Genomic DNA, 57,671 nt, shown 5'->3' with positions numbered 1-57,671 from the left:
ACGACGTTTGCACTGCGTTGGAAAAACAGGATTACGCCGTACTTTATATGCAGGTTATCGTATTGAAGAGATGGAAAAGAGCTATTTTGAAGGATTTTTAAAACAACTAGATAAATTTGCACAAAAACGTCATCAATATTACAGTGCTTAAATATTCAATAAAAAGCCTTTTCCTTTAAAACGGAGAGGGCTTTTTATTATGAATTTGTTTTTGTTTAAAATAACTATTTTAAAAAATTTAATAATATTTGACTAGATTTAGAGTTGTAGTATTAAGAATGACTTTACCTGCGATATTTGGGTTATTTAATCTCTAACCGTGATAATATTAAAAAGTGGATATACTTTAAACAATAACCATTTTAAAATATCACATGAAATCTAACTCATTTTTAGATTTTAATTTTAAATCGATCAGATGTATTTAGGATGATCTATGTCTACGCAACCAAGCTCGCAACAATTAATGACCGTGATTCAAACCCAAACTGCCATTGCTAAATTGGGTTTAGACCTTAATGCGGTAATGACACTTGTTGCTGAGCAAGTTCAAGATATGACACAAGCCAAAGGTGCGATTGTTGAGCTTGCTGAAGATGGTGATATGGTTTATCGAGCAGTGTCGAATGGTGCAGATCAGTTTTTGGGCTTACGTTTAGGCATGCATAATAGTCTGTCAGGGTTGTGCATTGAACAAAATAAAACGCTGTATTGTCAGGACAGTGAACATGATGTTCGCGTAGACCGTGAAGCATGTCGCCGTGTCGGGTTACGTTCCATGGCAGTTGTACCTTTGATTCATGCAGGCGAACCTATCGGCGTATTGAAAATCTATTCAGAACGGGTTGATGCTTTTCAAGAAAGTGATATGAATTTATTGGGGCTTATGTCTGAACTAATTGCAGCAGCCATGTATCACGCTACTCGTTTTGGTGAGCAAGAACTTTATAAACTTGCGACACAAGATCATTTAACAGGGCTTGCCAATCGTGCATTATTCCTAGATTGCTTGCGACAAGGAGTTGAGAAAGCGAAACAAGCAGGTAAAGTTTTGGGCATTTTAATGATTGATATGGATGGGTTAAAACCAATTAATGATCAATATGGACATCGGCTTGGCGATGAGGCTCTCAAAGAAATTGCCCGTAGAATTGTTAATAATACTCGTCAAAATGACTTGGTTGCCCGTCTAGGCGGAGATGAGTTTGCTGTGATTTTAAGTTCAGTTGCCGATCAAGAATTAGCAACATCTGTGATGAATCGGGTTGCACAAGTATGTGGCTTACCCTTTGTGTTTGAAAATATTAAATTAACCATTGGTGCGAGTGTTGGCTTGGCATTTTACCCTGTGGATGCAGCTGAACTTAACCAACTGATTGAATGTGCAGATCAAAAAATGTATGCGCACAAACGACAGAAAAAATCTTTGAGTTTAAGTATTTAAGTTTAGGGATGTATTATTCCTTTCTTTCTCTTAAGAAAGTCATGGCACAAGATTTTCAACCAAGAAAAATTTAAAATTACAGTGCTTTTTCATATATAGTGTAAAAATCATGTGAAAAGATTGTGTAAATGTTCGGTCGCTCTAAGGATATATGGATTATTTGTGCAGGCTTTATTGCTGCAATGCATATTGGAAAATTACCGCCAGTTGTACCTGTTTTACAACAAGAATTACAGATTAGCTTTTTTCAAGCAGGTTTGCTGTTGTCCTTGGTACAAGGTGCAGGGATGTGTTTTGCCTTACTTTTTGGTAGTTATGTAGAAAAATTGGGGTTACGCCGTTGTATTGTTACAGGATTAATGCTGCTGACGAGTGCAAGTATTTTGGGCAGTATAAGCCAAAGTGTAAGTGCATTACTTTTCTTAAGAGTTATTGAGGGTTTTGGGTTTCTATTAGTGACGACAAGTGCGCCTGCATTGATCCGTCAAATTACATTACCTGAGCAAATTAATAAAAAAATGGGGCTCTGGAGTGCCTATATGGGCGGTGGTATGGGAATCGCTTTATTGTGTACGCCCTATTTATTATTGTTTATGGGATGGCAGGGGGTATGGTTGTTCTTTGCAATGCTGTCCGGACTGATTGCATTCATTATTTATATTCAAATTCCTGAACCACCTCGACATAGACAAACTGTAGATATTCAAAAACTCATTGCTATGACCTTAAAACATTCTCCTGCATGGTTGTTAGCGTTGATATTTGGTACTTATGCAGGACAGTGGTTGGGTTTGGTCGGATTTTTACCGACTATTTATCAACAAAATCAAATTTCATTACAAATGGCAGGTGTGCTGACGGCTGTTGTTGCCATGAGTAATGCTGTAGGCACTGCGTGGTGTGGCGTGTTACTACAACGAGGTATACAGGCAAAATTGTTGATGCAATTTGCTTATGTGGTCTTGATGGTCTGTGCGATTGCTTTTTATTGCTTTAAGCAATTTTTACCTTTTATCGTACAATATGTTTTAGTGTTGAGCTTTTCGTTATTCGGAGGCTATATTGCTGCGATTATTTTCTCTCAGGCAATTCATTTTGTAGCTAAGCCAATTGCTATCAGTACGACAATTGGTTTGGTTTTACAGTTTTCATCTATTTCTCAGTTCATTTTACCCCCTGTCATTGCATTCATTGTTTCAATTTCTGCAGACTCTTGGTTTTGGGTTGGAATCTTAATGGCGACACTATCTGGTTTCGGTATGATTTTATGTCAAAGACTATTTCATCCCAAAACGCTAAATCTTCAACGTGATGCAATTGTTGAGTAAAATTACTGAATTAGTATATAAATACAATGAGTCAAATAAGGCTGGGGCGCTAAGACTAGATTCTTAGTATAGATGTTAAGCTAGATCTATTAAGACTGTCCAATCAATAAAGAGAGTAATCCTGCTGCAATGAGTGGACCAACAGGCACGCCACGTAACAACGCAACGCCTGCAACTGTACCAATCAATAAGCCTGCGACTACATTAGGCTGATTACTCATCAATTTAACACCACGTCCACCAAGCCATGCCACTAAAATTCCAATGGCAATCGCAAGTAATGACTTCCAACTTAAAAAGGATTTGAGAATTTCCTCTCCTGGAATTTTACCACTTGCAATAGGTGTGAGTACGCCAATGGTTAAAATAATAATACCGACTTCAAGTCCATGTGTTTGTAGTAATGGGAAAAATTGACTCAGTGGTGTGATTCTGAAGACAATCAGCACACCTGCGGCAATGGTGACAGCCGTATTGTGACTGAAAATTCCACAGCCAAGCAGCACCAATAAAACAATTAAATTTAAATCGAGATGGGACATATCAACTTCGATAACAAGGACAGCATATTATTGTAACGCTTTTTACTCGCTAGATTGAATTTGAGTTGAGTAAAATGATTAAGACTCAGCATAAAGATTGAAGTTAAGTTGCTAGGGATAGAGGTGTTCAATACTGCGTATAAGATTCTACACGAGGTCATGCCCTAGATCGGGTACACTACGCAGATTCAGAATGTATAGATTCAAAGGATTATGCCGTGTTACTCGAAAAAATGTTGCAATCACAGGGTTTTGGCTCTCGTAAACACTGTCAGCAATTGATTAAAAACGGTGCTGTGACTATCCATGGTGAGGTGATCAGTAATCCTAAGTTTAAACTGGATTTAAATGAATTGACTTATTCGGTCTATGGTCAGACGTGGCAATATCGTGAAAAGGTTTATATTGCGCTAAATAAACCACAAGGTTATGAATGTTCACATCAGTCGACGCATCATTTTAGTGTATTTGATTTATTTGATGATGTATTACTTAACCGAGGTTTACAGTGTGTGGGGCGACTTGACCAAGACACTACAGGTTTATTAATTTTGACTGATGATGGCCAATTTTTACAAGCTTTAACCCATCCTAAAAAGCATGTGCCTAAAGTCTATCAAATGCAAACAGTTGATCCCATAAACACAGAACAGATGGCTCAACTTGAAAGTGGGGTTGAGTTACGCAATGAAAAAGGTATTTTTGCTGCAACAGATGTTAAAGCATTGGCAGAAAGTAAATTACAAATGACTGTGCATCAAGGGGTTTATCACCAAGTGAAGCGTATGCTTGCTGCTGTAGGCAATAAAGTTGAAAGCTTACATCGTGCACAAATTGGTCAACTTAGACTTTCACAATTGGCAGAAGGTGAATGGATATATTTAACGGAAGCACAAATACTCGCAGCTAAAAACACACCTGAGACATTGGTAGACATTTAGTGGTTTATTTTAGGAAGCAGTGATAGGTCTGAAACTCACTGTCTCTAACAAATCCCATCTGTTCATATAATTGGTGGGATTGATGGTTATTTTTTTGTGTTTCAAGGCTAATGCGCATAGCATTTTGCTGTTGTGCAAATAAAATTGCAGTATCAATCAATTGTTTTGCAGAACCTTGTCGGCGATATATAGGTGTTACGTAAACATCATCTAAAATATAATACGTTGAACAAGCAACTGAAGAAAATCCAAGATATAACAGCACAAAACCTGTAAAGGTTTCATCTTTTACATGAATAAAAATGACACTTTGTTGATTATCAAAACGTTGTTTTAGAAATTGATGAGATTGTTTAATATTGGATGACGAACCATAAAATTGACGGTATTCATCGAAAAGAACAGCGAGTTGATTTAAATCTTCTTGAACAGCACGACGAACAATCATTTAAATGCTCCTTGCAGTTAATTTTAAACTTTGCATTGAGCATAACCAAAAGTGAACGCTAGAAACTTAAAAAATTGTTTAAAAATGCAACACTGTTAAGTTTTGTCGCTTTCATTCAAAATCGCATTCAACTCTGCAAAAATATCATCATCAATTGTAGTGTCATCCATTGTTTCTGATGAAAGGGCGGTGGATTGTTCAAGCTTTATTTTTTTTAATTTAAGTAATTGTTCCATATTGATACTTTGATTTTCAATTGCAAATGGAATCGATTTTGTCAGTACGACTTGTTTGAAAAACAATCTGACTGCTTGAGCAGGTGTAATTCCCAACTGCTTAAAAACAGCAAAAGCCTGTTTTTTTTCTTGTGAATCAAGTCGTACTTGGTAGACTTCAGTTTTTCTCATAATTACAGCCAAACAGATTTAAATTCTCAGCCTATTTTAATCAAATTTGCTGTAATTTCAATCGAAAATAGATAAAAAGTATACTTACTGTCATTACAATGGAATCACAATGTCAATTCTTTATTGGAGTGGAAGTGCATAGGTTGTTGTGTGATTGGATCTAAAAAGTATATTTCTTTAGCAAGCAGTTGTAGCGGCGCACTAAAATCGGCTGCATCTTTATGAATGACTTCAGGGTAAAACGGGTCATTCTGAATCGGAATATTCAAGGAGTTGAGATGGACTCTGAGTTGATGTTGTTTACCTGTGATCGGTTTAAGTTGATATTTTGCCCAAGATTGATTGTGTTCAAGTAGATTAATTTCAGTGCTTGAATTTACCTGACCGCTAACAATTTTCATCGTATAAAAAGGTTCACCTTTTTCCATACGTAATTCAACAGTTTGAGGGAACATTAATTCAGCATAATAAGGTGCAATTGCATGATAAATTTTTTGCACTTTTTTTTCTGCAAATAATTGTTGATAGATACCACGGCTACTTGGCTTTTTAGAAAATAAAACCACACCTGCTGTTTCTCGATCGAGTCGATGAATGGGGGTTAAGTCAGGGTTATTGATGGTTTTTTTAAGTCGAACCAATAGTGTTTCCTGAACATATTGCCCCGTTGGACTTATAGTTAAAAAGTGAGGTTTATCAACCACCAATAAGTCCTCATTTTCAAATAGAATTTTTTCTTGAAAGGGCACAAAAATTTCATGTGCTAAAAAGCGATAATAATAAATATGGGTATTGGCTTGAAAGGCACTCTCTAATGTTAAAACATTGCCTTTTAAGTCAAAAATTAGTTGATCATTGAAGCGTTGTTGCCACTCTGTGACTGTAATATGTGGAAATTGTTCACACAGATAGTTAAAAATAGTATTGAAATATTGTGTAGTTTCAGCCAAAAAAACTTTAGATGCAGTGACACCATTCAGCATTGGGGGAGTAAAATCGATGGTTTCTTGCACAGTTTAATGTTCCAAAGATTGAGCAGTTGGATGAAATTTTGGCGTAAAGCCATGACGAAAGGCATTCACTAGAGAAATAGGGGTAAGTACTTTAACCATCGTAGTTGAATCAAATTCAATTGTTGTTTGATAGCCTGTAAATGACCATGTTTGATAAAGTTGATTAGCGACAATCATCACTGCTTGGTCATGCCATTCAAAACAAGTGCCAATCGGAAGTTCTGCCAAAGTTGTTTGAAATGTCACTTTTTCGTGTGCAGAATTTATGCGTTCAAGGTGAAGCTGTTGATCGATGTCTGAAAGCTTAAATTTTTGACCTGAGGCATTGGCATTGACCCAAGCTATTTTAAATTGATTACTACGTTCACGTTGACATTCTGCACATGGGCGATGTCCTGCTGAAAAAGCAGTCGCTTCATCTAAAAAGAAGAGTTCTGAATAGCGTCCTTCACTGAAAATTTTTCGTGTATTACCTTTAAAAGACAATACACAGCTAATCCAAGCCTTGAGCTTCCAAGGGCGAACAATTTGCTGAGATTTATTGTGTAATACGCCTCGATTTCCCATTCGTGTTGCTGTTTTTACAGGATTTTTGTTAAGCCTTGACCACGGATCTACTCTGTTTTGTAAAGTCATGATCAATCCTAAAAGTTGTAAAGAAAACACGAGTTATAATGCGCATTTTACCACGAATAGCATAGTGAGTTATTCATACAGCTATACGCAATAAGAAACATTATCTTAGGCATTATCTTGGGTATTTGGCATGTGTAATGCTATCATATTGCCGAGTTCAAATCATGTTGTTAGTACAATGCAATATTCATGTAAATTAAGTCTAAGCAATGAGCAAGATACACAAAAAATGGCGGCTATATTGGCGCAGTCCATTGCAAAGGGCGTGATTTATCTTATCGGTGATTTAGGTGCAGGAAAAACCACACTGACCCGTTATTGGTTGCAAGGACTTGGGCACAAAGGTACAGTAAAAAGTCCTACCTATACCTTGGTTGAGCCTTACAATATTGAGGGTACAGACGTTTTCCATTTCGATTTATATCGTTTAAATGATCCTTATGAAATGGAATTGATGGGCATCCGTGATTATTTGGATGTGCCAAATGCTTTATTTTTATTTGAATGGCCGTCTAAAGGTGGCGATGAAATTCCGCAAGCAGACCATATTATTGAAATCCTAAAAACAGAGGATGAAATGGGGCGTGAAGTTCAAATAAGCAGTATTTCTGAAGATTTAATCAGTGCCTTAAAGGTACTTTAAACGTCTATTAAAAATCTCAGTGAATAAAGTATTCTGCTTTTTAAAAGAGATGATCGTTTACTTATTATGCCGTCCATTCGAAATTGAGGTTAATGCATGCAGCGTGAAGAAATCAGTGTCAGACGAATTCATACGCTCAATGCAGCACTTGCGAACCAAATTGCTGCAGGTGAGGTGATTGAGCGTCCGTCATCCGTGGTGAAAGAATTACTTGAAAATTCGATTGATGCGGGCGCAACAGAACTGATTATTCGGATTGCACAGGGTGGCAGTACGCTGATTGAAATCATTGACAATGGTCGTGGTATTCATGCCGAAGATTTAGCGTTGTCCGTGACTCGGCACGCAACGAGTAAAATTCAAACGGCAAATGATTTACACGCCATTATGAGTTTAGGTTTTCGTGGTGAGGCATTGGCATCGATTGCTGCGGTTTCACGTTTGACTTTAACGAGTAGCCAAGATGATTCAGGTGTAGGTTATCAGTTAGAAGTAAATGGTACAGCTTTTGATGGGCAGGATATTCAAGCAGTAGCGACACAGCAGGGTACGCATATCCGCATTCAAGATTTATTTTTTAATGTGCCTGCTCGTCGTAAATTCTTAAAAAAACCCACCACAGAATTTGGTCATATTGAAGAAATTGTGCGTCGTATGGCATTGACACACTTTGATATTCGCTTTGTTTTAGAACATAACGATAGTATTCGCCTTAATTTACCCATTGCAGACAGTGGTGAATTACGTTTTCAACGTGTTCAACAATTGCTTGGGCGAGCATTTACTGAAAATGCATATTGGATTGATGCTGATAGTATTAGTATGCGTTTGTCAGGGTGGCTAGGGCATCCTTCTGATGCACGCTCGCAAGCAGATTTACAATATGTATATGTCAATGGACGCATTGTAAAAGATAAAACCATTTCACATGCTTTACGTATGGCGTATGACGGTATTTTGCATGGACATCAACATGCAGCATATCTGTTATTTTTAGAAGTTGAACCTGAAAATATTGATGTCAATGTGCATCCAACAAAACATGAAATTCGCTTTTTAAATCAACGTGAAGTGCATGAGTTTGTACGTCATTTTGCCAAAAATACGTTGTCTCAATTTCAAACAGCAACGGCTGATTTGTCAAGTGCAATGAAACAGTCTGAAGATGCTTCTGTGCATTGGCAGCCACAGCCACGAATTCAAGAACAATTTGCCTTGCATCGCAATGTGGAATCACAAAATACAGTTAATATACAAGATATAAATAGCCTAAGTAGTACTAACGGTCATGCTTGGCAAGCAGATTCTTCTAAGTCAGCAGAACGTCAAGCGGCATATCAAGATGGACTCACTGAATTTCGTACGAATGTACCCATGTCTACAGGTGTGCAACCAGTATCGTATGCATCTCAATCAGATTCACGAGCAAATTATCAAGGTTCTCAACAACTTAATAATGCACTTAAAAGTTATTTAGCTCCTTTGAGAGAACAATCGAGTTATTCGCCTGAAAATTCTAGTGAAGATTCACCAACGCAATTAAAGCAAAATCGTGTGGATGAGTTTCCGCTTGGGATTGCAATTGCGCAATTACATGGCATTTATATTTTAGCGCAGAATACAGAAGGGCTGATCATTGTCGATATGCATGCTGCACATGAGCGAATTTTGCTACAGCAAATGAAAATGGCATGGGATAAACCTGATTTTTGGATATCACAACAATTACTCATTCCTAAAGTCATCAGTATTACGCGCATGCAAGCGACTCGTATCGATGAATTAAAGCCACAATTAGAACGACTTGGACTCGATATCGACCAATATGGCGATGAACAAGTCATTGTTCGAGGTGTACCTGCCATTTTACATAAAGCAGATTTTGGCTCGCTCGTGCCTGAGTTGCTGAATGATCTTGACCCCAATGATGAAGCACAGGCATTGCAACAAAAACGTGATCATTTACTTGCAGGCATGGCATGCCATGGTGCAGTGAGGGCACACCGAATGCTGAGTCTATCTGAAATGAATACTTTACTGCGTCAGATGGAACAAACTGAATTTGCGAGTCAATGTAATCATGGTCGTCCGACATGGAGAGCTTTTCCATTGTCACAGCTTGATAAATTATTTGCTCGAGGAGAGTAGTTTTACATGTCAAATCAATTGCCCGTCATCAATTTAATGGGACCGACAGCCAGCGGTAAAACGGCTTTGGCTTGCGAACTGTATGAGCGTGGTAATTATGAGTTGATCTCTGTCGATTCAGCGCTTGTTTATCAAGATATGGATATTGGCACCGCAAAGCCAAGCAAAGAAGAACAGGCGCTTTATCCGCATCATCTAATCGATATTATTACGCCACTTGAAGTGTATTCGGCTGCAGAGTTTGTGGAAGATGCATGTAAATTGATTGATGAAATTCATGGCCGTGGTAAAACACCGATTTTAGTTGGTGGCACAATGCTGTATTTTAAAGCACTGCTTGAGGGGCTTTCGAGTAATTTGCCGAGTGCGGATTATCAAATTCGTGATGAGATTGTAGCAAAAGCAGATCGAGAGAGTTGGCAAGCGATTTATGAAGAGTTAAAAAGCGTTGATCCTTTGGCAGGTGAAAAATTTAAAGTCAGCGATAAGCAACGTATCATTCGTGCTTTAGAAGTTTTTAAAATTACAGGGCAGCCAATTACAAAATTACAATCAGAGCAACCTCGAAATGTACCCTACAGATACAGTTTTCATAATTACGCGCTATTGCCAGATCGCTTAGAATTACATAGTCGTATTGAGCTTCGACTGAAAAACATGTGGGAAATCGGATTTTTAAATGAAGTTGAAGAACTTATGATAAAATACGATCTAAATGAAAATCTTCCTTCAGCTCGATCAGTTGGTTACAGGCAAGCAATCGATTTTTTACTAAAGAGTGACAGGAGTCACAAAAGTAGGTTGGAGATGGAAGATAAATCATTGTTTGCGACACGACAATTGGCTAAACGTCAATACACATGGTTACGTTCTTTGCAAGAAGCACACCAATTTATAACTTTTTCAACAACAAGGCAGGCTCAAGAAGACTTGCGAAACTTACATAGATAAAGCAAAATTTACACACTGTCTTTTTTATAAATTTTAATTGAAAAAACAAAGGCAGTTTTTGCGCTGATTTTAAATTTTTTGGAGTATAAAATGTCTAAAGGTCAAACTTTACAAGATCCGTTCTTAAATTCTCTCCGTAAAGAACGCATCCCAGTTTCCATCTTCCTTGTAAACGGTATTAAATTGCAAGGTCATATTGAATCTTTTGACCAATATGTTGTTTTATTAAAGAATACTGTAAGCCAAATGGTTTACAAACATGCAATTTCTACGGTTGTTCCTGCACGTAACCCTCGTCCTGCTGGCGCACCTGCTGGTGCTCCGGGCGCTGGTGCTCCAGGTGGCTTTGGCGGTCAACAAGGTGGCTTCGGTGGTCAAGGTGGCTTTGGTGGCGGTCAACAAGGCGGCTTCGGCGGTCAAGGTGGCTTCGGCGGTCAACAAGGTGGCTTCGGTGGTCAAGGTGGTTTTGGTCAACAAGGCGGTTTTGGTCAACAAGGTGGTTTTGGTCAACAGGGTGGTTTTGGTCAACAAGGTGGTTTCGGTGGTCAAACTTCTGACTTCGGTACTGAACCAAAATTTGAAGATTCTCAAGATGACGAAAACAATCGTTAATTTGTGATAGATATTTACACCTTATGTTAAGGGTGTATGAATTCTCGAAAAACACCCGATAAATTTATCGGGTGTTTTTTTATGCATTCATTTTGAAAAAATATAGTTTTACGGTTTATATAGACCATGATCAGTTAGGTGAAGTTTTAAAATACGACGTAATTCCAATACGGCTTCAGGTGTTTCCTGAATAGAGTGTCCGCCTTTAATAATTTTTTCAGACACAGCACCATCTAAATGCGAACTCCGATAAGGCACGATACCATCAGTCATGATGTCAGGATCATTGCTGTTAGTAATGTTGCCCATAATTGAATGATAAATCATGCCTTTTTTCGGCATGACATTCTCAGTTAACTGTGTGAATTTTGAATTATGACTTAAATCACTTGGACCATTTTGAATAAGACCACCATCAATATCTTTGAGAATTTTTTTAGGATTAAGATTTTTTTCATCTACCGAGTCTGCTAAAGCACCTAAGAATGCCCCTGGTAGTTTAATGACTTTACGTGCAGCACGTGTAAACCAACGGTCTGCATAGTCTGTACCCCGATGCGGTGCTGAAATAAAGATTGCACGATTAAAATTGGGAACAGATTGAATATTCAAACGAGCATTAAAAACGGGATCATCTTTAAAACGATTGAATTGCCTGTTTTTTAACATTTTTTGAGCATTACTTGAAAGGTTTTGGTCACTGACCAATAAGCGAGCGATGATTCCACCCATGCTATGACCAATTAACACAGAATCTTTTGCCGAAGCTGATTTTTGATCAATACTTTCAAAGCCTTGATTAATAATCGTATTAATTTGGAAGCGACTTTCTAAGATTGGCATATTAGTAGAATAGAAAATTTGCCAGACTTGATAATGCTCACGTAAAGCATTATCACCCATAATATCATTGGTTAAACGAATCCATGCTTCTGGACTGCTTGCGAGACCATGAACCAATACAATGACTTTTTTATTCGGGTTATAGGGTTCAAGCATATATAAATGTGGCATGGTTAAGCGCTTATCACGATCAATCAGGCTTAAATAGGCTGCCGCCCCCAAATTGTTTTCTGCTAACCAAAGCCCATAAGGTGCAGAAAAATTGGCTGCTAGAGGATAACTTTTTCCACTGACATCAATTTTTTCAGTGCTGTAAGGGTCAAAAACTTTTAACTTGAAATTCGGGTTGTGTAAGATGCTGTCAACTGACTCATTTCCTTCAGGCTGTGCAGTGATGGAAACTGCCAAGTAGCGAGGCTTGTGAATATTGGGGTTCATGCCGTTACTGTATTTATGGTGTACAGGATCGACAATATATTTATCTTCTTCAGCTTTTGTTGGCTCTTTTAAGATGGTGACAAATTCAGCACCAAAACCATCACGTCTATTGATAGAGCGTAGACCTGAAAAGTTCATATTGTATGTAGATAATAATGCTTCTGGAATATTTTTTTCTAATTCGGGATAGTGAGAAAAATCAAATGTATATGTACTATCTCCTGCTTTAATCACGGATGGTGATTTTGTATTTTGAACTTCAAGAGCAATAAATTTTGCTAAAGCCTGATTGTAGAAATCTCGAATTTGAACCTGACGGTTATTAAAAATACGGTCTTGAGGTTGTCGTTCAGTTTTAAATAAATAAGCATAGCTGTAGCGAATGCTTTTATCGAGCATAGAAAGCTGTTGTGCTTGGCAATCATCATAATTTTTTTGGATGATTTTTTGTTTTTCTTCGGACTTATGTTTGGCGACTAAACTAATTTTACAATTTGAAGACGATGCCAAGGCTAAAGCTTTCGTGAGATAAATTTCACTTGCTGTGGAGAATAGTTGTTCATCTTGAATTTCTTTAATTTCATCGAGTTCATCAATGCAACGATCAGGTGCTTCAGTACAACTTTTCGCTTCACGACCTGTCATCGATAATACATTAAGGCTTGCTTCACTCATTTTTGAGCGTGTCAAAATACTGTCGCGCTCATTAGCAATCGTGACATTAATTTTTTGATTTTTGACGCTAACGACTTGACAGCCACTGAGTAAAAGTGGGCTAAAAACAAGAAGTGTGAGCAGTATATTTTTTTTAGAATGCCGCATATATATGATCTGACAGATAGTACTTTCAGATCATACGATATTTATAAGAGATTTCAATTTTATTCTAAAGAATTTTGCTAAAAAAAATAGACTGATTAATCAGTCTATTTTATAGAAAAATTTTACTTATTTTGATAGAGCTGGGTTTTTCATAATTTGCCAAACATTGTAACGATTTTGTTTGTCAATTTCTAAAATTAAACGATCAGCAACTTCTGCTTCTTCAGGGTATTTAACTTTATAGTTTTTAAGAGCTTGGATCGCATTTTTTTTCTGTTCCATACCTAAGTAAGTATTTACAGTAGAAAGATAAGCTTCTTGAACACCTGCTTTGGTTGCTTTATCTAAATAAGGCATTGCTTCACGCTGACCACCACCTTCAGACAATGAAAAACCAAACCAAAGATTTGCTTCTGGATCGTCTTTGTTGATTTTTAAAATACGCTGTGCATAGTTTAATGATTTTGTAGTGTAGCTTGAACCTAAGTCAAGATTACGACCCATGACACTTGCCTTAAATGCGCGAATAAGAATGTCAAAAGAAGCATTATCATGTGAAGCAAGGGTATCGAGTTGTGTTGAAACTTCTTTTAATTTGCTTTCAAAACCACGACGTTCTTGACGGTCGGTAAATTGTGGTGGGTAATGACGTGCTTTACCTTCAACCATCTGTAAAAAATCATCAATTGCAGTGATATCAATTTCATTTTCACCTGCAAGAACAGCATATTTCATGCCACGCTTTGAGCTGTTTACTGTTGGTACAATGAGCTTGTTGCTGTCTAGAATTAATTTTTTATTTGGGTTATTTGGATCAGTGACTTCAAGTTTTTGGACAGGTTCTGCCGCTGCTTTTTTCAGCTCAAGTTCAAACACAGGAGGCTGTGCATAGTTAAATGGATTCAGTGCATAAAAAGGTGGAGTAATATCGGGTTCTGTATAAATAATCGGTTCGTTATTGACTTTATTTTGTGATTTAACAGGAGTAGTGCCGCAAGCGGAGAGTAATGAGGCGGTGACGAGTACCAGTGCCAAAGGCTTAAGAGTCATATCTTTCTTCCAATGATTTGTTGTATAAGTTAAAAATTACATGTTGGTCAGTCTAAGAAAAGAATGGGCAACATGCAACTTCAAAATGATTACGTTATTAAAATTTATACATTAAGCTTTAGATTCATTGTTTTGTGCTTCGCATTCACGGCGCACATCTTCAATAATTTTAAGTTCCTCTTCACTATACGGCTGTTCAGCATCTTGCTGCGGTTTAAAGGAGGGATCAATAAGAGATAAACGCTGACATAAATTATTCATGCGTTTTTCATTTTGAGCCAAGCGTTCAAGTAATACACGCATACCTTCAAGCATTGGATCGGTCACATCTTGCGTTGCAGCATAGGCTTGGAATGCAGGATTTTGATCTGTATTGTCTAAGCGAATATCTGTCTTTTCAGGACATGGCGCATTTTGTATTTTTGGTTGATCCTTATTGATGAAGCGAGCAGGGTTACCAACCGCGGTCGTATCTGCAGGAACAGCTTTGGTCACTACGGCATTGGAGCCGACTTTAGCATTTTTACCGACTGTAAAAGGGCCTAGAATTTTCGCACCAGCACCGACTACTACGCCATCTTCAAGCGTTGGATGACGTTTGCCAGTATTCCATGTTGTACCGCCCAATGTCACACCATGATATAGCGTAACATCATCACCAATTTCGGCAGTTTCACCAATCACCACACCCATGCCGTGATCAATAAAAAAACGTTTACCAATTTTAGCACCGGGATGGATTTCAATGCCTGTAGTGAAGCGGCTAAAAGAAGACAATAAACGTGCAGAAGTTTTACATTCCTTGACCCATAGCTCATGTGCAACGCGATGCATAATAAGAGCATGAATGCCAGGATATGTAGTTAGAACTTCAAATGTATTGCGTGCTGCAGGATCTCTCGCAAATACAGCTTGGATATCTTCTTTAAGCCATTTCAGCATTATTTTTGATCCTCTTGAGGTTTACTTTTCCATGTACCATTATTAAGGGCTTGTACACGGGTAAAAATACCTCGTAGTAAGTGGTATTCCATTTTATCTAATTGTATACGTCCGAAAAGACGACGCAAGCGTAAAGGCAATAATCTTGGGTTCTTTGGGTCCATAAATTCGATTTCTGCGAGCATTTTTTCGATATGTGGATAAAATTGCTCCATTTGCTCATGAGTAACCAAAGGTTCATCCCAATGCATGTCTTCTGAATCGGTCACATGCATGACTGCTTTGGTATCTTCTTGTTTATCTGCAAGCTCAATTGCTGCTATACGCATTTCATAGCAAATGACTTGAATGGCTTGTGCAACATTGAGAACGCCATAATCAGTATTGACAGGAATGGTGACATGATAATTTGCCATTGCCAATTCTTCGTTAGTCAAGCCACGATCTTCACGACCAAAAACAATCGCAATTTCTTGTTGCTCATGAATCACCGATTGCATTGATTTTTGTGCAGCAGGGCGAGCATCTAACAGTGGCCAAGGGATGGTGCGGCTACGAGCACTTGTACCAAAAACCAAATGGCAATCTTTAATCGCATCTTCGAGCGTATCGACAATTTCAATCTGTTCAATGAGATCAGTCGCACCCGCAGCTAAAGCATCAATATCAGGATGAGGGTAAGTCTTTGGTGCAACAAGGACGAGTTTTGATAGCCCCATGGTTTTCATTGCACGTAAAGCACTGCCTATATTGGCAGGAAGTGTCGTGTTGACCATGACGATGCGTACATGGCTTAAATGCTGAGAAATTTCAGCATTGTCGATAATGTCCATTGTAATTCCACAAAAATAAATCAGGCAGTTAATGTCTGAAGAATGAATCGGGTTTAAATTGATGGGAGAGATCAATTTAAGAATAATTAAATTTTAAAATAAAGATTTAAGTGCCATATTTTAGATAGTGTTGTTAAGAGATTTAAAGAATATTCATCAAGAATACTGACTCAGATCTTCATTGTACTGATCCATTGCATCATCCATGCTGATATTTGTCGCAGGTGGTGGGCTTACCACACGAGCAGGAGGTTGATATGCTGCGACTTTAGCAGCTTTAGATTTCACTTGATATTCAACATGCAGTGATTCTTTACCAAAATAATCACGCATTTTCGATAAAAGTTCATCGAGTGGTGCAACTTTCCATTGCTGTCCGAAATGAAACTCAGCAGTGGCATAATCATAATCAAGCATGATGTGTACAGGAATGTGTTGACACATATCCACATTACAATAAGGTTGTAAAATCTTTTGTAAATCAGATGTCAGTGTTTTTGTCAGTACTTCAGGACTGAGTTTAATTGCAATATGATTGGCACGTTTTTGACGAATTTCATTGAGGTTAAAGGCTTTGGTTAAGCGTCCCATTGGACGATCAAAACCTTCACGTTCATAAATTTCACCCTCAATCACCACGACTTTTTCATTTTGAATGATGTCTTTAAAACGGTTAAAGCGTTCATGGTTGGCAGAGACTTCAATACGTGCTGTACCATCATCCAAAGTCACCATCATGCGGTTCGGAAAATTGGCAATATCGACAACAAGACCTGCAAAAACAGTGGTAACACCACGGCGAGTAGGCGTAAGTTCATTAATACGCTGTGAAATAAAGGCTTTTAACTCAGGGCGGTACACATCAATTGGATGTCCTGTGAGGTATAAACCAAGCGTGTCTTTTTCACCTTTGAGACGAACTTCATCTGACCATGGCTTAGTGGGTTTGGCAGGTTTCCGCTGAACTTCTTCAACTTCACCAAACAAATCCATAATGCCAGTTTCACGGTTTGAACGTGCTTGCTCTGCTGCTTGAACTGCTTCAGGCAGTTGTAGCATGAGGCTTGCACGATCAATACCTAAACAGTCTAATGCACCAGAACGAATTAGGGCTTCAAGAGTACGTTTGTTGATTTTCTTTAAATCGACACGATGGCAAAAATCAAATAAATCTTTATACACACCATCATGCAAACGTGAATCAATCACAGATTGCATGGCTTGTTCACCGACACCTTTAATGGCACCTAAGCCATAAATAATAGTTTCAGCATCACTTGCATGAAATTGATAGAACGACATATTAATAGATGGTGGTAATACATTTAAACCATTGATTCGACAGTCATCAATTAAGAATACAATACTGTCGGTATTTTGCATTTCTGATGATAATACCGCAGCCATAAATTCAGATGGGTAATGCGCTTTGAGCCATGCCGTTTGATAGGCAACAAGGGCGTAGGCGGCCGCATGTGATTTGTTAAAACCATAGCCTGCAAATTTTTCCATATAGTCGAAAATATGGTTTGCAGTTTTTTCATCAATATCCTTTTTCGCAGCACCTTCAATAAAGATTTGGCGCTGTTTGACCATTTCTTCGGGTTTCTTTTTACCCATTGCACGGCGCAAAATGTCCGCGCCACCAAGAGAATAGCCTGCGCAGAATTGTGCAGCCTGCATCACCTGTTCTTGATACACCATAATGCCGTAAGTCGGTTCAAGTACGCCTTCAAGTAAAGGATGTAGATATTCAAATTCGCCACCATGCATACGGTAGATAAAGTCAGGAATAAGATCCATCGGACCTGGACGATACAAAGATACAAAGGCAATAATTTCTTCAAATTTGCTCGGACGTGCTTCCTTGAGCATTTTCTTCATGCCGACGGATTCAAACTGGAACACCGCCGTAGTATTGGCATCAGCAAATACGGTGTAGGCTTTAGCATCATCTAAAGGGATATAAGTGATATCGAGAGGTTTTTCAGATTGGATGCGTTTATTGATATTTTGTACGGCATCTTCAATTACAGTGAGATTACGCAGTCCTAAAAAGTCGAATTTAACCAAACCTGCGGCTTCAACATCATCTTTATCGAACTGTGCAACACGACCTGTACCATCGGCTTCACATAGAACAGCAGAGTAGTCGGTGATTTTGGTCGGTGCAATCACTACACCACCCGCATGCTTACCTGTATTTCGGGTAATACCTTCAAGTTTGAGCGCCATTTCCCAAATTTCAGCAGCATCATCATTGTCAGGATTTGATGGATTGGTGACGATATCTTTGAGTTGTGGTTCAGCTTCAATTGATTCTTCCAAGGTTAAACCTAAAGGTTTTGTTGGAATCATTTTTGAAATGCGGTCAGCTAAACCATAAGATTTACCCAAAACTCGTGCAACGTCACGAATCGCACCTTTAGCAGCCATTGTACCGAACGTTGCAATTTGTGAAACGGCATCTCGACCATAATGACGTGCCACATAATCAATAACTTTATCTCGACCTGCGATACAAAAGTCAATATCGAAGTCGGGCATTGAAACACGTTCAGGATTCAGGAAGCGTTCGAAAAGGAGTTCGTAACGTAGTGGATCGAGATCGGTAATTTTAAGACTATAGGCAACCAATGAACCTGCACCTGAACCACGCCCTGGACCTACAGGAACTCCATTGTTTTTAGACCATTGAATGAAGTCCATGACAATCAGGAAGTAACCAGGGAAGCCCATTTTGTTGATGATATCTAACTCATATTTTAGACGTTCATCATAAGGCTGACGAATTTCAGCCCAGTCCTCATCACGCTTTTCAAGTGGATACAGGACATCTAAGCGTTCTTCAAGCCCTACTTCGGATAAATGCTCGAAGTAGGTCTCAATGGTGTGACCTTCAGGAATTGGGTAGTCAGGTAAGTCATTGAAACCTAAACGAAGTGAAACGGTACAACGCTTGGCAATTTGTATAGTATTTTCAATGGCACTTGGAATATCTGAAAACAGCTCAATCATTTCAGCCGAGGTTTTAAAGTATTGCTCAGGCGTATAATTTTTAGGACGTTTGCTATCACCAAGGACATAACCATCGGCAATACAAACACGAGCTTCATGAGCTTCATAGTCTTCAGCACGAATAAAATGCACATCATTAAGCGCAACGACACCAATGTTGTATTTTGCTGCCAGTTTGACCGCTTCTTGAATAAAGTCTTCTTCCATCGGGCGTTGTGTTCGCGTTAATGCAAGATAAACACGGTTACCAAATTTTTCAATCCACTGTTCAAGCAGAGGTTCAGCTTTTTCAGGATAAGCTGACACCAACATTTCACCGACATCACTGTGCAAACCAAGTAAAACAATAAGGTCTTGTGATTGTTCAAGCACCCATTCTTTTTGAACACATGGGATACTGAGTTGCTGACCTTCAATATAGCCACGAGACACGATTTCAGTTAGTCCACGCCAACCTTTTTTAGTCATGGCTAATAAAGTGGCTCTATGTGAAGCATCATTTAAACGAATCGTACTGCCCAAAATTGGCTTGATGCCTTTGGCTAAAGTCTTGTTATAAAATTTGACCGCAGCATGCAGGTTAGACAAATCGGTAATTGCCAATGCAGGCATTTCATCACTTGCAGCAGCCTTCACTAAATCAGGGATCCGTACGATCGACTCTGTGATCGAAAACTCTGTATGAATACCAAGATGTACAAACTGCATAAAAAGATCCTGTGCTGAAGCAGGCAATATTTTAGCACGCTCTGTGTCTGATATGCTGTTCAAAACTTGAAAAACGTGATGATGTTATATAGAACTTGTCATGTTTGAGCATTTTAATTTGCCAAAGAAATCATTTATGATGATGCACTAGAATAATTTTTAAGTATCTTTTTATACAACTGAAAAATCATAGACTGGGAAAAATTAAAGTTATGAAAATTAAAGCACTCGCATTGTCATTATTTTTAGCATGTTCTATTGTCCCAAATGTTTATGCTGACGAAGCTGTTGAATACAGCGCTGCATTGGTTAAAAAAGCTGAAAAAGGTGATGCTCAAGCGCAGTATGATTTAGGCGAAGCTTATTACCAAGGTAACAATGTTGAACAAGATTACGAACAAGCTTTTGAATGGTATAAAAAGTCAGCGGCAAAAGGAAATTTAGACGGCATTTTTTCAGTGGGTTATATGTATGACAACGGCGAATTTGTCGAAGAAAATAATCCTGAAGCGATGAAGTGGTATTTGAAAGCAGCCAATAAAGGGCATGCATTTTCACAATATTATATTGGTTCAATGCTTGAAGAAGGTGAAGATGGTGTTGAAGCCAATCCTAAAAAATCAATTGAATGGATAAAAAAAGCAGCAGATGGTGGTTATGCACAGGCACAAAATCATTTGGGCTATAATTATGCCAATGGTATTAATGTTGACGAAGACAAAGCTTTAGCGGTCAAATATTATCGTTTAGCTGCAGCTCAGGACTATGATGAAGCACAGAACAACTTAGGTACGATGTATCATTTAGGGGAAGGTGTAGAACAAAATTATGCTGAAGCGATGCGTTTATATAATCTTGCTTATGATCAGGGTAATGAACTTGCAGCTTCAAACATTGGCTTGCTGTATGAAAATGGCGAAGGTGTGAAAAAGGATTATAAAAAGGCAGCAGAATATTATGAGCAAGCCGTTGAATTAGGTGATTCAAGCTCACTGGAGAATTTGGCCGACTTGTATGAAGAAGGTGGTTTTGGTTTGAAAAAAGACATTCGTAAATCAAAAGAATACCGCGCACGGTATGCAGAGTAATAAAGACGACAGCATGATATTGATGTGAATATCATATTATTACTTTGAATCGTATAAATAAAAAGTGCCTGAATTTTCAGGCACTTTTTATTTTCAAGGTTTATTTGTGATTAGATTTAACAGGTCTTAATCCTAATAATCCCAAAATATACGCTGAATTTCTTTTGCATCGGTAGTTTTAGTCAGCGCAAGTGCAGCAAGCAGTTTAGCTTTTTGTGGATTGAGGTCATGTGCGACAACCCAACCATATTTATCATCGGGTTGTTCTGCGTTACGTAGGACAAAGCCTTGTGGAACACGAGATGAGCGAATGATTTGAACGCCTTGTTTTTGGAGTTCATTCAAGGTCGGTACAATATAATTTGCTACAGAACCATTGCCTGTTCCTGCATTGATAATCGCTTTTACACCTGCTTTAGCAAAAGCATTATAGGCATCAGGGAGCATATTGCCTGAGCCATAAACAATTTGTACTGGAGGGAGGTTGTCGCCTTTGATATTTTCAATATTAAATTCTGAACTGTTGTTATGGCGTTTTACTGTATTACGGAACCAATAGGGCTTGCCTTCAACAAGCATACCAAGCGAACCCCATTGGCTTGTAAAAGCATTGGTGTGAATATTGATCGATTTTGTTACATCTCTAGCTGCAAAAATATCATCATTCATGAGAACAAAAGTACCTTTGCCTTTTGCGCTGTCATCAGCAGCGAGCGCAACTGCACTATAAAGGTTCAATGGACCATCAGCAGAGAGTGCAGTTCCGGGGCGCATTGACCCAACTACCACAATAGGTTTGTCAGAATGAATGACTAAATTAAGAAAAAATGCAGTTTCCTCAAGAGTATCTGTACCATGTGTAATGACGACACCATTTACATCGGGTTTTTTCAATAAATCATTAACTTGACGAGCAAGAGACAATAATTCCTTGTCGGTAATACTTTCAGATGCGACTTGCATCGCCTGCACGCCTGTGACATTGGCAAGGTTTTGTATTTGTGGAACAGCATTGAGTAATGCATCAACAGGGACTTTTGCCGCCGTGTAAGTCGCACTATTTGTAGAGCTAGCACCTGCCCCCGCAATTGTACCGCCCGTTGCAACGACTACGACATTATTTTTGGCAAAAACCATACATGGAAGTAATAGGCTTAAACTAAGTGTAAGTGCTGAAATTGTTCTTTTCATAAAGATTCCTTTAAAATTCTGTCCATGTTCTAAGCATTTTTTGTACCAACTTTTAAATTAATACAGATGAGTTGTATTTGCCTATACTGATTTTAAAATGTGAAGTTTTAAATGATCATTCAAATTTATAGTGTATGTATTTATTGTTCAATATTGGATAAATAAATTGCTTTATAACGCTATTTAAAAAATAAAATAAAAGGTATATATGATTTTTTAGACAAAAAAGGCACTCAACTGAGTGCCTTTTTGATCATTCATATTTAACTTAATATTAACATTAACGCATTTTTGACAAGAAGCGACCTAAACGAGTCATTGCTTCACGAAGTTCATTTTCAGCAGGTAAGAACACCACACGGAAATGATCAGGTGTAGGCCAATTAAAACCAGTTCCTTGAACTAAAAGTACTTTTTCTGCACGTAAAAAATCGAGCATAAATTTTTCGTCATCCTGAATTGGATAAATTTCAGGATCTAGTTTAGGGAAGCAATACATTGCACCTTCAGGTTTTACACAACTTACACCAGGAATTTCATTGAGCATTTCCCAAGCAATATTACGTTGCTCATATAAACGACCGCCGGGACGAATCAAGTCATTAATGGACTGATAACCACCTAAAGCAGTTTGAATAGCATATTGAGCTTGATGATTAGCACATAAACGCATAGATGCGAGCATATCTAAACCTTCAATATAATCTGTAGCACGTGATTTATCACCAGTAATAGCCATCCAACCCGAACGATAGCCTGCAATACGGTAAGCTTTAGATAAACCATTAAACGATACGCACAATTGATCTCCTGCAAGCGCAGCAACAGCAACGTGTTCAATACCGTCATAAATAATTTTGTCGTAAATTTCATCAGCAAATAAAATTAAGTCGTATTTTTTTGCAAGTGCAACAATTTGTTCAAGTACATGGCGTGGGTACACAGAACCTGTTGGATTATTTGGATTAATAATCACAATACCACGCGTATTTGGCGTGATTTTACTTTCCATGTCTGCAATGTCAGGGTACCAATGGTTTTGGTCATCACATTTATAGTGAATTGCTGTACCACCTGATAAATTCACTGCAGCAGTCCACAGCGGATAGTCAGGCATTGGAATAAGCATTTCATCGCCATCATCAAGTAGACCTTGCATTGCCATCACAATCAGTTCAGACACACCATTGCCGATATACACGTCATTGACATGCATGTCTAAAATACCTTTTTGTTGATAGTACTGACAAATGGCTTTACGCGCAGGAAAAATTCCTTTTGAATCAGTATAACCAATCGCATTTGGTAAGTTTAAAGCGACATCTTTAATAATTTCTTGTGGTGCTTCAAAACCAAAAGGTGCAGGATTGCCGATATTGAGTTTAATAATTTTATGTCCGGCTTCTTCCATCTCATTGGCGGCTCTTAACACTGGCCCACGAATGTCGTAGCATACATGCTCGAGCTTTGACGATTTTTTGATTTCGCGTGGAGAAGTGTTACCTAAAACGGACATAATCCCATCCAATTATTTTGAGTTAGAAAAATAGATTACTGAAATATCACAATCTATGTTGAAATTTAGCTGGAATTTTTTTAAATGACAGCGTAAATATGGAAGTACGGAGAGCATGACATTGAATCTCGAAGAATTAAAGGAGTTTAATGATGGGAAAACTCAATAAGACAGACCGTGAATGGCAAAGAGAGTTATCACCAGAAGAGTTTAGGATCACTCGCAAAAAAGGAACGGAAGCTGCTTTTACGGGGAAATATTGGGACACTAAACAACAAGGAACTTACGTCTGTCGTTGTTGTGGAGAAGCACTATTTAGTTCAGATAATAAATACGATAGCGGCTGTGGTTGGCCGAGTTTTTATAAGGCACTTAATGGAACTGCGATAGAAGAGCACGATGACCATACACATGGTATGGAGCGTACAGAAATTGTGTGTCACCACTGTGATGCGCATTTGGGGCATGTCTTTGAAGATGGTCCAGAACCGACCGGATTGCGCTACTGTGTCAATTCGGCTTCACTTGAATTAAAAACACAAGAAAAAAATGATGAGGATACATATCCATGACCAGCATTTATCAATTTGAAGCTGAACTATTGGAAGGGCAAAATAAGTCACTGTCAGATTACGAAGGAAAAGTATTATTGATTGTGAATACGGCAAGCAAGTGTGGTTTTACACCACAGTTTGCCGGTCTTGAAAAATTATATGAACAATATAAAAATCAGGGTTTTGAAGTCTTAGGCTTTCCAAGTAATCAATTCGGAGGACAAGACCCAGGGAGCAATGAGCAAATTGGTGAGTTCTGTCAGCGCAATTATGGTGTGACGTTTCCTATGTTTGCCAAAGTTGATGTCAAAGGTCCTGAAGCCCATATTGTATTTCGCTATTTAACCAATAACAGTAAAGGTGTTTTGGGTAATGGTATTAAATGGAATTTCACTAAATTTTTAATCAATAAAAAAGGGCAAGTGGTGAATCGTTATGCACCGACAACAAAGCCTGAAACGCTAATAGCAGATATTGAACAGGAATTGGCGAAGTAAATTTAAATCATTAGAATACAATTATGAATTTTAGGCGATCAAAGAATCGCCTAATCTTAAAAATTAATCTGCTTGTAGTTAAAGTGAGTAGAGGTGTTGAGTTGATGCAATTCAATTGATGGACTTATTGGACTTATAAGTTATAGGTATTGTAATAAAATTTAATTTTTTTGTAATTTGCGTTATCATCAGACGAAGTAATTAAAACGCCGAACAGGGTCATACTTAGATAACAATGAAAACTAAAATTTTACTTATAATCGTATCAGTAATACTTGTACAAACTACTTTTGCTAGTCCTGAATCGGATAAAAGCAAGCAATTATTAAGTGTGTTAAATCAGAGTACGTTTATGGATGGTTATCCTGACATAAAAGATGATTTTAATGCGGATGAATACGTAAATCGTTATAAGCGGGGATGGGAAAAGGCACCTGTTTTTAATTTAAGTAACAATGAAGTTAAAGCAGGTAAAGAAAATATTGAAGTCAAAATTACCGCTTTTCCTGATGGGCGCATTCAGAATGTAGAACTTTTAGAATCAACAGGTAGTAGTAAAACGGATCAGAAAGTTGTCTCTGCAATTAAAAAAGCTAAATTAAAGGCAATGCCTTATCCTGATGAAAATTTGACTTATAATATTATTCAAAATGTTAAATTACAGTAATTGATGTAAAGACTTAGCTAATTACTAAGATGATATTGATGAAAATTTGTTTGAGCGAATAGTTGTGAATTTGTTTTATTATTTTGGGTGTCTCGGAAACCAATAGTATAGACAATCGTTTAATGAAGTCATTTGAAATTGGCAATGTTAAAAATAAAGTTATGTTAGGCGTCGATTATTATAAAAATAAAACTGATGGTGTGAATAATGATTTTGGTTTTGCCCCACCGATAGACATGTTTAACCCAGTGCATCAATCTACACCGTATCATTTTAAATGGACTGCGTCTGGGGGCTGGAATTCGTTATATCGGTAGTACGAATGATGAACAATATTATGAAGGATATAAGGTGGATCCTTATACGCTATATGATGCGATGCTTAGTTATCCGCTAAATGAGCAGTTTGATGTACAAGTTAATGCGACGAATTTGAGTAATAAGGAATATGTAAGTACATGTCAATTCTATTGTTACTATGGGGCTGAATGTGCAGTGGATATACGTGTAACGTATAAATGGTAATTTGATGAGTATTTAAGTAAAAAATGGGCTGTGTAGCCCATTTTTATTGATCAAATCTAAATACTTAAAGAATAGATTTTAATCGTTTAACTACTTCTGCACATTGTTCAAGATCTGCAACGAGTGCAAGACGGACATGATTTTCACCAGGGTTCCCTTGCTCTGTTTCACGAGATAAATAACGACCTGGTAATACTTTAATGTGAGCTTTTTCCATGAGCATCTTGGCAAAATTTTCATCATTATCGACTTTGAGCCAATAGTAAAAGCCTGCATCAGGTTTTTTCAGTGGTAATAAATGTCCCAATTCTTTTTGGAAAAGATCAAATTTAGCGCGGTATTGAACACGGTTTTCTTCTACGTGGGTTTCATCATTCCATGCTGCAATTGAAGCAAGCTGATGTTGAACAGGCATTGCTGCACCGTGATAGGTGCGGAACTTTAAATATGGTTTCAATAAAGTTGCATCACCCGCAACAAAGCCTGAACGCATGCCTGGTAAGTTTGAGCGCTTAGACAATGAATGGAAAACGACACAATTTTTATAGTCATCACGTCCCATTTCAGCACAAACTTCGAGTAAACCAATAGGTGCTTCATCGAACCAGAGTTCCGAATAGCATTCATCCGATGCAATTACAAAATTGTATTGGTCAGATAAAGCGATTAGTTTTTTAAATTGTTCTTTTGATAATACAGCACCTGTAGGATTTCCTGGTGTACAGACAAAGAGTAATGCTGTTTTTTCCCAAACTTCGGCAGGAACAGCATCAAAGTCACCTAAATAATCATTTTCTTCGGTACAGTTGATAAAATAGGGTTGTGCGCCTGCAAGTAAAGTTGCGCCTTCATAAATTTGATAAAACGGATTTGGCATTACCACATAAGGTGCTTCATCACGGTTAATCAAGGCTTGAACAAAAGAAAAAATGCCTTCACGTGTACCTGTAACAGGAATGATGTGATCTTCTGCACTGATATTATTGAGTTTAAAGCGACGAGTTAACCAATTGGCAATACTCTGACGTAATTCAGGTAAACCTTTGCTGTTTGGATAAGTCGAAAGATGTTGGAAGTTATCAATAATTGCTTGTTTGACAAACTCAGGTGCAGGATGCTTTGGTTCACCAATCGACAGAGGAATCTGTGGCAGTGCAGCAGGTTGCACATCCTGAAAAAGTTTATTTAACTTTTCAAATGGATAGGGATGTAATAAAGACAAACTTGAGTTCATGAAACAATTACCAACTTTTGAATTTGAATGAAAAATAGTGAGTAAAATGAGGTGGAAAATTTACTACATATTATCAGGTTGAATACTCATGGTATGCTATTTTTCAAAATTTTATGAAAGATCTTAAATGAAATTTAGTTGTATTTTAATACATAGATGGCATGAGTAAGAATATTTAAAGTTCCTTCTCCTTTCGGGAGAAGGTTGAGAGAGGATCTTTCAGAATATTAAAGAGCACATCATAAAGCGTGCGCAATTAGAATCGATCTGCAACAGCTAAATTCCACATTCTGAAATAAAAGTTTTCATCATCTTTGTTTTCACAATTGAGCAATTCACCTTCTTTTAACCAAAAATGTAGCTGCGCATAGTTTTTGATTTCACGGTCGCTAATGCGCTGTGCAAGATGATGCGCTTTAATTTCATTTGGATGCTCTAAACCAGCGGCAGCAAGCATTTCTGCAAGTGCTTTCATTGTATTTTGTTGAAAATGAAATACCCGATCTGCTTTGGTCGGAACATCAAGTGCTTTTTGACGTTGAGCATCTTGTGTTGCAACCCCAACAGGACATTGGTTTGTATGGCAACTTTGCGCTTGCACACAACCTACGGCAAACATAAAGCCACGTGCAGAATTGACCCAATCGGCACCCATCGCCATGATGCTTGCAATATCAAAAGCACTGATGATTTTACCACTGGCACCAATTTTAATTTGATCTCTTAAGCCTGCACCAACCAGTGTATTGTGCACAAAAAGTAGGGCTTCACGTAATGGTGTTCCCATGTGATCAATCAGCTCAATTGGTGCTGCACCTGTACCACCTTCAGAACCATCTACTACAATAAAATCGGGTACAATTTTTGTTTCAAGCATAGCTTTGACAATGCTCATAAATTGCCATGGTTGCCCAATACATAGTTTAAAACCGACAGGTTTACCACCCGATAGTATGCGTAGTTTTTGGATAAACTGCATCATTTCAATTGGTGTACTAAATGCGGAATGACTTGCAGGTGATACACAGTCACGATCACGAGGAACACCACGAATCTGTGAAATTTCTTCTGTAATTTTATGTTTGGGTAAAATACCGCCGTGACCGGGTTTTGCTCCTTGTGAAAGTTTAATTTCAATCATTTTAATGACATCGTTGTTGATTGCCTGTTGTTGAAATTTATCAGGATCAAATTTGCCATCGAGTGTACGGCAGCCAAAATAACCACTACCGATTTCCCAAACAATATCACCACCATTTTCAAGATGATAAGGGCTTAAACTGCCTTCACCTGTATCATGGTAGAAATTGCCCATTTTGGCACCTTTATTCAAGGCACGAATCGCATTGGCGCTTAAGCTTCCGAAGCTCATTGCTGAGATATTCATAATCGCTGCACTATAGGGTTGTGAACATTGTTCATTACCAATTTGAATGCGGAAGGTTTTAAAGTCAGCAGGTGTGCGGGGCGCAAGGGAATGGTTTAAAAAGCGATAATCTTCTTGATAGACATCAATAATTGAACCAAATGGTTTATCGGCATTTTCATTTTTTGCACGTTGGTATACAAGGCTACGTTGTGAGCGTGAAAAGGGTAAAGCATCTTCATCTGATTCAATGAAATATTGACGAATCTCAGGTCGAAAACTTTCAAAAAAAAAGCGGAAATGTCCTATAATTGGGTAGTTGCGTAAAATGGCATGTTTGTCTTGGATCACGTCATAGAAGCCCACAACTGTGAGGAAAAGACTAATCACCCAGACAACATTAAGTAAAGTGTCTGAAAAAAAATAATAAATTAAATGAGATTGCTGAAATAAAATGACCCAAGATAAATAAATGGCGATAAAAATGCACAGAAACCAGACCGAATTACGGGAAAAAAAAGTATTTAAAAGTTTACTTCTTATTGCTTGCGAAGGGCTTGCCATTGTTATTAAGAATCCTGCTAATTATATAGATGATTACGTTGCATTTTAAAAAGAGAATTCTCAAGTATATATTTGTTAGAGCTGAGAATCATTCTAACTTTTTGGCATTTAACAAGAGTTAAAATAAAAGCCTGTACAATCATTAATTGCACAGGCTTTTATGGATTTAGAACGAAAATTTAAGAGACTAATTTAGTCTAAATATAATCTATTCCTCAGTTGGGACAAGCATCATGATTGATTCATTGAGTAGACCTGCGATGTTTTCTAAAACCTCATCATCTGCCAATTCAATATTCAATTCTACGGCTTGACCATCTGCAATTTTTTTCAATGTTGGTGCAAATTGTGCTGAAATACAGATAGATTCACCATTTGCCCAAAACAGTAATACATTGTTTTGCTCAGTATAAATTAAGCGTGAAGCAGGCTCGATTTGCAGTAAATAGCCTTGCTCCAGCACTTCTTCCAAGTCACCTGTACCAATCGATTCTGCTTCAGGAATATTTTCAGGGTATTTAGACTCTGCCATTAGACTCATAATGGCATCTTCTAAAAGGGTAGAGTCATTCAGTTTTGCTAATAATTCAGCTTTGAGGTGGTCTAATTCTACTTGAGTCACTTGACCAATTGGATTTTGATGATTACGTAAGACATCGATCAATGGATTGCGAAGTGATTGATTTGACATGAATTTATCACTAACACGATCCATCATGTCTGCAACATTGGGCATGCGGAAACCAAATGAGTAAGTGAGACATTCATCTTCAGCCACGCCAAAGTGTGATAAACCTGGGGGCACATAGAGTAAGTCACCTGGTGCAAGGACTTCATCAAAATGTACGTCTATTTCAGGGAGTAATTTGAGTGGTTGACCCTCGACAAATGCAGAGTCAGTATCACACATTTGACCCAACTGCCAACGACGACGTCCATAACCTTGAACAAGAAATACATCATAAAAGTCAAAGTGTTTTCCGACAGAACCGCCTTGAGGTGCATATGACACCATAATGTCATCACGACGCCATTGTGGAATAAAGGGAAATTTTTTCCAAAGTTCAGCTAAATCAAATGAATAATGATCTACAGCTTGAACAAGAAGCGTCCAAAACTTTGGCATTTTTTGGAAATCACCTTTAACAAGTGGTGAATTTTTCACTGTCCACTGATTTGGGTCTTTGTCTTTTTGTTTAATTAAACGAGCAGTTGTATTTTCATCAAGGGCAAGTTCCATCACATCATCAGGAACTAAAATCTCTGCGATTTCTGGTAGGGCATTACGTACCAATAACGGTTTTTTTTGCCAATATTCTGAGAGAAATTGTTCTGCGGTAATTCCGCCTAAAACATCTAAAGGTTGGGACATGAAAATAGCCTAAGCAAAATTAAATCAATATTGAGTGTATTGTCTTATGATCAAAGGGGGTGGTGCAAGTTTTTACAAGTTTATTTAGATCATTGAAATAAAGATGAGATTGGTTTGAGCTTATTTAACTTTCAAGGTAATAAAATTCCGAGTGTTCTCAAAATCCTACACAACTGAATCATTGGCATACCCATCAATGTGGTTTGATCTTGCCCAATCATTTGTTCAAACAGACTAATTCCCAAACTTTCACACTTAAAACTTCCTGCACAGTGCAAAGGGCTATCCAACAGCACATAACGCTGAATTTCTTCAAGACTTAAATCGCGGAACTTGACATGATAATGTTCAACCAAGGTTTGCTCAAAACCTGAAGCTAAATGTTGCACACTCAATGCTGTACTGAAATAAACATTCTTACCCGAATTTGCCTCCAACTGCTGAATGGCTTTTTCAACAGTCAAAGGTTTACCAACAAATTCTTGTGGTGAATGCTCACGCCAAGCCACTTGATCTGAGCCAATGACAATGGCATGAGGATGATCTTGTGCAATCACTTGTGCTTTTTCAAAAGCCAATCTTTTCGCTAAATCATCTGCATGAGTTTCACCTTGAGGTGACTCATCAATATCGGGAGAAATGCACAGATAATCTAAACGTAGGCGGTTCATCAAGTCTTTACGTGTTTGACTTGATGATGCCAAAATGATCTGAGTTCGGTTATTCATCGAAGATGCTGAATATGACATTAGACTGCATATTCCATAACAACATCTAAGGGTACATAAGATAAAACTGCTTGATGACAGGCTTCAGCTTTGACACGAGGTGCTTGACCATCTTGATAGGCTTGAACCCAACGTGTTACGCAAATACACCAAAAATCACCAGGTTGTAATCCCGGGAAACCATGTTCAGGTAAAGGCGTGGTTAAATCATTACCAGTACTTAGCGAATAACTTAGAAATTCAGAGGTCATTTCAGCACACATGGTATGTTGACCCAGATCAGAAGGGGAAGTATGGCAAAAACCATTACGGAAATAGCCTGTAATAGGTAGGAAACAACAACTTGCCAATGGCTCACCAAAGACATTTAAACCATTGATTTTTGGATCAGGATGAAAAGACATAAATCACTAAAATAATGCAGAGATTGCTTATAATAATCAAAACTAACAATTTCTACAGCATTTCTACAAAAGTCGCTAACCTTTTTTTCTCTAATCATTTAGAATCAACGCGATTTTAGACTATAAGAGAACGATGCATGAACTTTCAGCGTATGACTGACCTCGATTTAGCAGGCAAGCGTGTACTTATTCGAGAAGATTTAAACGTACCTGTTAAAAATGGCGTGATTACAAGTGATGCACGTTTACGTGCAGCTTTACCGACAATCAAACTTGCCCTTGAAAAAGGTGCAGCGGTAATGGTGTATTCACATTTAGGTCGTCCTGTTGAAGGTGAACCAAAAGCTGAACAATCTTTAGCACCAGTTGCTGCTTATTTGACTGAAGCTTTGGGTCAAGATGTAAAATTATTTACTGATTATTTGGATGGCGTTGAGGTGGCAGCAGGTCAAGTGGTACTACTTGAAAACTGTCGTTTTAACAAAGGTGAAAAAAAGAACAATCCTGAGCTTGCGGCAAAATATGCAGCACTTTGTGATGTATTTGTTATGGATGCTTTTGGTACAGCACATCGTGCAGAAGCATCAACAGAAGGCGTTGCACGTTTAGCGAAAGTTGCAGCAGCAGGTCCTTTACTCGCAGCAGAATTGGATGCTTTAGGTCGTGCGCTTCAAACTCCTGAAAAACCAATGGTTGCAATTGTTGCAGGTTCAAAAGTATCGACTAAGCTTGATGTCTTAACGTCACTTTCTGATTTATGTGATCAATTGATCGTGGGCGGTGGTATTGCCAATACATTCCTTGCTGCAGCAGGTTATAATGTCGGTAAATCATTGTGTGAACATGACTTAATTGACACAGCAAAAGCGATTGCTGCGAAAGTTTCTGTTCCACTTCCTACAGACGTTGTGGTTGCCGATGCTTCTGAAATTAACTTTGATGATTTCTTAGGTTCACTTGCTGTGGCAAAAGCTGTAGTTAAAAAAGTTGAAGATGTTACAGACAACGACATGATTTTAGATGTCGGTCCTGAAACTGCACAAGTATTTGCGGACATTCTAAAAACCTCTAAAACTATTCTTTGGAATGGTCCAGTTGGCGTATTTGAAGTTGATCAATTTGGTGAAGGCACTAAGGCACTTTCATTGGCAATTGCAGAATCAGCAGGCTTCTCAATCGCTGGCGGTGGTGATACTTTAGCTGCGATTGATAAATATGACGTTGCAGACAAAATTGGTTATATCTCTACTGGTGGTGGGGCTTTCCTTGAGTTTGTAGAAGGTAAAACATTGCCTGCAGTTGCTGTACTTATTGAACGTGCTTAAGCGTATTCTTTAAAAGTAATATACAACTGATGTATTTAAAAGGTTGGTTTAGGCTGACCTTTTTTTGTTTTTGAAGGTTTTGTGACACATTCGTTTGTCATTCATCATTAAGTCATCAAAATGAAATATTGCTGAAATAAAATACATCGTATTCAGTCAGCAATTATTGGAAAAATGTGATGAAATTTAAATTTGTACTTGCAGCATTGATTGCTCTACCTTTCGCTTTAACTGCATGTTCAAAACAAGAAAATGCACCTGCATCTGAACAGGTTGCAGTTTCTAGCGCAGCGACTACAGAATCTGAAACAATATCAGCAGAACAAAAAGCAGCAATAGATGCACTTGACCAACCAGTTTTAGATGAAAAAAATACAGATATTCCTGCTGAAAAAGCTAATGCACCTGCAGATGTGGCAACACATGCGACAGAAGAAGAAGCACCAAAAGCGCAATAATATTAGTAAATACTATATTTTTAGAAAAAGTCCCTGCCAATGCAGGGACTTTTTTTTGAAATACTACATATTGTTGCTGAATTGAAATACTTCCGCATGTAGAATATGGGGCATTGCTTGGGAGGATATTATGGCTCTTATTTCATTGCGTCAGCTTTTGGATCATGCCGGTGAACACAATTACGGTGTTCCTGCGTTTAACGTAAACAACTTAGAACAAATGCGTGCAATCATGTTAGCCGCAGATGAAACAAATTCACCTGTCATCGTGCAAGCTTCGGCAGGCGCGCGTAAATATGCGGGTGCACCGTTTTTACGTCATTTGATTTTAGCGGCAATTGAAGAATGGCCACATATTCCAGTGGTTATGCACCAAGATCATGGTACTGATCCTGATGTTTGTCAGCGTTCAATTCAATTGGGTTTTTCATCAGTAATGATGGATGGTTCTTTGGCTGCTGATGGTAAAACACCAACGTCATACGAATATAACGTAGATGTCACTCGTCGTACAGTTGCAATGGCGCATGCATGTGGTGTTTCTGTAGAAGGCGAAATTGGCGTTTTAGGAAGTCTTGAAACAGGTATGGCAGGTGAAGAAGATGGTGTAGGCGCTGAAGGCGTACTTGACCATTCTCAACTAGTCACTTCTGTTGAAGAAGCACGTCAGTTTGTTGCTGATACAAACGTTGATGCCTTGGCAATTGCTGTTGGTACTTCACATGGTGCGTACAAATTTACACGTCCACCTACAGGAGACATTTTGGCAATTGAGCGTATTAAAGAAATTCACGCTGCAATTCCAAATACGCATCTTGTCATGCATGGTTCAAGTTCTGTTCCTCAAGAATGGCTTGCAATCATTAACCAATATGGCGGAGACATCAAAGAAACTTATGGTGTTCCTGTTGAGCAATTGGTTGAAGCAATCAAACATGGCGTTCGTAAAATCAACATCGATACAGATTTACGTTTAGCATCTACAGGTGCGATGCGTCGTATGATGGCTGAAAAACCAAGTGAATTCGATCCACGTAAATTCTTTGCAGAAACTGTAACTGCAATGAAGCAAATCTGTGTAGATCGTTATACACAATTTGGTACAGCAGGTAATGCTGACAAAATTCGTCCAATTTCTTTAGAGAAAATGGTTGATCGTTATAAATAATTTTTAAAATTATTAAACGATTAGAACAAGAAAAAGCCCACAAAATGTGGGCTTTTTCTTGTAAAAAATGAGTGAATTCATATGGAACTTATCTTTACCGCAGCGACATGTAGTGTCATTGTGTCTATTCTTTTAAAATGGTTTAAAGCACAAAATTATGTGCCTATGCAGATGATTACTGCCAATTATGCAATTGCAAGCCTGCTAGCATATTTATGGTTTAAGCCTGATTTAGCACATATTTCGGTATCGGAAACGCCATGGTGGCTTATTATTTTACTCGGTATTGCACTTCCGAGCGTATTTTTGTGTTTATCGAAATCTTTACAGACAGCAGGTATCGTTAAAACTGAAATTGCACAACGACTAGCGGTAATTTTATCACTCAGTGCAGCCTATTTTTTATTTCAAGAACAATTCTCGACCTTAAAAATTATTGGAATTGTTTTGGGTTTAGGGGCTGTGGGTTGTATTTTATATTCACATCAGCAGCAATCCGAAAAATCCACAAAACAAGGCATGTATGCTTTACTCAGTGTATGGTTAGGCTATGCACTTATTGATATTCTACTCAAATATACCTCAAGTTTAGGTGTGCAATTTGCTGTTAGTTTAAATTTAATGTTTTTTATGGCATTGATTTTAAGCATTTTATATTTACTGATCAAAAAAACCAAATGGCATATTAAAAGTTTATGTGCAGGTTTATTACTTGGATTGTTTAATTTTGCCAATATTGCATTGTATGTCAAAGCGCATATTTTGTTAAAAGATTCTCCTGCGGTTGTTTTTGCAGGGATGAATTTTATAGTGATTTTATTGGGTGTAATTGCAGGCTTATTTATATTTAAAGAAGAAATGAAAACATCAACAGTATTGGGCTTGGTGCTCGGATTAGGTGGAGTTATTTGTTTAGCGTTGGCAATTTAGTATTTTATTCATCACGGTGACCTGAAAGGTAGCAGATTATGCAGTCCAATTTGTTTATAGAAAATATCGAACTTGTTCTCAATAATATTCGTTTAGTTCCGTTAAGTTATGAACATGAACAGGGTTTAGCTGAAGCCGTGAAAGATGGTGAATTGTGGAATTTACGGATAACATCAACACCACATTTTTCAGAAGTCCGAAACTATATTGAAATAGCATTGATACAAAAGGAAAACGGCAGTCGTTATCCATTTGCAGTGCTTGAAGAAAATACGGGAAAAATTTTAGGAACAACGAGTTATCACGATATTCTTGAAAATGTAAAACGCTATGAAATTGGTTATACGTGGTATGCGAAATCTGCGCAACGTACGCATGTGAATACGACTTGTAAATTATTGCTTCTCGAATATGCTTTTGAGCAATTGGATGTAAATACAGTGGGTTTACGAACGGATCAATTTAATTTTAAAAGTCAGCGAGCGATTGAGCGTCTAGGTGCGAAAAAAGATGGCGTTATTCGTGGAGATACAATGCGAAAAGATGCTACGATCCGAGATACCATCATGTACAGTATTGTGAAAGGCGAGTGGGGTAATGTAAAAGAACATCTGCACTCGTTATTAGCGTTGCGCTGAGTTAAATGGTCTGTTGATTAGAATAAGTATCATCAGAAAATTAAATTAGATTATTTCAATCATATAAGCGATAAATGCCACTAAATTTTTCACAGCCGACTTGTGTCGTTTTGACCACCAAAAGTGCTTTTTGGAAGTTGAGTTGATATTTACAATCATGCTCATTGTCTAAAATTTCATTCTTTTTGTCGGGAGTGGTATAGGCGAGTAAAGAAACAGTTTGGCTTGAAGTACGGTTATTGGGATTACGATAAGCTAAACCTTCAATTTTAATACGATCTTTGCTGAGTTGATGCACTTGTAGATGCACAGGTGATTTGGCCATTTTACCATTTGTATATTTAATAAAATGCTGCGTTAGGCTTTGATTCATTGATGTATAAAAATTCAAGTCTTCAAGGCGAAGTTCAAATTGTGCTTTGACACAAGCGGTATTTTTACATTGTTGTAAGCGACTAAACCACAGGCGATGGGTGTCATCAATTAGGCGAAGTGGGGCATCAGTCACCAAATAAGCAGTTAAATATTTATCATTTAACTGTTCGCGTAAAGGACTAAGTTTGTCACTACAAATGAGCTTCGAATTTGCGAAATTTAGAGTCGAATTACATTGAATAGGCTGTGCATAAGCTGTGCTTAAACCTACAACGCTCAGTAGAAGTACGGTCAGTGGTTTATTAATCAATTTAGTCTCGGTATTCAACAGCATGATCGCTTATACTTTCACAATGTATGCAGATGTACTATAGCGAAATCGCAGGTGCATATACAACAATTAAACGTTTAATTCCGTATCGAAAACAGTTGAGAGGTGTCTAACATGATCATTCCAATCCGTATAGGGCAAGGTATGGATGTACATGCATTTGAACAAGGTGATTTTGTGACACTAGCAGGAATTAAAATTCCACATACACAGGGTTTAAAAGCACACTCTGATGGTGATGTGGTTTTACATGCACTCTGTGATGCTTTATTGGGTGCACTAGCATTGGGAGATATTGGACAACATTTTCCAGATACGGATGCTCAGTTTAAAGGTGCAGATAGTAGAGTATTGCTTAAACACGTTTATCAATTGATTTTAGATCGTGGCTATGTGTTAGGTAATGCCGATATTACTGTGGCATGTGAACGTCCAAAATTAGCGAAGCATAATTTGGAAATGCGTCAAAGTATTGCAGATATTTTAAACGTCGATGTGACGCAAATTAGCGTAAAAGCGACTACGACAGAAAAATTGGGTTTTACTGGACGTCAGGAAGGGATTTTATCGACTGCGACGGTATTGATTATGCACCAAAAATAAGTCTAAAAAGAGAACAGAAATTGAACTCCATTCTCTTTAAGTATTAATTTACATACAGTTTAATTTACACAATATTAAGAAAATTGATCAGCATTCATTAAAGAATGCTGTAAATCTTGTGTTGATTTACGTCCTTGTAATTGTAATGAAACGGCATAAATGAGTCCCGTCCATGTTTCATTTGGTTCCCAAATTTCATGCATTAACTCTTGTGCTGTTGGCATATCCATATCTAAATAATACTGACGGTATAAATAGATCAAGCTACTGACACGTTTATTGGCAGCACAGTGTACCCAAACCATTTTTTCTTGTACCAAATGGGCAATTAAATCCAAAACAAACAGGCACTGATTATCTTCAGGCGTGTCCCATAAAATTGGGATTTGAATATAATTTAATCCAAGCTCAGCACAGATTTTATCTTCATTGTCTAAATTAGGTTCGGCATCGGAAAATGCCAAATTAATGACTGTATCGATGCCATATTCTTTAATGTGTTGAAATTGTTCAGCAGTGGGTTGTCCTGAGCTAAATAAATGCTCGTGGATAAACTGAAAATGGGCAATTTGGCTTAGTTCTTGTTCAAGTGTATTCATAATACTCATACAGACTCTATTTCCCTAACATCATAATGCAAAACGCCATCTATGTAGATGGCGTTTTGTTTGACTTAGCGGTTTGCTAAAAGATCTTTGAGTGCTGCATCCATTTCAAGTAGCGTTTTTTCGGTGGTTTCCCAATCGATACAACCATCAGTGACAGATTGACCATAGACCAAATCGTTTAGGTTTTCAGGAATGTCTTGGCGACCCCCTTTGATATGGCTTTCAACCATTAAACCCACAATAGACTTGTTACCGTCTTGAATTTGCTCAGTAATATTTCTTAATACTAGTGGCTGTAAATACGGGTCTTTGTTTGAGTTTGCATGGCTTGCATCAATCATAATTTTATTGCTGACTTTAGCTTTAGCCAATGCATTCTCAGCTTCAGCAACAGAGCCTGCATCATAATTTGGTTTGCCATTACCACCACGTAAAACAACGTGAGCGTATGGATTACCTTGGGTGCGAATAACAGAAACTTGTCCTTCGTTGTTTAAACCCAAGAAACTATGACCATGTTTCACCGATTGCATGGCATTTGTTGCAACGGTTAAACCACCATCTGTACCATTTTTGAAGCCTACAGGAGATGAAAGACCTGAAGACATTTCACGGTGTGTTTGGCTTTCGGTGGTACGTGCACCAATAGCAGACCATGAAATTAAATCTTGATAGTATTGCGGTGAATTTGGGTCAAGTGCTTCAGTCGCACAAGGTAAACCTTTTTCATTGAGTTCAAGTAAAAGTTTACGACCTAAACGAAGACCTTTTTCAATGTTGAAAGAGTCATTCATGTCAGGATCGTTAATTAAACCTTTCCAACCAACTGTGGTACGTGGCTTTTCAAAATATACACGCATCACGATATATAAAGTATCTTTGACTTTTTCGCTAAGAACTTTTAAACGATCTGCATAATCATGTGCAGCAACAGGATCATGAATAGAACAAGGGCCAATCACGACAAAAAGACGTTTGTCCGAGCCATCTAAAATATTGCGGACAGTTTCACGACCATGTAATACCGTTTGATAGGCTTGCTCATTAAGTGGTAATTCAGCTTTTAATTGTGCTGGAGTTACAAGAGGTTGAATGCTTTGTACATTCACATCATCAATATCTGACTGTGTAATTTGATTTGACTTTACTGTATTCATTGCCGTCACTGGTATTAGATCATACAAAAGTATTGTTAGTAGTCCGAATATAGCATGATTTTATGGATGTTTAACCATCTAAAACATCAATAAAATCTATAGGACCTATAAAAAAAATGTCATCCAGTTTTGTCTATGCATTTGAAATGCGGGTGCTTTAAACTGAAATGGCTGTTGTAACTTGCGTTTGAGATATGATCATTGCTGTTTGTGGTTTCTCTACAGGTTTGCTTTTAACAGGGTGTAGAATAAAGTTAATGCCGAGTGCAAAGAGCGTTATACCTAAAATTTTACGAATCAAACGTTCTGGTAAGCGTGAGCTAATGAGCGTACCAATAATAATGGCAGGAATTGAACCTACAAGTAACCAACCGAGTAGATGGAAATCGACATTGCCTGACGTCATGTGAGCAAAGCCTGCGACAGACGTAAGTAATACTGCATGTACGACATCTGAACCGATAATACGAATCATCGGTAAATTAGGAAACATTAAAATAAGTGCCATAATACCAAATGCACCAGCACCGACTGAAGACAATGTTACAAATACGCCTAAAACAATTCCCATAATGACGACATAAGTTTTTTTACCTTTAATATCGAAATTTTGTTCAAGCTCTGATATTTGTCCTTTACGATATTTCGCAAAGAATTTTTCAATTTGTGCACGAAATACAATTGAAATACCTGTAAGGGTGAGCATAAAGCCCAAGACTGTGGTGAGCACTGCTTTATAATGAGTTGAGCCACTTAAATAATTATCCAATATCCAATGCGTAATAATAGATGCAGGAATACTGCCTAAAGCGAGCCAAAGGACAATTGGCCATACGATATTGAGTTTTTTAGCATGCACCATTGAACCGCAAAACTTTGAAATTGCGGCATACAGTAAGTCTGTACCAATCGCGATATGTGGTTCAATACGAAATAGGCTAATCAGAATAGGGGTCATCAATGAACCACCTCCAACACCTGTAATACCAACGCAAAAACCAACTAAAACGCCTGCTAAAATAAACTCAATAGGACCAAACATGACTACGGGTGCCAATTATCTAAAAACAGCCGTATGTTATGACTTTTTCATATAAGGGGTTGTCTTGATTGTTCATTTACTTATGCAAAAAAATGCTAAAGTTGTTTGGTAATTTAGTGAGCATTGTATTTTTAACCTCTTTTGGCATGTTTAGTTTTATTTTTTAAATCATTGAACCATAATATAAAAATGAAAAATACTGGTGTCATAAAGACCCATAAACTGACTATGCCAATACTGATACCAAATTGATCACATAAAATGGCTAATGCAAGAATAATCAAGAAGAATGCAATAAAACGGCTCAACTTTGCATAAGAAATAATCCTGAATTGTATGGGGTGCTTGTGTTTGTTGGCTGTGATTTTAACGCTTTGTTTCGAACTACATAAAAACAGTAGGTAACTTGCAAGCCATATACAGACCAAAACACAGGAGATGAGCAGAATGAACATTATGCTGAAGGCTCCTTAATGCTGTGCTGATCTTGTTGTTTAAGCAATTTTTTTTGCATTTTGAGGGTGGCTTTATGTTGAATAGGTTGTAATTTTTGATGTAAAAATACTGCGCAAAGTGCTAATGCCCAAATTGCTAAGTCAATGCGTAGGAAGTGCCAATAATCTGCGAAAGAATGAATATATTGATGATTCAATAGTTGATAAAGATTCAGTAGAGGTAAACATATCGCTAAAATAATCAATACTTTTAGTTGACTCTTCCACAGCCATTTTTGTGGCGTACAGAGTGCACATATAAAAGTGAGCAACCACACTGAAAAGAAACTATAAATTTCATAATTCGGCGATCCTGCAGGTAAATCAACTAAACGGTTGGTATATAAATAGCTCAGCATCGCAGTGGGTAAGCCAATAATAACACTAACATTTAAACGATTAACTAAATAATGCCCGAAATGAAATTGGTTTTGCTTATTTTGTAGTTGTCTTTTTAAGCTCCACAATAAAAGTCCTGAACCAATCATTGCACAGCCTAACAAGCCTGAAAAGAAGAGTCCAAGCCTTAACAGTGGTTGTGCAAAAGTCGCCATATGTAAGCCATACATACTTGCATTTAAAGTTGCAATTGCGCTGTGATTTCGGGTGTCTTGAAGAAATTGCCCTGTATGTGCATTAAAACTCAGTTGTGCTTGATTACGTGTTATTGAATGATCTTTTAATTCTGTTACGGTGATTTGTGCTTGATCTGTATTGGGTTGTTTAATACTAATATTATCGAATGCAGTTTTACCCCAAAGCTGTTCTGTCTTTTGTAAAAAGTACTCATTTGGTAGCATGCTTGCAGGTTGAGCTGTCGCTTGATTGGGGACTGAAATGGTACGAATTTCTTCAAAATATTGAAATGGATTGTCGGGATAGACCTTTTTTAAGCCATCAGGGAGAAGTACATAGAAAAAAATAGCCAAACCTGTAAAGGTCATCGTCAAGAAAAAGGGGAGTGCAATCACAGATGTGACATTATGAAAGTCTAAATAAGATCGTGGTCCTTTAAAGGCTCTTAAAGTGAAAAAGTCAGTTATGATTTTTTTATGTGTGATAATTCCCGAAATGAGCGTAATGAGCATCATTAGTGCTGCAATAGTCATAATCAGCCGCCCAATCATGATGGGAATGCCAAATAACTGAAAGTGAAAACCATAGAAAAAGTCGCCACCTTGCGTGCTTGAAAGTGTCAGTTCTTTACCTGTATTGGCATCTAATGTTTTACTTTCATATGCACCATCGGCTTTTTGCCAATAAATTTGATTGACAGGATGTTCAGGACTTGCCACGCCAATGTACCAACTTTTTGCATCGGGTGCATGAGTATTGAGGTATTGAAAAGCACTTTGAATAGCTGTGTTTTGTTGTACTTGCATCGTGGCAAATTGTGGTTGCATCCATAGGCTGATGTCGTGACGGTAATAACTAACAGAGCCCATAAGAAAAATAGCGAAGAACAGCCATCCGAAGCTCAAACCGAGCCAAGCATGTAACCATGCCATTGATTGTCTAATCGATTTCTGCATGATTCAAGTCATTCCATCATTAAGGGAAAAATTCAACACGAAAAGCACAGCAAAAAGTGTTGTGCTGACCAGCGTTAATTTTATAAGTGATTGAATACAAAAACTAACAATGACATAAATCGTCATGAAGATGAGTGAAATAAACGCCGATAAATAAATGGCTTCAGCCTTTGGTAATAGACTTTGAAATATGCTAATCCCAAGATTGGATAAGGTGCTCATACATACATAGCCCAATCCAAAAGCGATAATGAAACGGTAGATCACCGCAAGACGATAGCGCCACTGTGAAAATAGAAACATCGAAGGCATTTTAGGGGAGAGTATTTTGGACAAAAACATGATTCTTCTCTGTAAGCTCTATATTTTAGATCATCATATATATTAAAAATTGAGTTTATGCTTTGGAGTGAGAAAAATTCAGCATTTGGATAATGATTCAAATCCAAATGCTGTATAGAGTATTATCAATAGTTAAAATTAATGCACATAAAAATAAAAATTAGTACTTCAATTTCACAGCAACACTATAGTTTGCTGGTGCGCCATAAAACCCTTGGCCATCAGGGAAGTTAAATAAATATTTTTCATTGGTTATATTGTTACCATTGGCTTGCAGTGTAATGTGATCATTTAACTCATAACTCGCCATTAGGTTAACCAACGCGTAAGCGTCTTGTTGAATCGTTCCTGCTTTTTGTGTCACAACACCGTTAGCACTCGATTCCGCAATATCTAAATGCGTTTTGTCTTGCCACTGAACACCCAAACCGAGTTTTAATTGGGGTAGTTGTGGGACTTGGTAGGTTGTCAGTAAATTCAAAGATTGTGTAGGATTAAATGTACGGGCATCTCCACCATTTTTTAGATCTTTTAGACTGAATTGCGTATAACCAAAACTTAGATTTAAATCATCGGTAAGTTGCCCCGCAAAGCCAAATTCATAACCTTGTGAGCGTAAATCACTGACCTCTGTTTTGCGTAGTGTTGGTAAGCCATCAGAATTACGCAATGGGTAGTTATTTTCTTCGGTACGGAAGACTGCCATGCTTGCAGTTAATCGATCATCAAGCCAACTACTTTTCACTCCAACTTCATAACTATCGCCTTCAATCGGCTTGTTAATACTTCCATCAAATGCTTTAGTGGTTTGTGGTCGGAAAATTGAGGTGTAATTCATATAACCTGTATATTCAGGACTAAAGTTATAGGTTAAACCGACATAGGGCAGGACTTTATTTTCATCATAAATGGTGTCTGTGCCATAACTTGCCCCTTTACTTTCAGCTTGAATATAATTCGCACCAAGTAATAATTTCAGATCATCTGTGAAATGTAAGCGTGTAGAAGCATAAATACTCTGATTTTTTTGCTTCATATGCATTTCACCACTCGTTTTGGATAAATCCCAATCAGGTTGGTCTGGTGTCCAACTATCTAAATCTGTAGTGAGGTGATTAGCGTAACTGCCACCATAGCCTAGTTCATTTGCATTATTTTGTGACCATGTGTAGCCTAAAGTTGCTTCATGACGTTGACCTAAAAGAGGATAACTTCCTTTCAATTGAATATCTGCTTGACGAGCTTTGTTATCATCTACGTATATTCCCGGCCACAAATAAACGTTTGATGTACCGTCTGCCCCTGGGTTACCTGATAAAAATAATAGTTTTGAATTACGTTCAGTATGCTTTTCATCATAAGCAATTTTAACTGACCAATTGTCACCGAGTTTTTGGGTTAACTCAGCAAAATAATTTTTAATATTATTGTCCCAATAAGTCCAATCGGGGCTGAAATTATAATTCCGTGAATAGCTGAGCTGCTCACCTTGGGTATTGATGAGTGGATTTGCACCCCAATTATTGCCGTTAGATTTACTATTGGTTTCGGTATAACCCAATGTTAATAAGGTTCGATCGGTTAAGTCCGCTTCAACGATTGCACCAATGCCATTTTTTTCGAGTGAATAATTGTCGAGATAGCTATCGCCTGTTTGCTCAAAACCAAATACACGACCTCGTATAGAGCCACTTTTATTCAGCGCTGAGGAGGCATCAGCTTCATAACGTTGGGTATTCCATGAACCATAACTCGCATTTAAGGATGCTTGTAGATCTGAGGTCGGACGTTTACGAATCATATTAATGGTTGCACCAGGATCACCCACGCCATTATTTAAAGAATCTGCACCTTTAACGACTTCAATACGATCAAATTGGAAACTGTCAGGGTTGTCATTATTATAATTGTAGCCTTCAAGTGGAAAGCCCACACCATCAATCAAAATATTGGAAATTTCAAAACCACGAGCCGTATAGCTTGTACGTTCAGTTTCTTGATTGTTCACCATGACACCAGGGGCATTGCGTAAGATGTCGCGTGTATTGGTTAAGGCAAAATCATTGAGTTGTTGGTGTGTTACAACATTAATGGTTTGTGGTGTTTCTTTGAGGGGAATATTAAGTTTCGTTGCACTGTTCGATTTTTGAATGATATAGGCTTTAGTCTTTTCAGAAGATACTTGATCAGAAGAAGAACTTGCTTGAATCACTTCAGTCGGGAGTTTTTCGGTTGAATCTGCAAAGCTAGATTGAATTTGGAAAATAGCTAATGTTAATAATGAAAGTTTAAAGTAAGAATGAGTGATGAGCATTAATAAATACTAATGAAAATGATTATCATTAATTTTATTTATTATAGTGTTGGGATACAATACTTTTACAATTGGAAATTTGAATAAAAAATAATGCGGCAATAGGAGTAGTAATGTAGGGAGAATACTCAAAAATGGTTTGAATTGGCGTAAAAATGATGTGCTGATATTAATTTTTTAGTCTTTTACTGTAATAAGAATACAACCATCATGTTAAAAAAGTGTCGAGTATACGTCCATTCATGAGTCATGTTACACTTCAGATGAATACTGCATTTGAGGATATTTTCTTGCAAAATCGGAAGCTTAAAATTGGAATTGTGGTTGGTGAAGTATCGGGTGATACTTTGGGTGTCCAACTGATGCGCAGTTTTCGTGAGCAAGGATTCGATGTGGAGTTTGAGGGCATTGGTGGCCCTCAAATGATTGCGGAAGGTTTTAACAGTGAATATCCAATGGATATTTTGTCAGTGATGGGCATTGTTGAAGTTTTAAAAGATATAAAAAAACTCTTCGCCGTGCGTGATGGTTTAGTGGAAAAGTGGGAAAAAGATCCAGTTGATATTTTTATTGGGATCGATGCGCCAGATTTTAATCTACGCTTATCAAAAAGTTTAAAAGCTAAAAATCTACCGATTAAAACAGTCCAATATGTCAGTCCATCTGTTTGGGCATGGCGTCAAGGACGTGTACATGGCATAAAGGCAACGATTGATTTAGTGTTGTGTTTATTTCCATTTGAAAAAAACTTTTATCAAAAGTTTCAAGTACCTGCTGTTGCAGTCGGGCATCCTCTGGCAAGTCAGTTGCCTTTACAAAACTCAATTTTAGATGCAAAACAAGAGCTCGGTTTAGATATTAGTCAAAAGCATATTGCTTTACTACCAGGGAGCCGTCGTGGTGAAATTGAGCGACTCGGACCTTTAGTCCTTGACGCTGCACAAATTTTACAAAAAAAATATCCCGGCTACCATTTTATTATTCCTGCAATTAATGATGCTCGTAAACAGCAGATTGAAGGTTTATTGCAAAATTATCCAAAGGCTCTAATCGATCAAATTCACTTATTAGAAAATACTGATAAAGAGTCCAAAATTGGTCGTCAAGTCATGAATGCAGCCAATATTGTAGCATTGGCATCAGGTACTGCAACACTTGAAGCCTTGTTATTACACCGTCCAATGGTGACGTTTTATAAACTTAATTGGTTGACTTATATTATTGCGAAGTTAATGATCAAAATTCCATACTATTCTTTGCCAAATATTATTGCGGGCAAGAAAGTTATTCAGGAGTTAATTCAATCAGATGCAACGGCTGAAAAATTGGCTGCTGAAATTGAAAAGTTGATGAATGAAGAAACTGCACAAATTCAAGTTATGCAGTTATTGACTATGCATAAACAACTTTTAGCAGGAAATAGTGAAGATCCTGTTCAAGCTGTTTTAACATTGTTGAAATAAACATATGAAGACTTCTATCCAAAAAGCTCAAGCGAGCGATATTCAACACCTTGCAAAAATCCATCAGCTTACTTTTATTCGTCAAAAGGATTCATATCAATGGATTCTTTCCACTTTTTCTGCATATCCACGTTATATTTGTTATGTGCTTAAATGTGATGAGCACATTTCAGGTTATATCTTTTGGGCGCAAAAATCAGGGTTTCGTCCAGAAGTTATTTTAGAATTAGACCAAATGGCTATCCACCCTGAATTTCAAAGAAAGGGCTTAAGTAAACGGTTGATAGAGGAGTCGTTGATCCTTTTACAAGAAGAGTTGATGCAAAATCAGCAAAGTATTAAAAATATCTTGGTCAATACGAGTTACGATAATTTTGCTAAAAAAATTTATGAAGATGTTTTAGCTGCAAAAGAAGTTGCAATCATTGCTGACTTATTTCGGTTGCCTGAAGTTTGTTTGAAAAGCGACCGACAAGATTTAAAATTTTTAGATGTTGAATCTTAAAATTATAAAACGTACACCCAATCAGAAAACCCTCTACATTTAGAGGGTTTTCTGATTGGGTGTTATTATATTAATGATTATTCCGCACGAATTTTCAGTTCATAACCTGTATATTTACGAATATTGATCACACCTGTATCCATGATGAGATACTGCCCTTTAATGCCTTGTAATTTCCCACGAATGACAGGGGTTTTATCGAGGTTATGTGATTTAATTTTTTCAGGATAAATATCGACAGGATAGATAAACTCTCGAGGTAATTCATGCTCTAAAATTTCAACATTTTCATTGAAATCTAGGCTCATGCTGAATTCATCACGAATCATTTCAATGTGTGACCCAAATTCATTGAGTAACTCATCACGTGCCTCAATCAAATTTAAGGGTTCAGCTTCACCTTTAAGCAGTTTGCGCCAATCGGTTTTATCGGCAACTTGTGTACCAAACATCACTTCAAGCTGCCCTGATAAACGTCTTGAACCCACTTTCATAATTGGCAATGCTTGTGTTGCCCCTTGATCGAGCCAACGCGTGGGCATTTGACCAAGACGTGTAATGCCTACTTTTAAAGCGCTTGAATTTGCCAAATATACAATATGTGGTTGAAAGCAAACTTCTCGTGCAAAGCTTTCTTCGCGGCATGTACCCAAATGATAATGGCACGTTTCAGGCTTCATAATGCACATATCACATGAAGCTTTGGTTTTCATGCATTTAAAGCAGTGCCCTTGAGAATATGATTTTGGTGTTTTAGAACCACAGCTTACACAGTAAATGCTACCTGTGGCTTCAAGTTCAATTTCTTGCCCAAGCTGAAATGGACGTTCGATTTGTGAGCGATCTAGTACAAATTTATATTCAACATTTGCCTTGTGGCTTTGCTGATCAGTTACACTAAGATCTTTCAGATCTGCATGCATTTTATGACAAATGCCTTGTAGTTCCATGTTGTATTACTCTTTCAATATAAGGTGCAGGTATGGCGGAGCAAAATGTCATCACGTCAATGCTAGACGATTTGTCTGCGGAACAACCTATTCAAACTGCATTGTGTATTGGGCAGAATTTAGCGCAATATCAAACAAATCATTCAATTCAATGGCACTATTTTAACGTATCTGAGTTTTTAAGTCTGCCTTTTACACAGCGATATGATCTTGGATTTGTTCTGCTCGATAGTGACGAATTTGCCAATATTAGCGACACGCAAAAAGCACAAATGCTCGTTAAACTCCGAGATTTGTTGGCAAAACGCATTGTCGTAACCTGTAAATTACAAGATGAAAAACTATTACGTTCTCTTGGTTTCACTCAATTGATTGATAAAACCACCCACGACAGTGATTTTGCTTTGTGGCAGTTCAATATTTTGACTTATAAGCATGTCCCTGATTGGTTTAACTCAAAATTTTGGGCAAACCCTGAAAATTGGAATAAATTCCGTTGGTAATTAAGTGCATCATTACAATATTAAATTAGCACACTACTGAATGAGATTTTTTAGTGGATATATAGAGTAGACAATCATTGCTACTGAGCTGACATCCGCATAAAATCATATTTTTAAATGAACAGATACAGGACGGCATTATGCTACAAGATTTTATTGAAGAGCAGAAATTGGTCTGTGAAGAATTTGACTCAAGATACATTAAAGTCAATGAAGATGATCTTGTTGCAATTGCAAAACAGACGTTGACTAAAGAACCGATTGTCGGTTTACGTAAAAAGCCAGATGAAGATAAAGTTGCTTGGTTTATTTACGGTGGTGAACTTGAAGATGGTAAAGATTTCTTTGACATTATTACTGTTAAAGAACTTGAAGAAATTTTTCCTGATGCGTTGGTGTATCTTGCGCTAGAAGAAGGTTTTCGTTTTATGATAGACGCAGATGAATATGAAGATGTATGGCGTGAAGGCGCATTATAAGTTTTGAAAAATACTTGGGATAATGACTGCATTATCCCATTTCTAAATAAAAAAGATGATTAAGCTATGCCAAATAAAACAAGGATGATACAAGTATTATTGAGTACATATTTGTTAGTATGTACAAGTTCTATTTATGCTATTCAACAAATACCTACTCGGTTAGAAATATCAAAAGAACACATGCCACAATTAGGCATTCAATCGGTGGAAGCGAATCAAAAACTTACCCAAGCACAATATGATCAGCAGATTGAACACTATACAGCGCAAGTGAATGCGACCAAATTAATACTAGATGATCCTAATGCTCAAAGTGATGCCTCTGCACAGAAACAGGCATTTTGTAGCCGTATAAAGGCGTATCATCAAATTGCAGAACTTTCTAAGCAAAACATAGAACTTGATATGGCATCTGCTATGCTTATGATTGCCAATAATTTTATTGAAAAGCAACATCAAAGCTTAGTCAATTCAGGAATGACGGAACAAGTTTTTTGTACATCTATGGAAAAGAAGGAATGAATTTAAGTTGAAAAGATGAATTGTCAGAAAATGACATAAAAATGGCAGAAAATGATAAGCAGTTATTCATAAAAATACTGATAATAACGCTATTGAAACAAGATGATATTCGATTTTCCCTGGTCAGATATGTTTGTCTCAATCATCAATTCATGATTGATGCGTCCGACCCGCTGTCATAGGCGGGTTTTTTAATGCACGTGATTTAAGGTAGCTTTAAACATCTTAAAAGTAAAATAGCACTTTTTAAACCTTACAAAAAAATCTATAATTTTCTAAGAAAATCAATTTTATGAAATGGTTTAGCCGTATGAAATGGGATGATATTGGTCAACAACCGTGCTCAATTGCTCGGACTTTATCTGTGGTTGGAGATCGTTGGACAATGTTGATTATTCGTAATGCATTTATGGGGTTACGTCGTTTTGATGATTTTCAAGAAAACTTAGGTGTCACTCGGCATGTGCTGTCTGAGCGTTTAAAGCGTTTGGTGGAAAATGAAATTTTACAAAAAGTTCAATATCCTGATCGTGCTGATCGTTTTGAATATCGCCTGACAGAAAAAGGTTTGCAACTTTATCCTATTTTGCTCAGTATGACCAATTGGGCAGACCAATGGATGGATCAAGGTTTGGGTGCGCCTGTGCAATATCAGCATAAAGGTTGTGGTAAGATTTTTCAGCCTTTATTGACCTGTTCAGAATGTGGTGAAACGATTCAGGCACGTCAAGTTAACGCTATTTTTACCGATGCTTATTATCAAACAGTGCAAAAACAGGCGTGATATTTTGCTATGAAGCTTCAATTTGAAAAGATTAGATCCTATTTTATAGACAATTCGCAGGTTTAGGCACGCCAGCAAGACGACTTAAATGTCGTGCGACTAATCCTGTATTAAACTTTTCCTGCAATACAGCATTGTTGATCTCAGGACTAACGGTTTTCATGAGAAATTTAATCAGTGGGCGAGTCGCAGGAGCGTGTCCAAATTGTGCATAGAACTGACGTACAGCATTTAAGACTTCAAAATGCCAAGGGCTAAGCTCAATCTCAAGACTTTCAGCGAGTTGCTGTGCAACATCTTCATTCCAAAGGGTGTAATCCACCAAATGTCCATCTTGATCCAATTCAAAGTTCATAAAATAGCCTAAGCAGTATGGTCGATTAATTTTAAATAGATGAATAAGGGCTGTCTATATCATCTCATCATAATTTCATAAAAATACTTTTGTGTGCTGAAATTTTTAAGTCATTATTTATTTCAAACTAATACACCGCGTAAAATGAAGTACTAAATTCGCCAAGTCATCGTAATTGAGTTGTTGAATGTGAGAGGGAAGTGGTATGGGGTTTAATTCAGCATCTTGTTTTAAAATATACAGATATGGATAGGCAGCTAAGCGTTGATCTTGAGCAAACAGTACAGCATCAGCAAATAAAACAATGCTGTCATTTAGACTCACCATTTGCCATAATTGATTCAAAATCATATCCGTTTTAGCAAATTCAGATTGAATAAAATAAAGTGTTTGATCACTCATATGATTGTTCCTATTCATATTTTTAAATTGCAATAATACTGATATTTAAAATGTTCAACATATCAGGAAATGGTGTGATTCAGCGGATATGGCGTTGAAAATGTAGATTACCAATATAGGACATGATCAAATTTTTGAATGAATGTTGTGTTTAATTCTACAAACTCAATGTCTTGTGTAGATGCTTTGACAAAAGCTGATGCTTGTTGAGTTAATTCCACCAAAATAGGCGTTAAATCATAAAACTCAAAGCTATCAATTAAATTTGAGGCAGGTTTAAAGGCATGCTTGAGTGGATCAAATGCTCTTTCAGACTGTAACAGACTTAACGCACCTTGTTTGAGTAAGACTTTCACTTCACAACCAAATGTGGCTAAAACCATAGTGGCAGAAAGACTTTCAGATACTTGCAGACGGTTTAAGTCAGGCTGCGTTAAAATAACAAGAACATTTTTCACACAATTCCACCCTTCAATTGAAATAATTTCATAAACATAACCACTTAGAATTGAATTAGACGTTCTGTAGATTGAACTGCATCGGCAAGCTCACCGAGTCCGACCAATTCATAGCCTGAAGCAAGATTGTGTGCCTGAATTTTATGGCGTTGTGCATTTTCAGCATCGGTGATACCTCGTGCTAAAGCCGCACTTACACAGACAGGAAGTCGGATCTGCAATTTTTGCCATTCAAGGGTTAGATTACGCTGATCATCGGGAACCCATTGAAATGCATTGGCAACCTGAACGCCATCTTGATAAAAGAAGATACGGACTTCCTCTTTTTTTACGATGAGTGATTGTGCAAGTCCTAAAGCATGCCACGCATGAATTGAACTCGGTGCAGATGTAATCAGCAATAAGGTAGACATTGAGTTTTGATCCGAAGAGTGGAGAAACAAGCTTTGCTATTCTGACTTGATAACAAATAGATAGTATACAATTATTTTAGTTGGCATCTAAAGAATTTAAAGCTAAATATTAAAAATATTAAAAAATAAATATTTAAAAACAATGGTTTATTTACCAGTGGGTTTGTAAAGTGATGATACGTGGAATGGAAAATAATTGAAAAGCCCTCAATTGAGGGCTCAATCCTTTTAGTTTGAATTGTATTAGATCAATTATAAATCTTAATTTTTAATGATATTTATTGAAAATAACTTCGCCAATTTCATTAATTATTTTTGATCTTTCATCAAGGGTAGTGTTACTTTTTCTTACATAGATACTTATAAATAATGGCTCTTGAGTTGCTGACCACACCATTGATGTTATCCCTCTAATACCATAGTCACTTGCTCCAGAGCGATCTGCTATTGACCAACCTTTTGGTAATCTAGCTCGTAGCAGATTGTCAGCAACTTTATTATCCATCATCCAGCTTTTAAGTTGTTCTTTAGAATTTTTAGAAAGCGTATTCCCAATGAGTAACTTGCTTAAACTTTCACTCATTGCATCAGCAGTTGTTGTATCCCTTAAATCATATTCTGGATTAATAACAAGTTCTGGTTCATACCTATCAGATCTGGTTTTTGTATCACCTAAATCTCTCATGAATTGAGTCAATTTTTGAGGGCCACCAACGGCTGAAATAGTAATATTTGCAGCAGTATTATCACTATAAGCTGTTGTTGCAGCACAAGCTTCTCTAAGAGTCATACTTTTATTTATTTGTTTAATTGTGACAGGCGAGTATGTAACAATATCTTTTTTATCGATCAATACTTTTTTGTCTAAAGATAATAATTTCTTATCGACATTAGCAAGTACGTTTGCACATGCTAAAGCTTTAACCGTGCTATCTAATGGGAAACGAGTGTCTCCATTTACTGATTCAAGCTTTTTTGAATTAGCATCAAATATAGATACACCGACTTTCCACCCTTCTTTTTCTAATGAGTTTACTTTATCTTCTAATTGTGAAGCATTAGTCGATGTTAGGCATAATGTAGAGATAAGTGTGCCAAGTAAAATTTGACTTTTTGATATTAAATTCATATTAATCATAACCGTAAAAAATAAAAAACTTGAAAAAATAATTTCTTTAGAATTTAGAAAGTGTTGTTACTGATGATGAGGTAATATTTTTATTACTCCTTTTGTGAACAATGATTGGTTAGATTTCAATAATTATAAGGGATGAGTCTTAGAATTGCTGAGACAATTAAGCTTGATTACATTTCATATACTTTATACAAAATTCTTGATGTTTAATTATCGGTAACTATTTCTTATATGAAACGGGAATAGTTTTCAGTGCATTATCATGGTTTCTTCGATTTACCTAGTGAAGATTGATCTGAATAAAATAGCGTCATTTTTTTCATAAACAATATACGATTAATAGCCACAACTACAACACATGTAATATTATGAACTTGTAAAATAATAATGTTGGAAAGCTGTTACGTATTAGATGATGTAATAGAAATTTTAAGTTACTTTTCACTTTGAACATGTGTAGGTAAGTTATTGAAAATACATAATTAACACCAATATCCTATAAGGCTTTGACTACTATAAGGAGTGTCTAAACAATGATTTTAGTGACAGGTGGTTTAGGCTTTATTGGTTCACATGTTGCACTGACATTATTGGCACAGGGGCAAGAGGTTATTTTGGTCGATAATCTTGCTAACTCAAATTTGCAAGTTTTAGAACGCCTTGAATATATTGCCAATATGTATATTCCTTTTGTGAAAATTGATGTACGTAATACCCCTGCATTAAACAAGGTTTTTGAACAATATCCGATTGATGCGGTGATTCATGCTGCAGGGTTTAAATCAATCGAAGAGTCTTTGCAAAAACCTCTTGAATATTATAATGATAATGTCAGTTGTATCATGAGTTTATTGCGCTCGATGCAACGGTCTGGTGTGCGTAAATTGATTCATTTATCGAGCCTTGCTGTGTATGGGCAGTCAAGCTTAACTCTGAATGAAGAATTGGAACTCAATTTTCATTATCAGAATCCTTATGTGAAATCACAGCAAATGATTGAAGAAATCATCAGAGATACCTTTCAAACGGACAGAGAATGGCGTATTGCAATTTTGCGTTTGGGGAATGTTGCAGGCGCATTTGAACATGGGGGTTTGGGTGAATATATTGCGCCATTACCCAAAAATATTATTCCTTTAGCAATGCAGGTGGCTTTAGGACAGCGAGAACTGATTGAACTACGTAAAAGTACTGAAACGGAAGATGGAAGTTTTGAGCGTAGTTTTGTGCATGTGATTGATGTATGTAGATCGATTCATGCGAGTTTGTATTGGCTATCTACACAAGAACAGCATTGTTGTGAAGCGATCAATATTGTAGGTGAAGTCAGTTCCATTCGTCATGTACTGAAGCTTTTGGCTGAAATTACTGAGCAAGCCATTCCAGTGATAGATTCAGAATATTGTTTCAATGAATTGGCACAAATAGGCTCTCAAAGTGATAAAGCGGAAACATTATTGGGTTGGACTACCCAGAAAAGTTTAAAGCAAATGATTGAAGATCAATGGCGGTTTTATCAGAATACATTAAGTGTTAAAAATTAATAATGATTATCATTTACATTATTTGATGATTTGGTTAAACTGAGAATGATCCTGATATTCAACATGTTTTTGAATCAGAATAAAACGAAATTGATCATTTTATAAAGTTGAGGTTGCTATGCAAACAAGAATTGAACATGACACAATGGGCGAAGTTGCAGTTCCTTCAGAAGCCTTATGGGGTGCGCAAACTCAACGTAGTATTGAAAACTTTAAAATCGGTATTGAACACTTACCTCGTGCAATGATTCGCGCAATGGGCTTAGTGAAAAAAGCAGCCGCAATGACCAATGCTGAGCTTCAGCAGATTCCACAAGAGTTAGCTGGCTATATTGTAGATGCTGCCGATGAGGTGATTGCAGGGCAATGGGATAGTCAATTTCCACTTGTGGTCTGGCAGACGGGTTCAGGTACGCAAAGTAATATGAACTGTAATGAAGTCATTGCCAATATTGCCAATCAAAAACTAGGCAATCCGCTTGGTGCACAAAAACCTGTGCATCCCAATGATCATGTCAATCGTGCACAATCGACAAATGATTCTTTTCCAACAGCCATTCATGTGGCAGCAAGTTTGCAAATTAATGAGCTTTTGATTCCTGCTGTGCAACAATTACGTAACACTTTAAATCAGAAGTCAGAAGAGTTTAAAGATATTGTCAAAATTGGGCGTACACATTTGCAAGATGCGACACCATTAACCTTAGGTCAGGAATTTAGTGGTTATGTGTCACAACTTGATCATGGTATCAAACGCTTACAACAAGCTTTGACAGGACTTTATGAATTGCCTCTAGGTGGAACGGCTGTAGGAACAGGCTTAAATGCGCATCCTGATTATGCAGAAAAAGCAGCAGATCAATTGGCAACATTAACAGGTTTACCTTTTGTCACAGCACCCAATAAATTTGAAGCCCTCGCAGGACGAGATGCTGCAGTATTTGCATCGGGTGCATTAAAAACACTAGCAGCAAGTTTAAATAAAATTGCCAATGACATCCGTTGGCTGGCAAGTGGTCCACGTTGTGGTTTGGGTGAATTGCATATTCCAGAAAATGAGCCAGGTTCGAGCATTATGCCAGGTAAAGTCAATCCAACGCAGTGTGAAGCGATGACGATGGTCGTTGCTCAAGTGATGGGGAATGATACAACTATCAATTTTGCAGGTGCTTCAGGTAATTTTGAATTAAATGTATTTATGCCTGTAATTGCTTATAACTTAACGCAGTCAATTCAGCTTTTAGGTGATGCCTGTAATAGTTTTAACGAGCATTGTGCTATCGGAATTGAGCCAAATCGTGAAAAAATTGATCATTTCTTACATAATTCTCTGATGCTTGTAACCGCACTAAACCCTGTTATTGGTTATGAAAATGCGGCAAAAGTGGCTAAAACAGCATATAAACAAGGAAAAACGTTAAAAGAAGTTGCTGTTGAATTTGGACTAGTAACTGCGGAGCAATTTGATGAAGTGGTACAGCCTGAAAAAATGGTTTTTCCAAATGCAAAATAAAAGCTGATGAGTATTTTTAATAGGTGCATTGTCCATTGTTCGGCTCAATGTACCTAGAAAATGAGTTGAATTTCAGAATAAATGAGTTGAAATATATAACACCAAGGCATTTTCTGCGTACAATATGCCTTGGTTATTTTGAATGATGAAGATTATGCTTGAAGTTTTTTTAACAGATGTACAGAGCAAGGTGCAATTCAAGGACTATCCTGGTGATCATCCTGTTAAATTTATTTTGAATTTTAAAAAAATATTTCCAAGTGTAATGGAGTTATTATTACCTGTTTTACCTGAAAGTGAAGATCTTGAGCAAATGACGTGGGAGTCGACTACACAAGATTTTGAAACTTTTAAAAAGCTATTAAGTGGATGGGGTGTGATTGAATTGCGCTTACAAGCCTTAAGTCAGTATAAAAATAAAAAATTTGCTGATCAGTTAGTCAAGCAAGCTCAGGCAAAACGTAAGTTATATGCCAAAGAACAAAAGAAACTCAGTACAGTTGAGTTGGATTACTTATTGATGCATGAAATTCACGCACTCATTGATGCTGAATTGGTTGAATTAGGCGAAAAGTTTTATTTACCCGTTCTACGTGATTTATGGAAAGGTCAACTTTCAGCTCATGTCTTAAATGCTAAATTTTAAATTAGTAAAATAAATTACGATAAAAGATGAAAAGGGCAAAATATTGCCCTTTTTTATGATCAATTTTTGGTGAAACAACTGGGGAATTTAAAGTTGATAAAACTTTAAACTCAGTCTTGCAAAAAGTAACAATTTGAATTGAGTGTTTAAATCAAAAGCCAAGTATGATTTGTTGCAGTCATAAAACTTAAAAAAGGAAAAATAAATGACAGATTTAACCAATATTGTAGAAATTCTTGCAAAACAAGCACTCGGTGGCGGACAACAACAATCACAGCAAGGTGGTTTAGGCGGGATTTTAGGTTCAGTCCTTGGTGGCTTGGGTGGTGGACAACAACAATCACAACAAGGCGGATTAGGCGGAATTTTAGGTTCAGTTCTTGGTAGTTTGGGTGGTGGACAGCAAAATCAAGCACCGCAAGCAAATGGTTTTAATGCGTCATCACTTTTAATTGCTGTTGTGCCACTTATTTTGGGTTGGATTCAAAGTAATGGGGGATTGCAAGGTGCATTGGCAAAGTTACAAGGCGCAGGTCTTGGCAATCAAGTTCAAAGCTGGGTTGATCCATCACAAGGTAATGGTAATGTGGATTTACAACAAATTCAGAGTTTGTTTAATGGTCAAGAAATAGAACAAGTTGCACAACAAGCACAAGTGCCAACGACTGAAGTGTATGGTGCTATTTCGACTGTTCTACCACAAATTATTGATTCATTGACGCCACAAGGTGATGCAACAGATCATGGTGAAGCAAATTCAGATATTCAGAATGTAATGAATATGGTCTCAGGGTTTCTAAAATAAAATAGAAAAATGATATAAAATATAAGGCTTTAAACCTAAAGAATTTAAAGCCTTTCTTGTTGCTGCGATGTCTATATTCACATATTAATGAATATTAGATCGTTTTTTTATCATAATACGCTAATACGCTAATACGCTAATACGCTAATACGCTAATACGCTAATACGCTAATACGCTAATACGCTAATACGCTAATACGCTATGTTAGCAATAATAGTTTTCTTATTTTAGAACAACAACTTAAAAAAGAATTAAGCCAAATGATTTTGTCATACTTAGTATTTGATTAAAAAATTAGCTTTTAATCTTAGAGTAATTATTTATAAAAAACATATATTTATGATTTTTGTGGTTTATAAAGCGAGCACCTAAAAAATAAAAATTCAAAAAAGGGTTGTGT

At 37.2% G+C, this 57,671-nt stretch carries 58 protein-coding genes (1 of these 58 running past the window's edge); 29 read left to right on the top strand and 29 right to left on the bottom strand.

Translation table 11 applies throughout. The features are described 5' to 3' along the window. The 3 genes from FW754_RS08870 to FW754_RS08860 all read left to right on the top strand — a co-directional run. A protein-coding gene (locus tag FW754_RS08870; protein WP_409511389.1) for a LysR family transcriptional regulator crosses the window boundary here: on the top strand, positions 1-151 show its 3' end. Its footprint begins 770 nt before the window's first position; only the last 151 of its 921 coding nucleotides appear in the window; its start codon lies beyond the left edge, outside the window; it ends in the stop codon at positions 149-151. 285 nt (positions 152-436) lie between these two features. Then, positions 437-1,444: a diguanylate cyclase domain-containing protein gene (locus FW754_RS08865; protein WP_409511388.1), complete on the top strand. Its 1,008-nt coding sequence runs from the start codon at positions 437-439 to the stop codon at positions 1,442-1,444. A gap of 128 nt (positions 1,445-1,572) precedes the next feature. Next, positions 1,573-2,772: an MFS transporter gene (locus FW754_RS08860; RefSeq protein ID WP_446324430.1), complete on the top strand. Its 1,200-nt coding sequence runs from the start codon at positions 1,573-1,575 to the stop codon at positions 2,770-2,772. 89 nt (positions 2,773-2,861) lie between these two features. On the opposite strand, the gene FW754_RS08855 is transcribed toward FW754_RS08860, so the two are convergent. Next, complete coding sequence (locus FW754_RS08855) at positions 2,862-3,314, bottom strand: DUF441 domain-containing protein (RefSeq protein WP_446324429.1); 453 nt, start codon at positions 3,312-3,314, stop codon at positions 2,862-2,864. Positions 3,315-3,532: 218 nt separating this feature from the next. Between FW754_RS08855 and FW754_RS08850 the strand changes: the two genes are divergently transcribed. Beyond that, positions 3,533-4,255: a pseudouridine synthase gene (locus FW754_RS08850; protein WP_446324428.1), complete on the top strand. Its 723-nt coding sequence runs from the start codon at positions 3,533-3,535 to the stop codon at positions 4,253-4,255. A 4-nt stretch (positions 4,256-4,259) separates the two neighbouring features. On the opposite strand, the gene FW754_RS08845 is transcribed toward FW754_RS08850, so the two are convergent. The 4 genes from FW754_RS08845 to FW754_RS08830 form a co-directional block, all read right to left on the bottom strand. After that, positions 4,260-4,703: a GNAT family N-acetyltransferase gene (locus FW754_RS08845; RefSeq protein WP_409511384.1), complete on the bottom strand. Its 444-nt coding sequence runs from the start codon at positions 4,701-4,703 to the stop codon at positions 4,260-4,262. Between the two features lie 95 nt (positions 4,704-4,798). Continuing rightward, entirely contained in the window at positions 4,799-5,110 is a 312-nt protein-coding gene (locus FW754_RS08840; protein ID WP_409511383.1) for a type II toxin-antitoxin system RelB/DinJ family antitoxin, read from the bottom strand. A gap of 104 nt (positions 5,111-5,214) precedes the next feature. Further along, a complete protein-coding gene (locus tag FW754_RS08835; RefSeq protein WP_409511467.1) occupies positions 5,215-6,093 on the bottom strand; it encodes an RluA family pseudouridine synthase in 879 nt (292 codons plus the stop codon). A 33-nt stretch (positions 6,094-6,126) separates the two neighbouring features. Continuing rightward, positions 6,127-6,759, bottom strand: a complete 633-nt coding sequence (locus tag FW754_RS08830) for a hypothetical protein (RefSeq protein WP_446324427.1) — start codon at positions 6,757-6,759, stop codon at positions 6,127-6,129. A 178-nt stretch (positions 6,760-6,937) separates the two neighbouring features. On the opposite strand from FW754_RS08830, the gene tsaE reads away from it, so the two are divergent. The 4 genes from tsaE to hfq all read left to right on the top strand — a co-directional run bounded on the left by tsaE (position 6,938) and on the right by hfq (position 11,113). Beyond that, positions 6,938-7,402: a tRNA (adenosine(37)-N6)-threonylcarbamoyltransferase complex ATPase subunit type 1 TsaE gene (gene tsaE / locus FW754_RS08825; RefSeq protein ID WP_419347504.1), complete on the top strand. Its 465-nt coding sequence runs from the start codon at positions 6,938-6,940 to the stop codon at positions 7,400-7,402. A 96-nt stretch (positions 7,403-7,498) separates the two neighbouring features. Continuing rightward, a complete protein-coding gene (gene mutL / locus FW754_RS08820) occupies positions 7,499-9,550 on the top strand; it encodes a DNA mismatch repair endonuclease MutL (protein WP_446324426.1) in 2,052 nt (683 codons plus the stop codon). 6 nt (positions 9,551-9,556) lie between these two features. After that, positions 9,557-10,501 carry a tRNA (adenosine(37)-N6)-dimethylallyltransferase MiaA gene (miaA, locus tag FW754_RS08815; RefSeq protein ID WP_446324425.1) on the top strand — a complete coding sequence of 315 codons (945 nt, stop codon included), beginning with the start codon at positions 9,557-9,559 and terminating at the stop codon, positions 10,499-10,501. 90 nt (positions 10,502-10,591) lie between these two features. After that, positions 10,592-11,113: an RNA chaperone Hfq gene (gene hfq, locus FW754_RS08810; protein WP_419347424.1), complete on the top strand. Its 522-nt coding sequence runs from the start codon at positions 10,592-10,594 to the stop codon at positions 11,111-11,113. A gap of 108 nt (positions 11,114-11,221) precedes the next feature. Here the strand turns inward: hfq and FW754_RS08805 are convergent, their stop codons facing one another. From FW754_RS08805 to dnaE, 5 genes are all read right to left on the bottom strand, one after another. After that, positions 11,222-13,216, bottom strand: a complete 1,995-nt coding sequence (locus FW754_RS08805; protein WP_446324424.1) for a lipase family alpha/beta hydrolase — start codon at positions 13,214-13,216, stop codon at positions 11,222-11,224. 126 nt (positions 13,217-13,342) lie between these two features. Continuing rightward, the gene (locus tag FW754_RS08800) at positions 13,343-14,266 is read right to left on the bottom strand and encodes an ABUW_2363 family tetratricopeptide repeat lipoprotein (RefSeq protein ID WP_446324423.1); all 924 of its coding nucleotides are present in this window, start codon (positions 14,264-14,266) and stop codon (positions 13,343-13,345) included. A gap of 111 nt (positions 14,267-14,377) precedes the next feature. Continuing rightward, positions 14,378-15,208, bottom strand: a complete 831-nt coding sequence (gene cysE / locus FW754_RS08795; RefSeq protein ID WP_446324422.1) for a serine O-acetyltransferase — start codon at positions 15,206-15,208, stop codon at positions 14,378-14,380. Then, positions 15,208-16,041: an RNA methyltransferase gene (locus tag FW754_RS08790; protein ID WP_419347430.1), complete on the bottom strand. Its 834-nt coding sequence runs from the start codon at positions 16,039-16,041 to the stop codon at positions 15,208-15,210. The genes cysE and FW754_RS08790 overlap by 1 nt, the downstream gene beginning before the upstream one ends. Before the next feature lie 156 nt (positions 16,042-16,197). Next, complete coding sequence (gene dnaE, locus FW754_RS08785; protein ID WP_446324421.1) at positions 16,198-19,767, bottom strand: DNA polymerase III subunit alpha; 3,570 nt, start codon at positions 19,765-19,767, stop codon at positions 16,198-16,200. A 212-nt stretch (positions 19,768-19,979) separates the two neighbouring features. Between dnaE and FW754_RS08780 the strand changes: the two genes are divergently transcribed. Beyond that, positions 19,980-20,855, top strand: coding sequence for a tetratricopeptide repeat protein (locus FW754_RS08780; protein WP_446324420.1), 876 nt, complete (start codon positions 19,980-19,982; stop codon positions 20,853-20,855). 132 nt (positions 20,856-20,987) lie between these two features. On the opposite strand, the gene FW754_RS08775 is transcribed toward FW754_RS08780, so the two are convergent. Together FW754_RS08775 and FW754_RS08770 are read right to left on the bottom strand one after the other, a co-directional pair. Then, complete coding sequence (locus FW754_RS08775; protein ID WP_446324419.1) at positions 20,988-22,046, bottom strand: asparaginase; 1,059 nt, start codon at positions 22,044-22,046, stop codon at positions 20,988-20,990. Between the two features lie 280 nt (positions 22,047-22,326). Continuing rightward, positions 22,327-23,562, bottom strand: a complete 1,236-nt coding sequence (locus FW754_RS08770) for a pyridoxal phosphate-dependent aminotransferase (RefSeq protein WP_446324418.1) — start codon at positions 23,560-23,562, stop codon at positions 22,327-22,329. A 152-nt stretch (positions 23,563-23,714) separates the two neighbouring features. Here FW754_RS08770 and msrB point away from each other — a divergent pair, with 152 nt between their 5' ends. From msrB to FW754_RS08750, 4 genes are all read left to right on the top strand, one after another. Then, a complete protein-coding gene (gene msrB, locus FW754_RS08765; protein ID WP_446324417.1) occupies positions 23,715-24,134 on the top strand; it encodes a peptide-methionine (R)-S-oxide reductase MsrB in 420 nt (139 codons plus the stop codon). Continuing rightward, positions 24,131-24,613 carry a glutathione peroxidase gene (locus FW754_RS08760; protein WP_409511369.1) on the top strand — a complete coding sequence of 161 codons (483 nt, stop codon included), beginning with the start codon at positions 24,131-24,133 and terminating at the stop codon, positions 24,611-24,613. The genes msrB and FW754_RS08760 overlap by 4 nt, the downstream gene beginning before the upstream one ends. A 235-nt stretch (positions 24,614-24,848) precedes the next feature. Beyond that, on the top strand, positions 24,849-25,280 hold the full coding sequence (locus FW754_RS08755) for an energy transducer TonB family protein (protein WP_409511368.1): 432 nt from the start codon (positions 24,849-24,851) through the stop codon (positions 25,278-25,280). 252 nt (positions 25,281-25,532) lie between these two features. Next, a complete protein-coding gene (locus FW754_RS08750; protein ID WP_446324490.1) occupies positions 25,533-25,805 on the top strand; it encodes a TonB-dependent receptor domain-containing protein in 273 nt (90 codons plus the stop codon). A 64-nt stretch (positions 25,806-25,869) separates the two neighbouring features. Here FW754_RS08750 and dapC read toward each other — a convergent pair whose 3' ends face one another. From dapC to FW754_RS08725, 5 genes are all read right to left on the bottom strand, one after another. Then, entirely contained in the window at positions 25,870-27,039 is a 1,170-nt protein-coding gene (gene dapC / locus FW754_RS08745) for a succinyldiaminopimelate transaminase (RefSeq protein WP_446324416.1), read from the bottom strand. Positions 27,040-27,295: 256 nt separating this feature from the next. Then, complete coding sequence (locus FW754_RS08740; protein ID WP_446324415.1) at positions 27,296-28,969, bottom strand: FMN-binding glutamate synthase family protein; 1,674 nt, start codon at positions 28,967-28,969, stop codon at positions 27,296-27,298. A 208-nt stretch (positions 28,970-29,177) separates the two neighbouring features. Then, positions 29,178-30,341, bottom strand: coding sequence for a ribosomal protein uL16 3-hydroxylase (locus FW754_RS08735; RefSeq protein WP_446324414.1), 1,164 nt, complete (start codon positions 30,339-30,341; stop codon positions 29,178-29,180). Between the two features lie 131 nt (positions 30,342-30,472). Next, entirely contained in the window at positions 30,473-31,069 is a 597-nt protein-coding gene (locus FW754_RS08730; protein ID WP_446324489.1) for a Maf family protein, read from the bottom strand. A 20-nt stretch (positions 31,070-31,089) separates the two neighbouring features. After that, positions 31,090-31,473 carry a DUF2237 family protein gene (locus FW754_RS08725; RefSeq protein WP_409511363.1) on the bottom strand — a complete coding sequence of 128 codons (384 nt, stop codon included), beginning with the start codon at positions 31,471-31,473 and terminating at the stop codon, positions 31,090-31,092. Between the two features lie 137 nt (positions 31,474-31,610). On the opposite strand from FW754_RS08725, the gene FW754_RS08720 reads away from it, so the two are divergent. From FW754_RS08720 to FW754_RS08700, 5 genes are all read left to right on the top strand, one after another. After that, complete coding sequence (locus FW754_RS08720) at positions 31,611-32,798, top strand: phosphoglycerate kinase (protein WP_409511362.1); 1,188 nt, start codon at positions 31,611-31,613, stop codon at positions 32,796-32,798. Between the two features lie 179 nt (positions 32,799-32,977). Continuing rightward, the gene (locus FW754_RS08715; RefSeq protein ID WP_409511361.1) at positions 32,978-33,256 is read left to right on the top strand and encodes a hypothetical protein; all 279 of its coding nucleotides are present in this window, start codon (positions 32,978-32,980) and stop codon (positions 33,254-33,256) included. A 130-nt stretch (positions 33,257-33,386) separates the two neighbouring features. Further along, complete coding sequence (gene fba / locus FW754_RS08710) at positions 33,387-34,424, top strand: class II fructose-bisphosphate aldolase (protein ID WP_419347453.1); 1,038 nt, start codon at positions 33,387-33,389, stop codon at positions 34,422-34,424. 81 nt (positions 34,425-34,505) lie between these two features. Beyond that, positions 34,506-35,354: an EamA family transporter gene (locus FW754_RS08705; RefSeq protein ID WP_446324413.1), complete on the top strand. Its 849-nt coding sequence runs from the start codon at positions 34,506-34,508 to the stop codon at positions 35,352-35,354. A 38-nt stretch (positions 35,355-35,392) separates the two neighbouring features. Continuing rightward, positions 35,393-35,992, top strand: coding sequence for a GNAT family N-acetyltransferase (locus tag FW754_RS08700; RefSeq protein WP_446324412.1), 600 nt, complete (start codon positions 35,393-35,395; stop codon positions 35,990-35,992). Positions 35,993-36,047: 55 nt separating this feature from the next. Here the strand turns inward: FW754_RS08700 and FW754_RS08695 are convergent, their stop codons facing one another. Then, positions 36,048-36,701, bottom strand: coding sequence for an A1S_1983 family putative colistin resistance protein (locus tag FW754_RS08695; protein ID WP_409511357.1), 654 nt, complete (start codon positions 36,699-36,701; stop codon positions 36,048-36,050). A gap of 111 nt (positions 36,702-36,812) precedes the next feature. On the opposite strand from FW754_RS08695, the gene ispF reads away from it, so the two are divergent. Further along, positions 36,813-37,301 carry a 2-C-methyl-D-erythritol 2,4-cyclodiphosphate synthase gene (gene ispF, locus FW754_RS08690; protein ID WP_409511356.1) on the top strand — a complete coding sequence of 163 codons (489 nt, stop codon included), beginning with the start codon at positions 36,813-36,815 and terminating at the stop codon, positions 37,299-37,301. Between the two features lie 74 nt (positions 37,302-37,375). Here the strand turns inward: ispF and FW754_RS08685 are convergent, their stop codons facing one another. From FW754_RS08685 to FW754_RS08665, 5 genes are all read right to left on the bottom strand, one after another. Continuing rightward, positions 37,376-37,900 carry a protein tyrosine phosphatase family protein gene (locus tag FW754_RS08685; protein ID WP_409511464.1) on the bottom strand — a complete coding sequence of 175 codons (525 nt, stop codon included), beginning with the start codon at positions 37,898-37,900 and terminating at the stop codon, positions 37,376-37,378. Between the two features lie 74 nt (positions 37,901-37,974). After that, complete coding sequence (locus FW754_RS08680) at positions 37,975-39,066, bottom strand: 3-deoxy-7-phosphoheptulonate synthase (RefSeq protein ID WP_409511355.1); 1,092 nt, start codon at positions 39,064-39,066, stop codon at positions 37,975-37,977. A gap of 157 nt (positions 39,067-39,223) precedes the next feature. Further along, positions 39,224-40,108 (bottom strand): sulfite exporter TauE/SafE family protein, encoded by an 885-nt coding sequence (locus FW754_RS08675; RefSeq protein WP_446324411.1) that lies wholly within the window; start codon positions 40,106-40,108, stop codon positions 39,224-39,226. A gap of 454 nt (positions 40,109-40,562) precedes the next feature. Then, positions 40,563-42,134 (bottom strand): PepSY-associated TM helix domain-containing protein, encoded by a 1,572-nt coding sequence (locus tag FW754_RS08670; RefSeq protein ID WP_446324410.1) that lies wholly within the window; start codon positions 42,132-42,134, stop codon positions 40,563-40,565. Between the two features lie 502 nt (positions 42,135-42,636). After that, entirely contained in the window at positions 42,637-44,790 is a 2,154-nt protein-coding gene (locus tag FW754_RS08665; RefSeq protein WP_446324409.1) for a TonB-dependent siderophore receptor, read from the bottom strand. Between the two features lie 290 nt (positions 44,791-45,080). On the opposite strand from FW754_RS08665, the gene lpxB reads away from it, so the two are divergent. Beyond that, positions 45,081-46,253, top strand: coding sequence for a lipid-A-disaccharide synthase (gene lpxB / locus FW754_RS08660; protein ID WP_446324488.1), 1,173 nt, complete (start codon positions 45,081-45,083; stop codon positions 46,251-46,253). Between the two features lie 4 nt (positions 46,254-46,257). Continuing rightward, on the top strand, positions 46,258-46,758 hold the full coding sequence (locus FW754_RS08655; protein WP_446324408.1) for a GNAT family N-acetyltransferase: 501 nt from the start codon (positions 46,258-46,260) through the stop codon (positions 46,756-46,758). Positions 46,759-46,835: 77 nt separating this feature from the next. Here FW754_RS08655 and FW754_RS08650 read toward each other — a convergent pair whose 3' ends face one another. Then, the gene (locus FW754_RS08650; protein WP_409511350.1) at positions 46,836-47,708 is read right to left on the bottom strand and encodes a DUF2797 domain-containing protein; all 873 of its coding nucleotides are present in this window, start codon (positions 47,706-47,708) and stop codon (positions 46,836-46,838) included. A 32-nt stretch (positions 47,709-47,740) separates the two neighbouring features. Here FW754_RS08650 and FW754_RS08645 point away from each other — a divergent pair, with 32 nt between their 5' ends. The 4 genes from FW754_RS08645 to FW754_RS08630 all read left to right on the top strand — a co-directional run bounded on the left by FW754_RS08645 (position 47,741) and on the right by FW754_RS08630 (position 49,999). Then, positions 47,741-48,211, top strand: a complete 471-nt coding sequence (locus tag FW754_RS08645; RefSeq protein ID WP_446324407.1) for a DUF6231 family protein — start codon at positions 47,741-47,743, stop codon at positions 48,209-48,211. 140 nt (positions 48,212-48,351) lie between these two features. Then, positions 48,352-48,690 carry an immunity protein Imm33 domain-containing protein gene (locus FW754_RS08640; protein WP_409511348.1) on the top strand — a complete coding sequence of 113 codons (339 nt, stop codon included), beginning with the start codon at positions 48,352-48,354 and terminating at the stop codon, positions 48,688-48,690. A 66-nt stretch (positions 48,691-48,756) separates the two neighbouring features. Then, entirely contained in the window at positions 48,757-49,215 is a 459-nt protein-coding gene (locus FW754_RS08635) for a hypothetical protein (RefSeq protein WP_446324406.1), read from the top strand. 310 nt (positions 49,216-49,525) lie between these two features. Beyond that, positions 49,526-49,999, top strand: coding sequence for a winged helix-turn-helix transcriptional regulator (locus FW754_RS08630; protein WP_409511462.1), 474 nt, complete (start codon positions 49,526-49,528; stop codon positions 49,997-49,999). A gap of 43 nt (positions 50,000-50,042) precedes the next feature. On the opposite strand, the gene FW754_RS08625 is transcribed toward FW754_RS08630, so the two are convergent. From FW754_RS08625 to bla, 5 genes are all read right to left on the bottom strand, one after another. Next, on the bottom strand, positions 50,043-50,354 hold the full coding sequence (locus tag FW754_RS08625; RefSeq protein ID WP_419347484.1) for a TusE/DsrC/DsvC family sulfur relay protein: 312 nt from the start codon (positions 50,352-50,354) through the stop codon (positions 50,043-50,045). A 117-nt stretch (positions 50,355-50,471) separates the two neighbouring features. Next, a complete protein-coding gene (locus FW754_RS08620) occupies positions 50,472-50,756 on the bottom strand; it encodes a DsrH/TusB family sulfur metabolism protein (protein WP_446324405.1) in 285 nt (94 codons plus the stop codon). A gap of 107 nt (positions 50,757-50,863) precedes the next feature. Continuing rightward, positions 50,864-51,214, bottom strand: coding sequence for a hypothetical protein (locus tag FW754_RS08615; protein ID WP_446324404.1), 351 nt, complete (start codon positions 51,212-51,214; stop codon positions 50,864-50,866). 44 nt (positions 51,215-51,258) lie between these two features. Next, positions 51,259-51,627 carry a sulfurtransferase complex subunit TusD gene (gene tusD, locus FW754_RS08610; protein WP_409511343.1) on the bottom strand — a complete coding sequence of 123 codons (369 nt, stop codon included), beginning with the start codon at positions 51,625-51,627 and terminating at the stop codon, positions 51,259-51,261. Positions 51,628-51,895: 268 nt separating this feature from the next. Beyond that, positions 51,896-52,756, bottom strand: coding sequence for a class A beta-lactamase (bla, locus tag FW754_RS08605; protein ID WP_446324403.1), 861 nt, complete (start codon positions 52,754-52,756; stop codon positions 51,896-51,898). 539 nt (positions 52,757-53,295) lie between these two features. Between bla and FW754_RS08600 the strand changes: the two genes are divergently transcribed. From FW754_RS08600 to FW754_RS08585, 4 genes are all read left to right on the top strand, one after another. Further along, entirely contained in the window at positions 53,296-54,306 is a 1,011-nt protein-coding gene (locus tag FW754_RS08600; protein ID WP_446324402.1) for an SDR family NAD(P)-dependent oxidoreductase, read from the top strand. A 118-nt stretch (positions 54,307-54,424) separates the two neighbouring features. After that, positions 54,425-55,819 (top strand): class II fumarate hydratase, encoded by a 1,395-nt coding sequence (gene fumC / locus FW754_RS08595; RefSeq protein ID WP_409512656.1) that lies wholly within the window; start codon positions 54,425-54,427, stop codon positions 55,817-55,819. Between the two features lie 154 nt (positions 55,820-55,973). Continuing rightward, positions 55,974-56,465: a hypothetical protein gene (locus tag FW754_RS08590; RefSeq protein ID WP_419347515.1), complete on the top strand. Its 492-nt coding sequence runs from the start codon at positions 55,974-55,976 to the stop codon at positions 56,463-56,465. Between the two features lie 205 nt (positions 56,466-56,670). Then, positions 56,671-57,270 carry a YidB family protein gene (locus FW754_RS08585; protein WP_446324401.1) on the top strand — a complete coding sequence of 200 codons (600 nt, stop codon included), beginning with the start codon at positions 56,671-56,673 and terminating at the stop codon, positions 57,268-57,270. Positions 57,271-57,671: the final 401 nt, after the last annotated feature.

It is taken from the genome of Acinetobacter sp. 1207_04, from assembly GCF_052850415.1.
The sequence above is the reverse complement of the archived record's forward strand: the minus strand, read 5'-3'. Positions and strand labels throughout refer to the sequence as shown.

What these genes read in the sequence shown, in the direction of transcription:
- FW754_RS08770 (WP_446324418.1), bottom strand. Translation starts at nt 23,562, where the DNA reads ATGTCCGTTTTAGGTAACACTTCTCCACGCGAAATCAAAAAATCGTCA.
- FW754_RS08805 (WP_446324424.1), bottom strand. Translation starts at nt 13,216, where the DNA reads ATGCGGCATTCTAAAAAAAATATACTGCTCACACTTCTTGTTTTTAGC.
- FW754_RS08735 (WP_446324414.1), bottom strand. Translation starts at nt 30,341, where the DNA reads ATGTCCCAACCTTTAGATGTTTTAGGCGGAATTACCGCAGAACAATTT.
- FW754_RS08715 (WP_409511361.1), top strand. Translation starts at nt 32,978, where the DNA reads ATGAAATTTAAATTTGTACTTGCAGCATTGATTGCTCTACCTTTCGCT.
- FW754_RS08855 (WP_446324429.1), bottom strand. Translation starts at nt 3,314, where the DNA reads ATGTCCCATCTCGATTTAAATTTAATTGTTTTATTGGTGCTGCTTGGC.
- FW754_RS08625 (WP_419347484.1), bottom strand. Translation starts at nt 50,354, where the DNA reads ATGAACTTTGAATTGGATCAAGATGGACATTTGGTGGATTACACCCTT.
- miaA (WP_446324425.1), top strand. Translation starts at nt 9,557, where the DNA reads ATGTCAAATCAATTGCCCGTCATCAATTTAATGGGACCGACAGCCAGC.
- FW754_RS08780 (WP_446324420.1), top strand. Translation starts at nt 19,980, where the DNA reads ATGAAAATTAAAGCACTCGCATTGTCATTATTTTTAGCATGTTCTATT.
- tusD (WP_409511343.1), bottom strand. Translation starts at nt 51,627, where the DNA reads ATGTCTACCTTATTGCTGATTACATCTGCACCGAGTTCAATTCATGCG.
- FW754_RS08670 (WP_446324410.1), bottom strand. Translation starts at nt 42,134, where the DNA reads ATGCAGAAATCGATTAGACAATCAATGGCATGGTTACATGCTTGGCTC.
- FW754_RS08630 (WP_409511462.1), top strand. Translation starts at nt 49,526, where the DNA reads ATGAAATGGGATGATATTGGTCAACAACCGTGCTCAATTGCTCGGACT.
- FW754_RS08655 (WP_446324408.1), top strand. Translation starts at nt 46,258, where the DNA reads ATGAAGACTTCTATCCAAAAAGCTCAAGCGAGCGATATTCAACACCTT.
- FW754_RS08705 (WP_446324413.1), top strand. Translation starts at nt 34,506, where the DNA reads ATGGAACTTATCTTTACCGCAGCGACATGTAGTGTCATTGTGTCTATT.
- FW754_RS08775 (WP_446324419.1), bottom strand. Translation starts at nt 22,046, where the DNA reads ATGAAAAGAACAATTTCAGCACTTACACTTAGTTTAAGCCTATTACTT.
- FW754_RS08600 (WP_446324402.1), top strand. Translation starts at nt 53,296, where the DNA reads ATGATTTTAGTGACAGGTGGTTTAGGCTTTATTGGTTCACATGTTGCA.
- FW754_RS08830 (WP_446324427.1), bottom strand. Translation starts at nt 6,759, where the DNA reads ATGACTTTACAAAACAGAGTAGATCCGTGGTCAAGGCTTAACAAAAAT.
- FW754_RS08720 (WP_409511362.1), top strand. Translation starts at nt 31,611, where the DNA reads ATGAACTTTCAGCGTATGACTGACCTCGATTTAGCAGGCAAGCGTGTA.
- FW754_RS08790 (WP_419347430.1), bottom strand. Translation starts at nt 16,041, where the DNA reads ATGGACATTATCGACAATGCTGAAATTTCTCAGCATTTAAGCCATGTA.
- msrB (WP_446324417.1), top strand. Translation starts at nt 23,715, where the DNA reads ATGGGAAAACTCAATAAGACAGACCGTGAATGGCAAAGAGAGTTATCA.
- FW754_RS08640 (WP_409511348.1), top strand. Translation starts at nt 48,352, where the DNA reads ATGCTACAAGATTTTATTGAAGAGCAGAAATTGGTCTGTGAAGAATTT.
- FW754_RS08800 (WP_446324423.1), bottom strand. Translation starts at nt 14,266, where the DNA reads ATGACTCTTAAGCCTTTGGCACTGGTACTCGTCACCGCCTCATTACTC.
- FW754_RS08675 (WP_446324411.1), bottom strand. Translation starts at nt 40,108, where the DNA reads ATGTTTGGTCCTATTGAGTTTATTTTAGCAGGCGTTTTAGTTGGTTTT.
- FW754_RS08635 (WP_446324406.1), top strand. Translation starts at nt 48,757, where the DNA reads ATGCCAAATAAAACAAGGATGATACAAGTATTATTGAGTACATATTTG.
- fba (WP_419347453.1), top strand. Translation starts at nt 33,387, where the DNA reads ATGGCTCTTATTTCATTGCGTCAGCTTTTGGATCATGCCGGTGAACAC.
- dnaE (WP_446324421.1), bottom strand. Translation starts at nt 19,767, where the DNA reads ATGCAGTTTGTACATCTTGGTATTCATACAGAGTTTTCGATCACAGAG.
- dapC (WP_446324416.1), bottom strand. Translation starts at nt 27,039, where the DNA reads ATGAACTCAAGTTTGTCTTTATTACATCCCTATCCATTTGAAAAGTTA.
- tsaE (WP_419347504.1), top strand. Translation starts at nt 6,938, where the DNA reads ATGCAATATTCATGTAAATTAAGTCTAAGCAATGAGCAAGATACACAA.
- FW754_RS08650 (WP_409511350.1), bottom strand. Translation starts at nt 47,708, where the DNA reads ATGGAACTACAAGGCATTTGTCATAAAATGCATGCAGATCTGAAAGAT.
- FW754_RS08755 (WP_409511368.1), top strand. Translation starts at nt 24,849, where the DNA reads ATGAAAACTAAAATTTTACTTATAATCGTATCAGTAATACTTGTACAA.
- FW754_RS08760 (WP_409511369.1), top strand. Translation starts at nt 24,131, where the DNA reads ATGACCAGCATTTATCAATTTGAAGCTGAACTATTGGAAGGGCAAAAT.
- FW754_RS08865 (WP_409511388.1), top strand. Translation starts at nt 437, where the DNA reads ATGTCTACGCAACCAAGCTCGCAACAATTAATGACCGTGATTCAAACC.
- FW754_RS08860 (WP_446324430.1), top strand. Translation starts at nt 1,573, where the DNA reads ATGTTCGGTCGCTCTAAGGATATATGGATTATTTGTGCAGGCTTTATT.
- FW754_RS08725 (WP_409511363.1), bottom strand. Translation starts at nt 31,473, where the DNA reads ATGTCTTTTCATCCTGATCCAAAAATCAATGGTTTAAATGTCTTTGGT.
- FW754_RS08680 (WP_409511355.1), bottom strand. Translation starts at nt 39,066, where the DNA reads ATGAATACAGTAAAGTCAAATCAAATTACACAGTCAGATATTGATGAT.
- FW754_RS08840 (WP_409511383.1), bottom strand. Translation starts at nt 5,110, where the DNA reads ATGAGAAAAACTGAAGTCTACCAAGTACGACTTGATTCACAAGAAAAA.
- FW754_RS08665 (WP_446324409.1), bottom strand. Translation starts at nt 44,790, where the DNA reads ATGCTCATCACTCATTCTTACTTTAAACTTTCATTATTAACATTAGCT.
- FW754_RS08700 (WP_446324412.1), top strand. Translation starts at nt 35,393, where the DNA reads ATGCAGTCCAATTTGTTTATAGAAAATATCGAACTTGTTCTCAATAAT.
- bla (WP_446324403.1), bottom strand. Translation starts at nt 52,756, where the DNA reads ATGAATTTAATATCAAAAAGTCAAATTTTACTTGGCACACTTATCTCT.
- mutL (WP_446324426.1), top strand. Translation starts at nt 7,499, where the DNA reads ATGCAGCGTGAAGAAATCAGTGTCAGACGAATTCATACGCTCAATGCA.
- FW754_RS08845 (WP_409511384.1), bottom strand. Translation starts at nt 4,703, where the DNA reads ATGATTGTTCGTCGTGCTGTTCAAGAAGATTTAAATCAACTCGCTGTT.
- FW754_RS08835 (WP_409511467.1), bottom strand. Translation starts at nt 6,093, where the DNA reads ATGCTGAATGGTGTCACTGCATCTAAAGTTTTTTTGGCTGAAACTACA.
- FW754_RS08730 (WP_446324489.1), bottom strand. Translation starts at nt 31,069, where the DNA reads ATGAATAACCGAACTCAGATCATTTTGGCATCATCAAGTCAAACACGT.
- fumC (WP_409512656.1), top strand. Translation starts at nt 54,425, where the DNA reads ATGCAAACAAGAATTGAACATGACACAATGGGCGAAGTTGCAGTTCCT.
- FW754_RS08685 (WP_409511464.1), bottom strand. Translation starts at nt 37,900, where the DNA reads ATGAATACACTTGAACAAGAACTAAGCCAAATTGCCCATTTTCAGTTT.
- ispF (WP_409511356.1), top strand. Translation starts at nt 36,813, where the DNA reads ATGATCATTCCAATCCGTATAGGGCAAGGTATGGATGTACATGCATTT.
- cysE (WP_446324422.1), bottom strand. Translation starts at nt 15,208, where the DNA reads ATGCTGAAATGGCTTAAAGAAGATATCCAAGCTGTATTTGCGAGAGAT.
- FW754_RS08590 (WP_419347515.1), top strand. Translation starts at nt 55,974, where the DNA reads ATGCTTGAAGTTTTTTTAACAGATGTACAGAGCAAGGTGCAATTCAAG.
- FW754_RS08695 (WP_409511357.1), bottom strand. Translation starts at nt 36,701, where the DNA reads ATGCTGTTGAATACCGAGACTAAATTGATTAATAAACCACTGACCGTA.
- FW754_RS08585 (WP_446324401.1), top strand. Translation starts at nt 56,671, where the DNA reads ATGACAGATTTAACCAATATTGTAGAAATTCTTGCAAAACAAGCACTC.
- hfq (WP_419347424.1), top strand. Translation starts at nt 10,592, where the DNA reads ATGTCTAAAGGTCAAACTTTACAAGATCCGTTCTTAAATTCTCTCCGT.
- FW754_RS08645 (WP_446324407.1), top strand. Translation starts at nt 47,741, where the DNA reads ATGGCGGAGCAAAATGTCATCACGTCAATGCTAGACGATTTGTCTGCG.
- FW754_RS08740 (WP_446324415.1), bottom strand. Translation starts at nt 28,969, where the DNA reads ATGGCAAGCCCTTCGCAAGCAATAAGAAGTAAACTTTTAAATACTTTT.
- FW754_RS08620 (WP_446324405.1), bottom strand. Translation starts at nt 50,756, where the DNA reads ATGAGTGATCAAACACTTTATTTTATTCAATCTGAATTTGCTAAAACG.